The 57,671-nt window shown below is 70.1% G+C and carries 46 protein-coding genes; 30 read left to right on the plus strand and 16 right to left on the minus strand.

Annotated elements, in window-relative coordinates:
• Window positions 1–256: 256 nt before the first annotated feature.
• The 4 genes from ABD191_RS18330 to ABD191_RS18345 all read right to left on the minus strand — a co-directional run bounded on the left by ABD191_RS18330 (window position 257) and on the right by ABD191_RS18345 (window position 6,210).
• The gene (locus tag ABD191_RS18330) at window positions 257–658 is read right to left on the minus strand and encodes a hypothetical protein (RefSeq protein ID WP_344083220.1); all 402 of its coding nucleotides are present in this window, start codon (window positions 656–658) and stop codon (window positions 257–259) included.
• Window positions 655–948, minus strand: a complete 294-nt coding sequence (locus tag ABD191_RS18335) for a hypothetical protein (protein ID WP_344083222.1) — start codon at window positions 946–948, stop codon at window positions 655–657. Before ABD191_RS18335 ends, ABD191_RS18330 begins: the two co-directional genes overlap by 4 nt.
• Before the next feature lie 161 nt (window positions 949–1,109).
• Window positions 1,110–2,876 carry an SCO2524 family protein gene (locus tag ABD191_RS18340; protein WP_344083224.1) on the minus strand — a complete coding sequence of 589 codons (1,767 nt, stop codon included), beginning with the start codon at window positions 2,874–2,876 and terminating at the stop codon, window positions 1,110–1,112.
• A gap of 1 nt (window position 2,877) precedes the next feature.
• Complete coding sequence (locus ABD191_RS18345) at window positions 2,878–6,210, minus strand: nSTAND1 domain-containing NTPase (protein ID WP_344083226.1); 3,333 nt, start codon at window positions 6,208–6,210, stop codon at window positions 2,878–2,880.
• Window positions 6,211–6,389: 179 nt separating this feature from the next.
• On the opposite strand from ABD191_RS18345, the gene ABD191_RS18350 reads away from it, so the two are divergent.
• The 5 genes from ABD191_RS18350 to ABD191_RS18370 all read left to right on the plus strand — a co-directional run bounded on the left by ABD191_RS18350 (window position 6,390) and on the right by ABD191_RS18370 (window position 13,751).
• The gene (locus tag ABD191_RS18350; protein ID WP_344083228.1) at window positions 6,390–8,765 is read left to right on the plus strand and encodes an ATP-binding protein; all 2,376 of its coding nucleotides are present in this window, start codon (window positions 6,390–6,392) and stop codon (window positions 8,763–8,765) included.
• 86 nt (window positions 8,766–8,851) lie between these two features.
• Window positions 8,852–9,895, plus strand: coding sequence for an aminotransferase class V-fold PLP-dependent enzyme (locus ABD191_RS18355; protein ID WP_344083230.1), 1,044 nt, complete (start codon window positions 8,852–8,854; stop codon window positions 9,893–9,895).
• A complete protein-coding gene (locus ABD191_RS18360; RefSeq protein WP_344083232.1) occupies window positions 9,892–10,806 on the plus strand; it encodes an aminoglycoside phosphotransferase family protein in 915 nt (304 codons plus the stop codon). The genes ABD191_RS18355 and ABD191_RS18360 overlap by 4 nt, the downstream gene beginning before the upstream one ends.
• A 401-nt stretch (window positions 10,807–11,207) precedes the next feature.
• On the plus strand, window positions 11,208–11,588 hold the full coding sequence (locus tag ABD191_RS18365; RefSeq protein ID WP_344083234.1) for a hypothetical protein: 381 nt from the start codon (window positions 11,208–11,210) through the stop codon (window positions 11,586–11,588).
• Between the two features lie 12 nt (window positions 11,589–11,600).
• The gene (locus ABD191_RS18370) at window positions 11,601–13,751 is read left to right on the plus strand and encodes an ATP-binding protein (protein ID WP_344083236.1); all 2,151 of its coding nucleotides are present in this window, start codon (window positions 11,601–11,603) and stop codon (window positions 13,749–13,751) included.
• A gap of 285 nt (window positions 13,752–14,036) precedes the next feature.
• Here ABD191_RS18370 and ABD191_RS18375 read toward each other — a convergent pair whose 3' ends face one another.
• Window positions 14,037–15,350 carry a glycosyltransferase family 2 protein gene (locus tag ABD191_RS18375; RefSeq protein ID WP_344083238.1) on the minus strand — a complete coding sequence of 438 codons (1,314 nt, stop codon included), beginning with the start codon at window positions 15,348–15,350 and terminating at the stop codon, window positions 14,037–14,039.
• Complete coding sequence (locus ABD191_RS18380; protein WP_344083240.1) at window positions 15,350–16,513, minus strand: glycosyltransferase; 1,164 nt, start codon at window positions 16,511–16,513, stop codon at window positions 15,350–15,352. Before ABD191_RS18380 ends, ABD191_RS18375 begins: the two co-directional genes overlap by 1 nt.
• Before the next feature lie 56 nt (window positions 16,514–16,569).
• Between ABD191_RS18380 and ABD191_RS18385 the strand changes: the two genes are divergently transcribed.
• Window positions 16,570–16,851, plus strand: coding sequence for an acyl carrier protein (locus ABD191_RS18385; RefSeq protein ID WP_344083242.1), 282 nt, complete (start codon window positions 16,570–16,572; stop codon window positions 16,849–16,851).
• A gap of 8 nt (window positions 16,852–16,859) precedes the next feature.
• Here ABD191_RS18385 and ABD191_RS18390 read toward each other — a convergent pair whose 3' ends face one another.
• The 3 genes from ABD191_RS18390 to ABD191_RS18400 are packed head-to-tail and all read right to left on the minus strand — an operon-like array spanning window position 16,860 to window position 20,013.
• On the minus strand, window positions 16,860–17,720 hold the full coding sequence (locus ABD191_RS18390) for a 2-hydroxy-acid oxidase (protein WP_344083244.1): 861 nt from the start codon (window positions 17,718–17,720) through the stop codon (window positions 16,860–16,862).
• 17 nt (window positions 17,721–17,737) lie between these two features.
• Complete coding sequence (locus tag ABD191_RS18395; RefSeq protein ID WP_344083246.1) at window positions 17,738–18,667, minus strand: 3-oxoacyl-[acyl-carrier-protein] synthase III C-terminal domain-containing protein; 930 nt, start codon at window positions 18,665–18,667, stop codon at window positions 17,738–17,740.
• Window positions 18,664–20,013, minus strand: coding sequence for a condensation domain-containing protein (locus ABD191_RS18400; RefSeq protein WP_344083248.1), 1,350 nt, complete (start codon window positions 20,011–20,013; stop codon window positions 18,664–18,666). Before ABD191_RS18400 ends, ABD191_RS18395 begins: the two co-directional genes overlap by 4 nt.
• A 130-nt stretch (window positions 20,014–20,143) precedes the next feature.
• Between ABD191_RS18400 and ABD191_RS18405 the strand changes: the two genes are divergently transcribed.
• From ABD191_RS18405 to ABD191_RS18430, 6 genes are all read left to right on the plus strand, one after another.
• Window positions 20,144–20,908, plus strand: a complete 765-nt coding sequence (locus tag ABD191_RS18405; protein WP_344083250.1) for an ABC transporter permease — start codon at window positions 20,144–20,146, stop codon at window positions 20,906–20,908.
• Between the two features lie 41 nt (window positions 20,909–20,949).
• Entirely contained in the window at window positions 20,950–22,611 is a 1,662-nt protein-coding gene (locus ABD191_RS18410) for a class I adenylate-forming enzyme family protein (protein WP_344083252.1), read from the plus strand.
• Between the two features lie 120 nt (window positions 22,612–22,731).
• A complete protein-coding gene (locus tag ABD191_RS18415) occupies window positions 22,732–23,601 on the plus strand; it encodes an IclR family transcriptional regulator (RefSeq protein ID WP_344083254.1) in 870 nt (289 codons plus the stop codon).
• Between the two features lie 161 nt (window positions 23,602–23,762).
• The gene (locus ABD191_RS18420) at window positions 23,763–25,319 is read left to right on the plus strand and encodes an MFS transporter (RefSeq protein WP_344083256.1); all 1,557 of its coding nucleotides are present in this window, start codon (window positions 23,763–23,765) and stop codon (window positions 25,317–25,319) included.
• Window positions 25,320–25,839: 520 nt separating this feature from the next.
• Window positions 25,840–27,279, plus strand: coding sequence for a glycoside hydrolase family 10 protein (locus ABD191_RS18425; RefSeq protein WP_344083258.1), 1,440 nt, complete (start codon window positions 25,840–25,842; stop codon window positions 27,277–27,279).
• Between the two features lie 146 nt (window positions 27,280–27,425).
• Entirely contained in the window at window positions 27,426–30,248 is a 2,823-nt protein-coding gene (locus ABD191_RS18430; protein ID WP_344083260.1) for a glycosyl hydrolase family 95 catalytic domain-containing protein, read from the plus strand.
• 69 nt (window positions 30,249–30,317) lie between these two features.
• On the opposite strand, the gene ABD191_RS18435 is transcribed toward ABD191_RS18430, so the two are convergent.
• On the minus strand, window positions 30,318–30,671 hold the full coding sequence (locus ABD191_RS18435) for a DUF5335 family protein (protein WP_344083262.1): 354 nt from the start codon (window positions 30,669–30,671) through the stop codon (window positions 30,318–30,320).
• Between the two features lie 148 nt (window positions 30,672–30,819).
• Between ABD191_RS18435 and ABD191_RS18440 the strand changes: the two genes are divergently transcribed.
• Window positions 30,820–31,263 carry a universal stress protein gene (locus ABD191_RS18440; protein WP_344083264.1) on the plus strand — a complete coding sequence of 148 codons (444 nt, stop codon included), beginning with the start codon at window positions 30,820–30,822 and terminating at the stop codon, window positions 31,261–31,263.
• Window positions 31,264–31,323: 60 nt separating this feature from the next.
• On the opposite strand, the gene ABD191_RS18445 is transcribed toward ABD191_RS18440, so the two are convergent.
• Entirely contained in the window at window positions 31,324–32,187 is an 864-nt protein-coding gene (locus ABD191_RS18445) for a universal stress protein (protein WP_344083266.1), read from the minus strand.
• A gap of 344 nt (window positions 32,188–32,531) precedes the next feature.
• On the opposite strand from ABD191_RS18445, the gene ABD191_RS18450 reads away from it, so the two are divergent.
• The 14 genes from ABD191_RS18450 (at window position 32,532) to ABD191_RS18515 (ending at window position 48,179) form a co-directional block, all read left to right on the plus strand.
• A complete protein-coding gene (locus ABD191_RS18450; protein WP_344083268.1) occupies window positions 32,532–33,569 on the plus strand; it encodes an Acg family FMN-binding oxidoreductase in 1,038 nt (345 codons plus the stop codon).
• Window positions 33,566–34,696 (plus strand): 4Fe-4S dicluster domain-containing protein, encoded by a 1,131-nt coding sequence (locus ABD191_RS18455; protein WP_344083270.1) that lies wholly within the window; start codon window positions 33,566–33,568, stop codon window positions 34,694–34,696. Before ABD191_RS18450 ends, ABD191_RS18455 begins: the two co-directional genes overlap by 4 nt.
• Complete coding sequence (locus tag ABD191_RS18460; RefSeq protein ID WP_344083272.1) at window positions 34,693–35,178, plus strand: Crp/Fnr family transcriptional regulator; 486 nt, start codon at window positions 34,693–34,695, stop codon at window positions 35,176–35,178. Before ABD191_RS18455 ends, ABD191_RS18460 begins: the two co-directional genes overlap by 4 nt.
• Window positions 35,175–36,023, plus strand: a complete 849-nt coding sequence (locus ABD191_RS18465; protein ID WP_344083274.1) for an FAD/NAD(P)-binding protein — start codon at window positions 35,175–35,177, stop codon at window positions 36,021–36,023. The genes ABD191_RS18460 and ABD191_RS18465 overlap by 4 nt, the downstream gene beginning before the upstream one ends.
• A complete protein-coding gene (locus ABD191_RS18470; RefSeq protein ID WP_344083276.1) occupies window positions 36,023–36,835 on the plus strand; it encodes an NADH-quinone oxidoreductase subunit B family protein in 813 nt (270 codons plus the stop codon). Before ABD191_RS18465 ends, ABD191_RS18470 begins: the two co-directional genes overlap by 1 nt.
• Complete coding sequence (locus tag ABD191_RS18475) at window positions 36,832–38,130, plus strand: Ni/Fe hydrogenase subunit alpha (RefSeq protein ID WP_344083278.1); 1,299 nt, start codon at window positions 36,832–36,834, stop codon at window positions 38,128–38,130. The genes ABD191_RS18470 and ABD191_RS18475 overlap by 4 nt, the downstream gene beginning before the upstream one ends.
• Window positions 38,130–38,603 carry a hydrogenase maturation protease gene (locus tag ABD191_RS18480; RefSeq protein ID WP_344083280.1) on the plus strand — a complete coding sequence of 158 codons (474 nt, stop codon included), beginning with the start codon at window positions 38,130–38,132 and terminating at the stop codon, window positions 38,601–38,603. Before ABD191_RS18475 ends, ABD191_RS18480 begins: the two co-directional genes overlap by 1 nt.
• A complete protein-coding gene (gene hypF / locus ABD191_RS18485) occupies window positions 38,596–40,899 on the plus strand; it encodes a carbamoyltransferase HypF (RefSeq protein WP_344083282.1) in 2,304 nt (767 codons plus the stop codon). The genes ABD191_RS18480 and hypF overlap by 8 nt, the downstream gene beginning before the upstream one ends.
• A 3-nt stretch (window positions 40,900–40,902) precedes the next feature.
• On the plus strand, window positions 40,903–41,181 hold the full coding sequence (locus ABD191_RS18490) for a HypC/HybG/HupF family hydrogenase formation chaperone (protein ID WP_344083284.1): 279 nt from the start codon (window positions 40,903–40,905) through the stop codon (window positions 41,179–41,181).
• Window positions 41,178–42,284, plus strand: coding sequence for a hydrogenase formation protein HypD (hypD, locus tag ABD191_RS18495; protein WP_344083286.1), 1,107 nt, complete (start codon window positions 41,178–41,180; stop codon window positions 42,282–42,284). The genes ABD191_RS18490 and hypD overlap by 4 nt, the downstream gene beginning before the upstream one ends.
• Window positions 42,281–43,348 carry a hydrogenase expression/formation protein HypE gene (gene hypE, locus ABD191_RS18500; protein ID WP_344083288.1) on the plus strand — a complete coding sequence of 356 codons (1,068 nt, stop codon included), beginning with the start codon at window positions 42,281–42,283 and terminating at the stop codon, window positions 43,346–43,348. Before hypD ends, hypE begins: the two co-directional genes overlap by 4 nt.
• Before the next feature lie 61 nt (window positions 43,349–43,409).
• A complete protein-coding gene (locus ABD191_RS18505) occupies window positions 43,410–44,303 on the plus strand; it encodes a universal stress protein (protein ID WP_344083290.1) in 894 nt (297 codons plus the stop codon).
• A gap of 137 nt (window positions 44,304–44,440) precedes the next feature.
• Window positions 44,441–44,839 (plus strand): Hsp20/alpha crystallin family protein, encoded by a 399-nt coding sequence (locus ABD191_RS18510; RefSeq protein WP_344083292.1) that lies wholly within the window; start codon window positions 44,441–44,443, stop codon window positions 44,837–44,839.
• A 31-nt stretch (window positions 44,840–44,870) separates the two neighbouring features.
• Window positions 44,871–48,179, plus strand: a complete 3,309-nt coding sequence (locus ABD191_RS18515) for an HAD family hydrolase (RefSeq protein WP_344083294.1) — start codon at window positions 44,871–44,873, stop codon at window positions 48,177–48,179.
• Here the strand turns inward: ABD191_RS18515 and ABD191_RS18520 are convergent.
• The 3 genes from ABD191_RS18520 to ABD191_RS18530 form a co-directional block, all read right to left on the minus strand.
• A complete protein-coding gene (locus ABD191_RS18520; RefSeq protein WP_344083296.1) occupies window positions 48,156–48,611 on the minus strand; it encodes a (R)-mandelonitrile lyase in 456 nt (151 codons plus the stop codon). The genes ABD191_RS18515 and ABD191_RS18520 overlap by 24 nt on opposite strands.
• A 51-nt stretch (window positions 48,612–48,662) precedes the next feature.
• Complete coding sequence (locus ABD191_RS18525) at window positions 48,663–48,929, minus strand: DUF1876 domain-containing protein (protein WP_344083298.1); 267 nt, start codon at window positions 48,927–48,929, stop codon at window positions 48,663–48,665.
• A gap of 114 nt (window positions 48,930–49,043) precedes the next feature.
• On the minus strand, window positions 49,044–51,821 hold the full coding sequence (locus ABD191_RS18530) for a cation-translocating P-type ATPase (RefSeq protein WP_344083300.1): 2,778 nt from the start codon (window positions 51,819–51,821) through the stop codon (window positions 49,044–49,046).
• A 248-nt stretch (window positions 51,822–52,069) separates the two neighbouring features.
• On the opposite strand from ABD191_RS18530, the gene ABD191_RS18535 reads away from it, so the two are divergent.
• The 3 genes from ABD191_RS18535 to ABD191_RS18545 all read left to right on the plus strand — a co-directional run bounded on the left by ABD191_RS18535 (window position 52,070) and on the right by ABD191_RS18545 (window position 54,016).
• Window positions 52,070–52,261 (plus strand): DUF1918 domain-containing protein, encoded by a 192-nt coding sequence (locus ABD191_RS18535; protein WP_344083302.1) that lies wholly within the window; start codon window positions 52,070–52,072, stop codon window positions 52,259–52,261.
• Window positions 52,262–52,413: 152 nt separating this feature from the next.
• Window positions 52,414–52,791: a YciI family protein gene (locus tag ABD191_RS18540; protein WP_344083304.1), complete on the plus strand. Its 378-nt coding sequence runs from the start codon at window positions 52,414–52,416 to the stop codon at window positions 52,789–52,791.
• Window positions 52,772–54,016, plus strand: coding sequence for an RNA polymerase sigma factor (locus tag ABD191_RS18545; RefSeq protein WP_344083306.1), 1,245 nt, complete (start codon window positions 52,772–52,774; stop codon window positions 54,014–54,016). Before ABD191_RS18540 ends, ABD191_RS18545 begins: the two co-directional genes overlap by 20 nt.
• 29 nt (window positions 54,017–54,045) lie before the next feature.
• On the opposite strand, the gene ABD191_RS18550 is transcribed toward ABD191_RS18545, so the two are convergent.
• The gene (locus ABD191_RS18550) at window positions 54,046–55,014 is read right to left on the minus strand and encodes a PaaX family transcriptional regulator (RefSeq protein WP_344083308.1); all 969 of its coding nucleotides are present in this window, start codon (window positions 55,012–55,014) and stop codon (window positions 54,046–54,048) included.
• Between the two features lie 243 nt (window positions 55,015–55,257).
• Window positions 55,258–57,495, minus strand: a complete 2,238-nt coding sequence (locus tag ABD191_RS18555) for a serine hydrolase (RefSeq protein ID WP_344083310.1) — start codon at window positions 57,493–57,495, stop codon at window positions 55,258–55,260.
• Window positions 57,496–57,671 lie beyond the last annotated feature (176 nt).

Raw genomic sequence — 57,671 nt, forward strand, 5'->3', positions numbered from 1 at the left:
AGACGATCGACCCGTGCAACCTGCAACTGCTCTACCAGGGCAAGAACCCCAGCGCGGGCGGTGACTACAACAACCTGCCGTGGCGGCCGGGTCTGCTGACCCTACAGCGGTAGTCAGCTCAACCAGATGAGAAGCATCTGGTGAACGATGGCCGGCGCTCCAGTCGGAGCGCCGGCCATGTCGACAACAGATGGGTCGGTGCCGCACTGGCGCCGATGGCTTTGCTGTCCGCGCGGACGAGGCTACGAACAGCGGCTCAGGAGAGTGCGCAGACGTCGTCGGGGTGGATGACCACGCCGATGCCCAGGTCCTGCGGGCTGACGGTGGCGAGCATGACGCCGTGTTTGTTGGCCTCCACCACGGCCTGGGCGCAGCCGTCGTCGCCGGGGATGAGCGCGGCGACCCGGTCGACCTCCAGCAGGTCATCGGCGCTCAGCGGCAGTACCACGACGGTGTTGCTGTCGCCGGAGACCAGCCGTTCCAGCCGGGCGCGGTCATCGCCTTTGGTGTGTGGGAGCGCCTTCAGCACGGCGAGGGCGGGTACGCCGGTGATGTCGCCGTTGTCGGCCACCTCGCCGATGAGCTCGCCGGCGGACAGGCGTTCCAGGCGGACGTGGACCAGTAGCGCCGAGGTGTCCAGGATCAGGCCGATACTCATGCGGCGTCGGGCTTGCGCCGACGCGCCGCGCGGCTGGCGGCCTGCCGGTCCAGCAGCGCGCGGGCTGCCGCCCGACCTTCGTCGGTGATCTCCATGTCGCCGCTGTAGCCGAACTCGCGCAGCTCGGCCCGGGCCAGCTCCCGCTGCCGGTCGGCCTCGATCAGACCGGCGATGTACGCGGATGCCTCTCCGCGAGCGGCCTGGCGATCCACCCACTCTGCCAAGGAGGTCGGCAGGCTGAACGTCTTGCGCTTCCAGTCCCGGCCCTGCTTGTCTGTCTCGCCGTTCATAACGGCATCCTACATCGTTATGAACAGCCGCAACGCAAATGGCCCCGCTCGGCCCTTGGAACCGACGTTCGGGAAGTCGCGGTGAGCGAAAACAGGCGATAACGAGTCTTTTCCGCGCGTCCAGCAGAGTGGCGGTCGACCGTACAGGCGGCGGCTTGTTCTCACTCGGCGGCGGTGTCCAGCACCGGGTCAAGGGTCGCGATGATCTGATACAGGAGTGCGGCCGCGCGCGCTGGTTGATGTTGTGCCAGCTGCCGCGCGCGGTCGAGACGGACGTCGATTCCATCCAGCTCGGGATCGGTACGTCCGGCTACTGAGGCGACCATTGACTCGGTGTCGATCAAGAGGTTGTGGACGAAGTTGAGCGGTGCTGCGGCCTGGGCTGAGACGCCATCGGCCAGGGAGACGGCGAGAGTCAGCGCCCCGGTGACGACTGCGATATCGGACCAGTTCGGCCGGTCGTCGTGGCTGAACGCTGCCAGCGGGTTGGCGGCGACGTCGCTTGCGCCGTCCGGTCGCGAGGTCAGATGCTGCCAGGTCAAATCGACGAGGTCCTCAAAACTGTTCAGCAACTGTGGGCTTTCGGTGAACCCGGCAGCACGGACGAGGCCGAGCAGTAACGTCGGTTCTACGCCGGCGACCCGGTATGCGGCCGCTGGATATGGCCCGTCGGCGGCCGAGGCGATCGGCAGTTCGAGGCCGCCCGAGGACGCCTTCCGGGGCCGCTGTCCGGCGTATGGCGGGCGGATGATTCCGGCTCTGCGACCGGTGTCTGCGTAGACGCGTACGAGGTGACTGAAGCCGATGTCACTTCCGCGGCTTCGGCTGAGCTCCGCGGCGATGATGTCGGCGATGCAGATGCTGTACAGGTCGGAGGCGTCACCGTCGAGGGTCCGCCACGGGAGGCGCTCCAACGGCCAGCGGTGATCGCCGAACGTGGCCAACGTCGACCAGTACGACGTGGTCAGCTCGTACCGGAGCTGGAGCGCCCGGGCGAGTCGCTGGTGCTCGTCGCTGAGCAGGGTCAGTATCCGGGTCCGCTGCGACCATAGTTCCTCTGCCGCGTGCAGGACCGCCATCGTTGACGGCAGGTGTGGAACGGGATGCGCGGTGCCTTCCCGTTGCCGGGGTGCGTCGCCGTAGATCTCGACCATCGGAGCGCCCGCCAGAACGGCCCAGGCGAATCCCAGGTCGAACAGCTGTGAGGGCTGCTCGAACCGCGCGTCGGGGAGCGAGCCGATCGTGACTTCGAACAACGCGGCGCGCTCCAGCACCAGCTGGCTGAGAAACTCCGCCTCGACCGCGCTCGCGGCCCGTTCAGGTTGTCCAAGGATGCGGCGCAGTTCCGCACCGACGGGCTCGTCGTGCCCGACGATCCGGACGGCGAAGGACCTCAGCAGGCCGACCATCGCCGCGGTCAGGCGGATTGACGCCCGTTCAGCGAGTTCGTCGGCCACATCACGCGCCTCCTGCTGGGCGACCACGCTTCGTAGTACCTTGGCGAAGCCGGTGGCCGCGAGCGAGAGACGGAGTCCCGTCGCGTACGACTCGACCGACTCGGGTGGCTCTGCCGGTTGCGGACCGTCCGGGTTGAGCCGGAAGCGGGCGGGATCGACGGTGAACCGCGGCTGGCCGTCCGCATCGGCGTGGCGCACCATGTACTCGTTGAGCGCGTGCACCAGCCGCACCGGTATCGAAGTCGAGTCGCCGAGGGGCCGGAGTGCCTCCCGCGCGTCGTCAGCCGTTTCGTTCGGGACGTCGAGCTTGAGCGAAGGCAGGTTGGTCGCCGGGTGCAGGATGCACAGCAGCTGCTGCGCGTCGGTCAGCGCGTCGCCTGGGGTGGCCCAGACGAAGCTGCCGTCGTGGAACGAGTGCCGGACCACGGCACGCCACAGCCGCAGGATCTCCTCGCGCGGGTTCAGCTGCACGTCAACTCCTGACGTCGGAGGGGTTCGACGGCTCGGCGGGCAGCAGCGCGACCTGCCGCTGCTGGGGTGTCAGCGGTTGGCGGGGGAGTCGTTCGGCGACTCTGCGGAGCACGTCGGGCGGCGTGCGCCAGGGCCAGATCCGCAGGAGCCCGCCGCAGAGGACGAGTAACCTACCGTCGGCGGTGAAGGCCAGCGACGATACGCGCCCGGCACGGTCGGGGCGCGCGTACAGCAGGGTGCCGTCCCGGTCCCACAGGCGTACCTCGCCGTCGGCCGATCCGCTGGCGAGCCGACCGTCGGGCGCGAACGCGACCGCGGTGGCCGTGTCGCTGTGCCGGCCGAGCACGCGGTGCCCGCCGCGCGGGTCCACGTACCAGATTGAACCGTCGTCGCATGCGGCCCCGATGTGACCGTCGCCGGACTGCGCCGCGTCGTTGACCCGCCGCCCGTCGAGCAGCACCTGGTACCGCATCTGTAGTCGGTTCTGCACCAGCGTGACGCCGTCGGTCGGCCCGAAGACCGGCTCCGTGGCCCTCGTCGCGCGGTCCAGCTTGCCGGCTGCCCACACCCACCGGTCGCCGCGAGCGTCCGTGAGGTGCAGCGTCCCAGCGACGTCGAAGGCCAGCCGTGCGATCGCTACGTCATGCTCGATCAGGACCGGTTCACCACTGATCCACAGGAGGGCGCCGTCATCGCACGCGATGGCCATGCGTCCGTCCCGGCCGGTCGCGACCGCGTGCACGGTCCGGTGCCAGAGCGCCTCGACGGTCCCGCCTGCCAGTGCACTGAAAACGTCCGTTCCGGCGGGCACGTCGGTGATGAGCCGGCCCGTCACGTCCCACACCCACAACGTGCCGTCCGTGCAGGTCGCGGCGAGCCGTCCGTCGGCTGCGAAGGCAACGGAGCGCGTCATGTCGGTCGCGTCGCTCAACGTGTGAAGCAGCCTGCCGTCCGCCGACCGGATCTCGATCAGACCGTTGGCGCCGCCGCTGGCCAGACGGCCGTCCGGCGCAAAGGTAAGGCATGTGATGGCGCCTCGGTGCGTCTGGACGACCCTCGCTGCGCCGGTCGGAAACTGAAGTCGCAGTGTCCCGTCGCGGCTTGCCGACGCCAGCGTGTCGTCCGGGCCGAAGGTGACGACCAGGACGCTGTCGCGATGGACCGCGACGGTTGATGGATCCCGCGGTCCGGCCAACGTCCACATCAGGACTCGGCCATCGCCCAGGCCGGCGGCGACGCGGCCGCCGGTGGTCACCGCGACGCTGTACGGCACCGCCTCTCCGGTGCGCCAGGTACCCACCAGCGAAAGCGCGGTGTCGTAGACGTCAACCGCGCTGTCGGCCCGGCCGACAACCAGGATGCCGTCCGGCGCGTATGCCATCGCGGTGATCCGCCCTTTCCCGCGGGTCTCGCTCACGACCTGAGGGCCGGTCGGATCGCACAACCGGATCCAGTGGTCGTCGGTCACGACCGCGAGGCGCCCGTCGAGGCCCAACGCGATGAGGCTCCCGGCACTGCCTGGTACCGGCCGCCCCGCCCAGGACGCGGTGTCGACGACGCGTACGTCGTGATCGTCGGCGCTCACCGCCAGGTTGCCGTCGGGAGCGAAGGCCACCGTACGAACGCGCGCTACACCGCGCTCGACCTGGCGGAGTCCGCTGGCCAGCGTCGCCTCCAAAACCGTGGCGGTACGTGCAGTCGCCGCCAGTTCGGTGAGGGCGGCGTACGCCAGCGCCAGCGCGTACGCCGGGTTGGTGTTGAGGTTGGCCAACGCGTCGTTGGCCGCTCTGTCGGCCCGCCGTTCCATCTCGCCGGCCTGGTTGCGCTGAGACTCGTTGAGAAAGCGGATGATCTCCGGAGCCACGGCGCGTTCCCCGCGGGCCCAGGCCAACGCTTCGACAAGGCGCTGGCCACCGATGAGATAGTCGGGGCGGAATCTCGATCGCTCCCACGCACGGGCCAGCGGGGCGAGTTCCGTGAGACGGCGTAGTTCGTCCTCGTGCAGCGCGATGTCCTCGCGTAGGGGCTCCCACTGCCGCAACAGCGCCTCATGAGCGATGTCGTAGATGACGGTCCCATCCGCAATCCGGTCGCTGGTCAACAGACGCGCGTCAACGAAGGCCCGGACAACCCGCTCCTGCTGACGGTCCAGCGAGGAGGCTGTCACCCGCTGCCGGGTCGCCCCGGCCGAGCCCAAGGTGACGAACCGCCGCAGTGTCTCCAGGCACTGTGGCAGGGCATCCATGCCGAGCTCGCGCACGGCCGCCTCGGCTCTGCGGGTGATCGCTCCCGACACGCCGCCACTTGACCTGTACTCCTTCCACGAGATGTGCCGGTCGGCTGAGGCCCCGTTGTAGAGGTCGCTGAGCAGATAGCTCAGCAGGGGCAGTGCGTCGCCACCGCCCGTTTCGCGCACTATCTCGTCGACGAGTCCGGACTCGAACTCGGTAGCGGTCAGGCGTGCCGGCTCGTCAACGACCAACCTGATCTCACGCGGTCCCATGACGTTGACCATGACGGGGTGGTGGAAGAGATCCCGGCCCGGGCCCTGCTGGAACTCGCCAATGGTGTCCGACCTGACGGTCGCCACGACACGTAACCGAGGGTCCTGCTCCAACAACGCCTGCAGACACGCGACGAACGCGTGCCGGTCCTGCTCCGTGCCCTGGGTGACGGCCTCCTCCAGCTGGTCAACAACGATCAACACGTGACGCATCCCGCCCCGCAACCGCGCCAGCGCGGCCAATGCCGCCGGCATCGCGGGTGTGCGGGAACCGCTTCGTTCGGCCGCCCGGGCCGCCTCAGCCGCTGCCGTAAGGTCGACGCCCAGAAGCGTCGAGAGCTCGCCGATCGCGTTCGATCCGGGGGTGAACGCGGGAAGCACGCGAAACGACGAACCGTGGCCGAGGGCAGGAATGAGGCCTGCCAGGACCAGGGACGACTTGCCGGACCCGGACGGTCCGACCACCGGGACAAAACGCGCCGTCGGGGCGCGCGCGTCTCGCACGCGGACGACCAGTTCGTCGATTTCGCGGGCCCGTCCGAAAAAGACCGCGGCGCGATCCTCGGCGTACGCCATGAGGCCCGGGTAGGGGTTGCGACCGTCCCAGTCGGATCGCCGGTAACCGTTGCGCCAGGCGTCTATGCCAGCCTTGATCCCAACAGCGGCGACCAGACCGATTCCGATCACCGGGGAGTACCGGACGATAGGTTGCAGCGCCGGCGGCCACCGCTCGGGATCGTTGGTGAGCAGGTTGGTGATCAGCCCTGTGCCGGCGCTGAGTACGAAAACGCCGAAGCCCGTACTGTGCCACCGCCAGCGCAACCGGCGCATGCATCACTCCGCTCCGACCCGTCGTGGCGCCCAACGCCACAGTACTGAACCACGTACACCCCATGCCTGGTGATGCAAGACAAGGGCATCGACAGTCGCTTGTATGCGCCACAATGGACGAGTTGCGGACCTACTTACCCACGGGCGGGAGTGGCTTCAGCGTGCCGAGTGAGACAATCTTGGATGACTTGGTGGACCGGCTCGACGAGCGGACGCAGCTCCTGGACATGGTGTACTCGGCGGTTGGGTTGGGGCAACCACGGGTCGTTGTCGTTCGGGGGGAAGCCGGGGTCGGCAAGACCCGCCTGCTACAGGCCTTCCTGGACACAGCGGTAAGCCAGCATGGCGACGTTGGTCTGTTGGCTGGGTACGGGCAGGCGATGCTCAACTCGGCGGCTTCCGACTCGTTCCAGGCCATCCGTGAGTGCCTCCGGTCGCTGACGCGCAGGGCTGAGACGTCCGGGCGGAAGGCGCTCTTGGAACGGATCGTGGGCGCGTTCGTGCGGCACGCCCCTGACTGGGCCGAATCGGTTCCGATGGTTGGTGGCTTGATTGCTGCCGGGATGCGAACAGGCCAGGCCGTTGTGGAGTCCGGCCGCCAGCGGGTAGCGATGGACAGCCGTTTGGATCAGCTGGTCCGCTTCGTGGAGAGCCTTCTGGAGCAGGGCCCGTTGCTGCTGGTACTGGACGACCTTCACTGGGCCGACACCGCCACAGTCGACCTGCTTGTGGCCATTGGTCTGCGGGTGCAGGGGCCGCTGACGCTGGTGCTGGCGTACCGGGCAGACAACATCGTCGACCGTGCCACCCTGCATCCGATGCGGCGGGCGGTGTACCGGCTGGCGCGCTACCGGACGGATCTGGTTGAGATCGACCTACCTCCCCTTTCGCGTGAGGACACCGCGACGCTGGTCCGCCGTCGGATAGCTGGACCGGCCGCTTCAGGTCGGGTGGCGCAGATCGTGTCGATGAGCGCGGGCAACCCGCTGTTCGCCGAATCGCTTGCGGTCCTGAAAAACGAAGGCAGTACCACGACGCCGGTCCGCATCACCGCGGTCTTGGAGGAGCGACTGACCTTCCTCGACCCGACCGACCAGCGGCTGCTGGAGACCGCGGCGCTGATTGGGTACAGCTTCGAGGTGGACTACCTGGCGGCGTTGGCGCGCAGGGACGTCGACGAGGTGTTCGAGCGTCTTGGCGTTCTGTTCAGCGAGCACAGCCTGGTCCGGCCCGACGATGCGCGTGACGGCCGGGATCGTTACGTCATCGCCCATCCTCTGTTCGCGGAGATCCTGCGCCAGCGCGGCGCGCAGAACGGGCCACTCTGGCGGCGGCAGCACACGAAACTGCTGGATCTGCTCAAACAGGAGCAGCCGTGGGATGAGGAGATGCAGGTTCGTGCGGTAGATGTCGCGGTCGCCGCCGGCGCGAACCGCGACGCGTACCAGTTTGCGTTGGTCGCCGCGCGTGCCCAGTTTCGTCTGGGTGCGGTCACCAAGGCGCGAGAGCTGGCCTGGACCGCCGTCGACCACGCGCCCGATGACCACCTGGCGGGCCAGGCAAATGTCCAGTACGCCGAGTGCCTGGCGGCCGAGGGCAACCACGAGGCCGCCGCGCGGGCGTGTGAGAAGGCTGTCGCCTTGGTTGACGCGCAGGATGTGTACTCGGTCCAGCTCCTGTGGGCACGTAACCTACGCATGAAGAACGCGTGGACCCAGTGCGTCACGATCCTTAATCAGCTCGTCTCTTCGTCTGTCGGCCGGGACGAGACCCTCGCCGAGGCGCTCATGCTCCAGGCCGAGATTGCGCTGTGTGGCCCGGTCCAGGACACCCGCCGATGCATCGTCCTGTGTGATCAGGTAGCGGAGATCACCTCGAACCTTGAGTTGAAGTCGCGTGCTTACGGCCATCGGGGATTGGCCCATCTTGCCGCCTACGACGAGCCCTCGGCCGAGCACTGGCTGGTTAAGGCGATCGACATCGCGCGCCCGCTGGAGCACCCGTATGCCGAGTACGAGGCGATCCACTGGCTGAGCAAGAAGGCCATGGCCTGTCTTGAGCTGGACCGCGCCTGGCAGTTGATTGATCAACTCAGCAACAACTCCGACCTCAGTGGCGTCGCGTCCGAAAACCCCTGGCATCTGCGCGACCGCAGCCGGGTCCTCGGGCTGCAGGGGCAGATCACACAGGCGGCTCACTCCCTTTCGGGTTACCTCGGCAGCGTGAACGCCACCGCCCACGGGCGGGCCGTTACCACCCTTGCCTGCCAGGTCCACGAGCTAGACACAATCGTCGCCCGTCATGCCGGCGATGCGCTCATCGGGGCTTTGCGCGAGGCGACCGCGGCGACCCTCACTCGGGAAGACCATGCAGACTTCCTGCGATGTCTCGACGCGTTCGCCTCCCGCGACGACCAGAATCCGGTCGTCTTCGCTACCACCGTTCTCGGGATCGATCATGCTGAGGTGGTCGCAGCCGATGCGATCTTCCGGTTCGACGTGGAAGACCTGTCTCACCTGCGTGAGGTTGTTAGCCGGGGACGGAGGTTCTCCTGAAAGCGGACGCCACAGACGAGTTCTTCGTCGCGTCGGGCCTGACCTTCCTCAACCACGCTTCCTACGGTGCGTCGACTCGTACGGTCGTGGCTACGGCTCGCCAGCTGGCTGACCAGATCGAGGCGGACCCGCTCGGTAAACTCGGATCGACGGCACTCGCCCCCAGATTCCGGGCGATCTGCGAGCAACTATGCGCCGACCTGCGGCTGCACCCCGATCACACAGTGCTCACCCCCAACACCACGTCCGCCTCGGCGGCCCTGATCGCCTCGCTGCCGCTCGCGGAGCGGGACGTTGTTGTTGTGCTCGACACCGAGTACGCGTCGGTCATGCGCGGATGGCAGGTACGTTGCCACCAAGCCGGTGCCCGGTTCGTCACCGTACCCGTATCGCTGCCATTCACTGGGCCTGAACAACTCCTTGCCAACCTCGACGGCGCCGTCGCTGGAGGCGTCACGTACTTGGTAGCCAGCCACATCTCGTCATCGACAGCCATCCTGTTTCCCCTTGACGAGGTGGGCCAGTGGGTGGCGGCGCGCGGTGGGCGATTGCTCGTGGATACCGCCCACACGCCAGGGCATGTACCCGCACCCGTACCCGGTGGCCCGATCGCGGCTGTGTTCGGCAACGTTCACAAGTGGTACCCGGCGATGCGCTCGGTCGGGTTGCTGTCCCTCGCGCCGGATTTGGTCGATATCGTCCGTCCCGCAGAGGTCTCGCTGACTTGGGACTGTGACGACTTGACCGAGCGGTTTTCCTGGCCGGGCACGTTCGACCCCACGCCGAGGCTGTCCGTGCCGGCCGCCATTGCGCAGTACACCGAGTGGTGCGAGGCCGGCCGCCTCGCAGCGTGCCAGCGCCTGGCTGATCGTACCGTTACGATCATGGTCGCCCTGGGTGCCACGCCGACCACCAGCCCGGAGTTCATGCCTCCTCGAATGCGGGCGTTCTTCCTCGACGGCGTATCCGTGGTTGACGTCAAGACGGCGTTGTCGGCTGCGAACATTCGAGCGTGGGTCGGATCTGACGCAGGCGGTCGGACAATCCTGCGGGTAGCGACGCACGTCTACAACGATGCCGCAGACCTGAGCCTGCTCGGGTCCACGATCAAGGAGAGGCTTGCCCGATGACGGTTCCGTTCATCCCGGCGAAGCTCGCCAAGGCGATCCTGTTCCTCCGAGGTGAGCAGGACGGCACACGGTGGCTGTCGGAGCTGCCCGCCACCCTCGATCGCTACCAGCAGGCCTGGGGATTGCGACTGGAGGCCATCTCTGATGGCGGGGCCATGTCCGCCTGCGCACTCGGCACCGCCGCTGACGGCTCCCCCATCGTGCTCAAGGTCCCGGTCGACGCCGCTGCCGGGCAGCTCGAAGCCGAGCTGCTGCGCTACTGGGCCCCCACTGGTGCCGTACCGGCCGTACTCAACCAGGACCCCGACACGGGGGTCATGGTAATGGAACGCATCCTGCCCGGCGACACCGCCTGGCCTCGCAATGGTATCGACGACGCCCGACGCTACGGCGACCTGCTGACCCGGCTCAACGCGCCGAACCCGAACACGCCACCGTCACTTAAGCCCATGGACGAAGTGATCGAAATGCGGCTGGACTGGGCCCGGGAACGCTTCACCAACCCCGATCATCAGCACCCCAAGGCCCAACTCGACGCCGCCCGCGAGGTGTTTAGCCAGTTGCGCGACACTCTCGACCGCACGCAGGCGCGGGTCTTGCACGCCGACCTCCAAGCCAAGAACGTCCTCAACGACAGCAACGCCAGCTATGCTATCGATCCCATGGGTGCGGTGGGAGACCCGAACGCCGAAGCTGCCCTCTGGATCGCCATCCAGGACGGCCCAACATCAATCACCCAGCGGATTAACCAACTGGCCGATCATCCGCTGCTCGACGCCAGCCGACTCGCCGCATGGACTTTCGTCCTCGCGATAGCCGAGTACCGCCGGTACCTACCAGCATCCGCACGACGCATCGAAGAGTACCTTCACACCGACCATCCCCCGGCGCATCGAACGGACCCATACTGACGGCTGGTCAAGGATGGAGCAGCGGACCCTGCCGTAACCCTGACGATTCAACGGGGCCGCAATCTGATGCCGCCATAGATGATCAGGTTGGTGCGGCCAGTCGGCCAACGCTGGGTGGGGCGCCGGGCTGCGGACATCGCCGCCGATGGCGTAGGAGTCGCCGGAGTTCGTACGCGCATTGATGTTCTACAATCTGAATGAGCCGATGGGAGCGATCTTCACGCTGGCGTCACGGCGACATCGGCGTGGTCCTCGCGCAACCCCAACGCCTTGAGTACGAGATGGTTTGCTCCGTCGGCGCCGAATGTCACACGCCCGACAATGGTCGACTGGTCGATAGGCGGCGGCGTGCCGGGGTCCTAAGGTGGGCTCAGGTGCTGGTTTGCTGAAGGGTGAGGCCCATGGAACCTGTGACCCTGGTAGTAACGGCCCTGGTCGCTGGTGCCACCGCGGGCATTTCGGGAATGGCCGCCAGTGCTGTGGTGGATGCCTATGGGGCGTTGAAGAACCTGGTCTTGGCGTGCTTTCGTCGAGGTCATGTGCCAGAGGCTGCCGGACTGGATCTTATTGCTAAGGCGAGTGATGGACCTGGCCCACGGGCAGCATTGGAACAGCAGTTGACTGCAATCGAAATCGACGAGCCTACAATGGAGGCGGCGCAGACGTTGCTCGATCTACTCGAGAAGGCAGGCATCCGCAAGTTCCACGTCGAGGTGCATGATTCCACGGGTGTTCAGGTCGGGGACAAGAACTCGCAGACAATCAACATCCATCCGCGGTGATGGAGACCTGCGTTGACAGACGCGAATGGTAAAGATCAGGAGCCGAATGAAAGCCAGGACCAGTCGCGGCTGGAGATTTCCAACTCCGTAGGCGTGCAGGCCGGCTCCGGAAACGTACAGCACATCCATTTAGCGGAACCACCCTTGCCGGCACCGCCGTTGCCGAGGCAGCTGCCGCGTGCTCCAGCCCACTTCACGGGCCGCCGCGACGAACTGGAGATCTTAAACGAACTGCTTTCAGAGCCGCAGCACATATCGGGGAGTCCCGTGCTTATTGCCGCTGTTGCCGGCACGGCCGGCGTGGGCAAGACTGCCCTGGCGCTTCATTGGGCTCACTCCGCTGCCGATCAATTTCCTGACGGCCAATTGTATTTGAACATGCGGGGTTACGACTCCCGTGCCCCCATGACGGAGTCGGAGGCGCTAGGCCAATTGCTGCGGGCGCTCGGGGTCGCGCCAAAACAGATTCCTACACATGTCGAGGAACAAGAGGCGCTATATCGTTCGCTTGTAGCCGACCAACGGCTGCTGATCGTCTTCGATAACGTTGGTCGTAGCGATCAGGTCACCGGACTGCTGCCTGGAACATCCGCCAGTCTGGTGCTCATTACAAGCCGCAGCACTCTGCCGGGCCTGACGGCTCTTGAAAACGCGCGTCGCCTCATGCTCGATGTGCTGTCGTCCGGGGAGGCAGTGGAACTTCTGGGCCGCATCATCGGAACCAACCGAACCGAAGCGGAGATTGCCGCAGCACGCAGGCTAGTCGAGCAGTGCGCATTTCTTCCTCTTGCGATCAAGATCGCAGCAGAACGAGTGTCGGCGGGCTCCTATGTGTCACTCGCGGACGCAGCGACCGAACTTCTTGAGCACCGGCTCGACGACTTGAGCGATAGTGATGACGAACGAGCACGTATTCGTGCCGTCTTTTCGTGGTCCTACAACGCGCTCGATGGCGACATCAAAGAATCGTTTCGGCTTCTCGGACTCCACACTGGTTCTGCCATTGACGTCTGGGCGATGGCGGCGCTTCTCGGGCAGCCACTTCGGATTGCTCAACGTCGACTTAAAGCACTACAAAGTGCCAGCCTTCTGGAAGAACCGCGACACTCGCGGTTTCGCATGCATGACCTCCTTAGGCTTTACGCTCAGGAGCTACTTGGTGAATTCGTTGAGTCGCCGGTCCAGCAGGCGGCACGCCGCCGACTCGCGGAGTGGTATCTCTACATGTCTGAGCAGGGGGATATAGTGCTGAACCGGCATCGACGCCGGCCGCCGGTAAACCCAGACGAACAGCCTGCTGAGAAGCGTGACTTCAAGTCGCCAATCGATGCGCTTAACTGGTTCGAATTTGAGCGAATCAACCTTGTCGAAATTGTCCGGGATGCTAAGGAGCACGGGCTTTTCGACATCGCCTGGCGGCTGCCTTTGCTGACGTTTACCTATTTTCGGTTGCGTAGCCACTGGGTCGACTACATGACCTCATTCCGAGTTGGTCTACAGGCGGCCAAGGATTGTGCCGACGAGTTCGCAGAAGCCTGGCTAGCCAGCAACCTGGGTATCGGGGCAAAGGAAACTGGCCAATATGACTTGGCACTGGTGTACCTTGAGCAGGCAATTGCGATCCGTCGCCGGCTTGGCGACGCCTATGGAGAAGGCCAATCCTTGCATCATCTGGCAGGCGTACTGGAAAGATTGGACCGCCAGAATGAGGTCGAAGCCGTCTATCTGTCTTCGATGGAATTCCATCGCGTGACAGGTAATCGCTATTGCGAAGGCGCCACACTGTTAAGCTTGGGCGAATACTACCAGGGCAACGGCCTGTTTGAGAAAGCTTTGCTGCATTACCGGCTTGCGTTGGCAATCCATTCCGAAATCGGCTACCTCTTTGGACAGGGCCACGCTTACCATCTCGTCGCATCCATCCACGAGCGACTTGACGACCCAGGGCAAGCGATCGAGGCGTACCAGGAGGCGCTTGATCGGCGAATTCAGATCGGTCATGCCGTTGGCCAGGCGGAGACGTTAGAACGACTCGGCCACGTAATGGTCGCCGTTGGCCGAGGGGACGAGGCTGCCGGGATGTGGCGCGAGGCGCTCGTAATCTTCGATAGGCTTGGAGATATCCGCGCCGAGGGTGTTCGCGCATTGCTTGAGTCGATCTAACAATCTCTCCACTAGCCCTTCCGTCGGGAGGTCAGAACCGTGGAACGCCAGGCCGAGATCACCCAAGCACCAATCTATCAAATTGAGGCATTTTCATCGTGGCTCGGACTTGATCACGGGTCGATGACCTGGGTGTGTCTGTGCTCCATATAGGACAGCGCTCCTGGTAGAAGGCCTCGACTTTCGCAGTGTTGTTGATCTAGGCGGTGGCTTCGGCCCAGGCTGCGGCGATGGCGAGGGTTTCTGTGGGGGTGGGCTGGTCGGGCCTAGTCCCCCCAGGGTCACCTACCGGGCAGTCAGGACGCTCACCCCGTCGTACGTTGTGGTGTGGACCTTGAAGTGGGCGTCCAGCATCTGGGCGACGTAGTCGAGGCCGGCTACGAAGGGCAGCGGCAGGACCGTGGCCGGATCGGGCCCGCCGTGCGTCGCGACCAGGTCGATCTGGTCGGACTTGAGGAGCCCTTTGGTGACGAAGAGGTTCAGGTCCTCCGGCATGAGGAAGCGCCACAGGTCGACGTTGACGATCCGGTCGAACTGACCGGTCTTGAAGTGTTGCAGCATGAGCCCGAGCAGGTGCCAGTTGGTGTCGCTCTGCGGGGCGTCGTGGTCGAACGTGTGCGAGCCCTCGCCGAGCGCCAGGTCCGCCACGCCGAAGCCGATCGCCAGCGTGCGGTTGGCGGCCAGTTCCTCGCGGATGCCGGTCGGAAGGCTCGCCGGTCGCCCGAGGCCGTTGTGCCGGCAGGCGGCGATGGCGTCGCCGTACAGGCGGACGCGTCCGAGGAGTTCGCCCAGGGTGCCGGGGCTGTGCATCGCCTCGAAGTCGTAGCGGCGGTGCTTGCGGGTCACGTAGTTGATGTTGTCGAGGGTCGCCAGCAGCGCGTGGGTGGGGCGGTAGTGGGGCAGGTGGTACGCCGCCGCGTCGTCACTGAGCTCGAACAGGTCCCGCGCGCCACCGTGGTGGTGGAAGACCCGGTAGAACAGTTCGGTGTCCTCCAGTCCCCAGCGGACGATCGCCTCGTCGAAGCCGCCCACAGCGGTGAACGTGGCCCGGTCGAGGGAGACGTTGTGGCTGAAGCCGAGCAGCCACGGCGCGCGGCGGAAGTCGGCGAGGTGCTGCGGCAGGCAGCAGTTGATGTCGCGGGGATCACCCCGGTAGGCGTCGAGCATCGGTTCGGTCAGCGGCTCGCCGCGGCGTAGCGCGTCGACGCCCACCCAGTCGATGTCGAACCGCCGGCCCAGCAGCACACCCGGCCGGCCGGACCGGCTCGCGTGGAACGACAGGTGGTGGCCGAGCAGGTCCGGATGGGCGACCGTGTCGGAGTCCAGGAAGACGAGGACGTCCGCGCGTGCCTGTGCCGCGCCGGCGTTCCGGTTGGCCGACCGGCCCCGGTTCTGCTCGGCGCGCACGCACGTGATCGTCAACCGGTCGGCGTACTTGTCGACGGCTGGCGTCAGGGGAGTGGGCGAGCCGTCGTCGCAGACGATCACCTCGAACTCGTCAGCCGGCAGGTTCTGCCGGGTGAGCGAGGCGAGCGTGACGTCCAGGAGGGCGACGTTGTCATAGGCGGGGATGATCACGCTCAGGCGGGGTTGGACCATTACCGGCTCACCGTTCCCTTCAGGGCCAGCTGTTCGAGATGTGTCGCCGCGGCCGCCGCGCCGCCGGCCGCCGCGAAGGAGTCCCCGACGCGGCGCGCGCCGGCGCGGTACGCCGGGTCATCGAGTACGGCGGTGACGGCCGCGCGGAGCTGCTCGGCGGTCAGGCCGACGAACGGCACCCGTACGCCCGCCCCGGCGCGGCTGACCTGGTCGGCCACGGTGGGTTGGTCGTAGCGGATCGGCGCGATGACGAGGGGCACGCCGTTGGCCAGCGCCTCGCCGACCGTGCCCATGCCGCCGTGGCTCACGACGGCGTGCAGGTGCGGCATCATCCGCAGCATGGGGACCCGCGACGCGATGAGGATGTGGTCCGGCGGCTGCGGCACGGCGTCCGCCGGGGCGACCAGCACCGCTTGGAGGCGGTCGCCGAGGCCGTCCAGCGCGCGTACCGCCGTGGCGAAGAACTCGCGGGCGACGCTGTCCGCCAACGTACCGACCGTGATGAGGACGTGCTGGCGGTCCGGATCGAACCAGTCCCACGGAAAGTCCTGGTAGGCGGGGCCCCGGCCGAGCGCGGGACCGACCAGGACGCAGGTGTCCGGCAAGGCGGCCGATCCGGTGAGAGCCGCGGTCGTCAAGGCGATGACAAGGTACGGCGAGAAGAGCACGTCGACGTCGTCGCCCGTGGGCAGGCCGGCCTTCTCCCGCAGGCGTGCGAGGTGGGCCCGCACGAACGCCTCCACGTCCGGGGCATCCCCGGGGCTGCGGGTCAGCTCCAGCGCGCTCGGCACGAGGGTCGCCCAGCGCACCCCGTTCCGATGTGCCACGAGGGCGCCCGCGAAGGCGTGCTGGTCGGCGACGAGCACGTCGGGCTGGAAGCCGGTCACGGCCCGCTCGACCGCAGGGAGGGTGAACTGGGCCAGCGGCACCAGGTAGGAGTCCCACACGTGGCGCAACGCCTCGGGCCCGTACCGGTCCTGTTCGGGGTAGAACCGCGAGCCGGTCGGATAGACCGTGGCGTGCGGCCCGACGAGCGGCCGCAGATAGGACTCCGGGCCGCACCAGGCGACCTCGTGGCCGGCGTCCAGCAGCGCCTCGCCCACCGCGAGCGGTGCGTTGATGTGCCCGGCGAGCGGCAGCACCACGAACAGGAAGCGGCTCATCGGCCCACCCTCCGGTCGCTGTTGACATCCACGGTCGGCACTGCTCTCATGTCGTCATGGTGGAGCGAGAGATCACGGTCGATGCGTCGCTGCGGCAACAGGTGGTGTCGACGATGGCCAACCTGCTCGTGCGGATGCTCCGGCTGGAACAGCCGGTGACCGAGGGGTCGAAGCTGGAGGACGAGCTCGGCATGAGCTCGTCGCAGGGCGTGCAGCTGATCCTGGACCTGGAGCGCGACCTGTCCATCATGATCGACGTGGAGGATCTCGACCAGGACGAGATGGTCACCGTGGGCGACCTGGCCGACTACATCACCGCGCACGCCACGCCCCAGTAGCGGCGTCCTCATGGCTCGGCGCCGAATGTCGCCGTGCACAGGTACCGCAGGGTCGGGTCGTAGTCGGCGAGCACCATTGGCTGCCCGCCGGCCAGCTCCCACCACGCCCCGGTGAGCGGCTGCCCGGCCGGCGCCGGGCGAGCGTCGGCCGGCACGTCAGCCGGATCGAGCCCGGTGCCCGTGACGAGGGTCGCCGCCCCTGCGAGCCCGGCCAGCAACCCTGGCACCTGCTCGGGCCCGACCTGGGTGTGGACGCGTACCGCGCCCAACCGGCCGGCGCCACCCGGGGTCGGCTGTCCGGTGCAGAGCAGCGCCACCCCGGCGTGCCGCGCCGGAACCGCCGCCGGCCCCTTCGCCTCGTAGTGCAGCGTGGCCTGCTCGACGATCAGGAGCAGGGCCCGCCGGCAGCCCCCCGAACCGACGTACTCGCGCACGAGCCGCAGCCCGGTGTACGCCGCCGCGACGCCCTGGTCGCAGATGGCGAAGGACTGCGGGTTGCCGGGGCAGACGTGGCTCAGGTACGTGGCGGTCGCGCGGCCGGGCCGCACATCGGGCGCGGCGAACGCCATGACCAGCAGGTCGACCGGCTCGTCCGGCCCGACGATCGAGCCGATGAGCGCGGCGCCCATCTCGCCGTACGAGTGACCGGTTCCCGCCGCCAGCAGGTCCTCCTTCAGGTCCAGCCCGTGCGGTCGGAGAAGGTCCGACAGGTAGGTCCCGATGGCCGCCCGGTGATGCGGGGAGCGGAGAAACTCGCAGTCTCCCTCGAAGATCCGGCGCTCGGCCCGGTTGACGTAGAGAGCGCCCCGGTGACGCGGCGGGACGGCCGCGTGCGTGCGCGGCCGTGCCACGATCTCCGGATTCGTCACGTCGATTCCGCCCATGCCTAGTGTTCGAGGACCATTGCCGAGAACGTCGCGCCGAGCCCGGCCCCGGCGGCGGCGACGAGGTAGCGGTCGCCCGGGCGGAGCAGGCCACGCTCGTACGCCGTCTGGTAGTTGAGGAACGCGTCGGCGCAGAACGCGTGCCCGGCGCTCAGCACGTTGTCCAGCAGGACCCGGGTCAGCGGGAAGTCGAGCAGCCGGCAGACCCGCCGCCAGGACACCAGGTTCACGTTGTGCGGCAGGATCACGCTGATCTCGTCGAGCTTCACGCCGGCGTCGTCGAGCGCCGCCCGGATCACGTCGACCATGGCGGCCTTGTATCCGCGTTGGAAGCGGGCGGAGACGTCCTCCTGCTCGCCGTCGAAGTCGCCGCGCGGCAGGCTGGCGTATGCCAGCAGTCGGTCGCGCGGGCCGTCGAGGCTCACCAGGCACGCGGCGGAGCCCTCCGAGAAGATGGAGGTGTCGGGCAGCAGCCGCGAGTCGCGGGTGAAGGCCTTCTCGCCGGCGAGGATGAGGGCCAGGGCGTCCGGCTCGCCGCACCCGGCCAGCAACCGGCCGGCGATGTCGATCGCGAGGAGCCCCGTCGCGCACGACTGCTGGGTCACCGTGAACGCCTCCGCGTGGCCGAGCCCGCGGTGCCCGCAGAGTTCGTGCAGCGGATTGTGGGGGAACGGCGTGACCACGGGGAAGGCGCGGGCGTGCAGCACGAACCTCACGCGGTGTTCGTTGCCGCGCAGCGCCGTGAGCCGGTCGGTGGCGGCCAGGAGCAGGTCCAGCAGCGAGGCGTCGGTGTCGCGGCGCACCTCGGTCAGCTTGTGGAACCGTTCGAACATCGCCACCTGGATGGGGGACAGGCCCAGCTCGTCGGCCAGCGCGCTGACGGGGACCCGCCGCTGCGGCACGTAGGTGCTCACCGCCTCGATGGCCGTCACAGGTGCTCCGGCTGGGGGATGGGCGCCCGCGTCGGCTCCGCCGGGTCGAGCGCTGCCGCGATGGCGACAGCCTCCATCTCCCGCAACACTGCCTCGAGGTCTCCCGGCGCGAGGTATCGCGTGTCGGTCCAGGCACTGAGGTATATGTCGTCGGTGGCATCCTCGACGTGGACGAACAGGCGCTCGCTGGGCTGGTCGGTCCGGGTCCGCCAGGTGAAGGTGGTCGTCGCCGACGCCGCCGTCACATCGGCCGCGGTGGGGAGGTCGTCGGTCGCCGGGCTCATCCGGCGGTCGTTGAAGAAGCAGGTGAGGTCCAGTTCCTCACCACGCTCCCAGGAGAGCCGGGCGATCAGGTCGGCACGGTCACGCGGGTCGTAGTAAGCGTTCTTGTACGTGCTCATCGCCCGGCGCCTGGCGCGGCCCACTGCCTCGGTGACCGTCATGCCGGCCACGTCGAGGACCCACAGCCCGGTCTGGTTGACCGGTGCGAAGACGTTCGCCAGGTGCTCGTGGAACCGGTTGCTGACCACGACCTGCGCCACGACCGGGTTGCTGCCGGTGACCCGGGCCAGCGCGACCGCGAACACGGCCAGCAGCGGCGCGGTCGACCCGGCCGCGCGCGGGGCGATGATCTGCAGGGCCAGGTGCAGGGCCCGCGACCGGAAGACCGCCTCCCAGTAGCGCGGAGCGTGCGGATCGGTCGACGGCGCGAACCGGCGCGCCGGGATCTCCCGCAGCTGTCGTTCCCAGTACGCCATCGACGCCGCGCTCAGCTTGCGCGCGACGTCGCCGTGTTCCCAGCGGGCGAGCTGCGTGGGCCGCATCGCCTCGTTCGGGGTGGCATCGGAGTCGCCGAGACCGCGCAGCATCGCCGCCCTGGCGTGGGCGTCCATGACCAGGTGGCAATACACGCTCACCAGGTGGGTCGGCGTGCCACGGCACAGCACGACCGCCGTACGCGCCGGCCAGTCGCGGACGAAGTCGTAGTCGTCGCTGCGGTACCGCTGCTGGACCTCGGCGGCGACACCGGCCGGGTCGGCGTCGCCGGCCTCGAACACCTCGAGCGTGATCTCACCGGCCTGGGTTACGACCTGGCGAGGTTCGCCATCCGGCCCGAACGCGAGCCTCGTGCGCATCGAGTCGTAACGCTCCATCTGGCGGCGCAGCCGCGCGGTGACGTCCTCGACGGTGGTGCCGGGCGCCAGCTCCTCGATGAAGAAGATCGGCAGCCAGGACTGTTGGGTCACCATCGCGGTCCAGATCTCGCGCTGGCCCCATGTCAGCTCCTCGACGCCCGAGGTCGTCCCGCGAAAGGGCACGACAATCCGGCTTACCGCGCTCACCATGGGCCGGTCTCCTCGGATCTCTGGTCCTCCGGTCGCCGTCAGCAAGTATGGCCACACGATCAGTTATCTTCAAGCATTTACATGCTTCGAGATCCAGTGATATCAATGTGGCCGACCTTAAGGAGCGACGGTGAAGATCGCCCGTGACACGTGGCTGATATTCCAGCGCCATGTGACGCTGACCGTGCGCAGCCCTGTGCTGATCATGTTCGGCCTCGTCCAACCGATCACCTATCTCGTGATCTTCACCCCGTTCCTGCTGCCCGGGCTGGCCTCCCTCGGAGCCACCACCTACGCGGACGCCTACCGCGTCTACGTGCCCGGCCTGCTCGTGGCGATGTGCCTGTTCGGCGGCCTGTTCTCCGGCTTCGGCCTGCTGGCGGAGCTGCGCAGCGGTGTCATCGAACGGTGCCGCGTCACCGCGGTCAGCCGGGTGGCGCTGCTGCTCGGCCGGGCGGCGAGCGACGTCACGGTGATGCTGGCGCAGGCGGCCCTCATCACCGTCCTCGCGCTGCCGTTCGGACTGCGCGTCCCGCTGGCCGACCTGGTCCTGTCCTACATCCTGCTGGCCCTGATCGGGCTCATGACCACCGCTATCTCGTACGACATCACCCTGCTCATCAAGAACGAGCAGACGCTCGGGCAGGTCATCAACTCGCTGTCGCAGCCGCTGGCGCTGCTCGCCGGCGTGCTGATCCCGCTCGCCCTCGCACCGGCGTGGATCCGCGACGTCGCCCTGTGGAACCCGTTCTCGTGGGCCACGAACGGCATGCGTTCGCTCTACGGCGGCAACATCGGCGACCCCGCCGTGTGGCAGGGCCTGCTCGTCGTCTCCGTGCTGGCGGTGCTGACCATCCTGTGGTCGGCCCGCCTGTTCACCCGCGCCGTGCGCTAGCGCACCCCGCCCGACATCGTCGGCGAACCGAGGGAGAAACCGTGGGCACACCGAGCCTTCGTACCAAGCTGATCGCGGACACCGACCTTGGTGCCGGCAACGTACTGGCGAAGCTGCACGAACATGGCGTCTCGCCCGACGAGCCGGCCATCACGTTCGACGTCGACGTCGACGGCCATCCAGCGTGGACCGCCCTGACGCTCGGCGCCCTCTCGGACCGGGTCGCGGCGCGCGCGGCATGGCTGCGTGAGCGCGGCATCGGCCGGCGCGACCCGGTGGCCATCTATGTCACCTCCGCCGCCGACTGTTTCCTCAACTACCTCGCCCTCACCTGGCTCGGCGCGATCCCCGCCCTGATGAACGGCAACATGCCGGGTGATGTCGCGGTCGAGTTCGTCCGGCGGCTGCGGGTGGTCGGCGCGATCGTCGACGACGTGCACCGGCCGCACCTGGCCGGTCAGGACCTGGCCGGTCAGGGCAGCGAACCGCCACTCCTCTTCGACGCCGCCGACATGGGCGGCGGCGATCCCGCTCAGGCGCCCCCGCACTACCGTCACCACGCGGACGACCCGGTCGCCGTCACCCACTCCTCGGGCACCACACGGATGCCGACCCCGGTGGTGCACTCGCACAGCAGCCTCTTCGCCGCCATCCGTGCGATCCGCCTGACGGAGCCGCGCTCGCACGAGCCCGTACGCCACATGTCGGCGCTGCCGGCGGCCCACGCGGCCGGGATCATCACCCTGAACCAGGCGCTGTGCAACCGGTACGAGCTGCTGTGCCTGTCCGCGCAGGGCGGGCCGTTCGGCAACAACGGCTCGGCGGTGCTCGACGCGATCGAGCGGTGGCGGCCCACCGGCGTGTTCGGGTTCGCTGTGACCTGGGCAGAGCTGGCGGCGCTGGACCTCGCCGGGCGCGACCTCGACTCCGTGCGGGTGTGGTTCAACACCGGCGACTGCGCGCACGAGGCCCACGTGCGCCGGCTCATCGCCGTGGGCAGCCACCCCACGTGGACGTCGCAGGGCATGGTCACCGTGCCCGGCTCTCGGTTCACCGACGGCATCGGGTCGACCGAGATGGGCCACTCGGCGTTCCAGATCACCCACCGGCAGAGCACCGACCGGTACGACCGCTGCGTCGGCAAGCCGTACGCGTTCGCCGAGGTCGCGTTGCTGGACCTGGAGACCGGGGAGCAGGTGCCCGACGGTCAGGTCGGTCACGTCGGGCTGAAGTCGCCCACGCTGGCCCTCGGGTACTGGAACGACTCGGTCAACACCTTCCGGACGCGCCTGGGCGGCTACTACCTGACCGGCGACCTGATGTACCGGGACGAGCAGGGCTACTACTACCACGTCGACCGGGCGGTGGACGCGGTCGAGCTGGGTGGTGGCGAGTGGCTCTACACCGCCCTGGCGGAGGAGCGGGTCCTCGCCCGTTGCCCGGACGTGCGCGACTGCACGGTCGTCGCGCGTCGGGTCGGCGACGAGGTGGTCACCGAGGTCCTGTTGATGCTGGCCCGCGGCGCCGACCCCGACGTCGACCGTACGGGCGTGGTCCGGGAGGCGATCGGCGGTGCGGCGGGGCGGACCGTGCGCAGCGCGCCCGTGGTGAACGAGGACGATATCGTGCTGGGCCCGACGGGCAAGGTCCGCAAGTTCCTGATGCGCCAGCGGCACCTGGCCGCGGTGGGGCAGTCAGGCTGAGTCCCGCGTTCTGGTCGCCGCCGGGCGTGACCCGCATCGGTGTGCGACGTCCTCTCGGTCGAGCACATCGTGTGGAAGCCGCTACCATATGGTGCCAACGCGAGCCGTCCGGAGGTACCCATGCCACGACGTGCGGCCGCGGAGGGCGACACGAGCGCGGCCGGTGAGGAGCGCGGGGCCCAGGCCATCCATCGCGTGCTCACGCTGCTCGAGGTGTTCTCGACGGCGGGCCCTTCGATCTCGTTGACTGAGCTCAGCGAGCATGCCGGACTCGCCGTGCCGACGGCCCATCGCATGCTGCGGGCGCTGCAGTCGCGAGGCTACGTGACGCACGATCCGATCAGCGGCCATTACAGTCTCGGCCCGTCCGTGATGACCCTGGCCCAGGCGGTACTCGTGCGCGGCGAGCAGGACCGGTTGCTCACCCTCGCGATGCCCCACCTTGAGGCCCTTCGCGACCAGACGAACGAGACGACCGGCCTGCACGTCGTGCTCGGCAACAGCCGGGTCTGCATCGCGGAGTGCGTGAGTCCCGAGGTGGTCCGGATGGCGCTTGGCGTCGGTCGGGTGCTTCCCCTGTACGCGGGCGCCGCTGGCAAGGCCCTCCTGAGCGGTATGCGTGACGATGCGCTCGATGCTGTGCTGGCCGACGGGGCTCCACAGCGGCCGGGTCGGCCGACGACCGCCGAGGCGGCGCGGCTGAGGCGGGCGCTCGTGGTGGTACGCGAGGACGGCTACGCGACGAGCGATGAGGAGGCCGCTGCCGGTGCGGCCGCCATCGCCGCGCCCGTTTTCGGCGCGCGGGGCGTGGAGGCGGCCATCGCCATTGCGGGCCCGGCGGCCCGGTGGTCCCGGACGGCGCGGACCGCGGCCGTCCCCCGGCTGCTCGCCACCGTGGCGACGATCAGCGAGCAGCTCGGGCATCGCCCGGGTGGCGACAACCCGCGCGCGGCCCGGCCCCGGCGCGGGGCGACGAGCGGTACTCGCTGACCGCGGCAGGTCGGGGCACCCAGCAAGTACTGTCCACTAAGGACATATTTCGCCGGGCAGTGATGGGCGTCGCTTGACCATGGCTGTGAAAGCCATCTCCATAATGTGGCAGTGATCACGGTGCGCCGCTAGTCAGAGCAGCTAAATGGCAGGCTGAGCTCATGGGCATGCTCGAGACGGCGCGCCGGGCCGGTGGTTGTCAGGATCCCTCGCCGTCGCCTGGCCGCACCCGGGCCGGTCTTCTCGCGCGGCCGCGGCCCTTCCTGCTGATCGCGACGCTGTCGATCTGCGGCACGGTGGTGTCACTCCAGCAGACCCTGATGCTCCCGGTGCTACCCGGGTTGCCCGCCCTGCTGCACACGAGCGTCGACAACGCGTCGTGGATCGTCACCGCCACGCTGCTGTCCGGGGCGGTCTCGATTCCCATCCTGTCGCGGCTGGCCGACATGTTCGGCAAGAAGCGCATGATCATGGTGGCGCTGGCCCTCATGGTCGTGGGCGGCGTGTTGGGCGGGCTGAGTCATGACCTGGTGCCCGCGATCGTCGCCCGGGCGTTACAGGGCGCGAGCTTCGTCGTGGTGCCGATCGGCATCGCGATCATGCGGGACGAGTTGCCGGCCGACCGGGTACCTCTCGGTGTGACGCTGATGAGCGCGACCCTGGCGCTCGGCGCGGGCGCCGCGTTGCCGCTGTCCGGCGTCATCGTGGCGCACCTGGACTGGCGGTCGATCTTCTGGATCACGGCCGTCGCGGGCGTCGCGTCGCTCCTGGCGATCTGGTGGATCGTGCCGGAGTCCCCGGTACGCAGCGGCGGGACCTTCGACTATATGGGGGCGCTGCTGCTGTCGGCCGCGGTGACGGCGCTGCTGTACGCCTTGTCGAAGGGAACGCAATGGGGCTGGTTGTCGCCGCCCACCCTGGCGCTGACCCTCATCGGCCTGGCGCTGCTCGCGGTGCTGGTCATGGTGGAGCTTCGCGCGCGTACGCCCCTGGTGAACGTGGTGGTGGCCGTGCGTCCCGGCGTCATGCTCGTGAACATCGCCTCCGTGCTGTGCGGCTTCGCGATGTTCACCAACATGGTGGGAACCATGCAGCTGCTGCAGCAGAGCCGCGACTCCGGGTACGGGCTCGGTCTCGACGTCCTGCAGGCCGGGCTCTGGATGGCCCCGACAGGGCTGGTCTTCGGCGCCTGGGCCCCCGTCGCCGCGCGGATCATCCGGCGGTTCGGTGACCATGCCGCGCTGCTCGGCGGTGCGCTGATCATGGCGGTGACGTACGTGGGACGGGTGTTCCTCAGCACCGAGCTCTGGCAGGTGGTCTGCGGGTCGGTCCTGGTCGGTATCGGGGTGTCGATGACGTTCGCGGCGATGCCGAACCTCATCATGGCCGCGGTTCCGCACACCGAGACGGCGTCGGCCAACGGCCTGAACACGCTGTTGCGCTCGGTCGGCTCCTCGATGGCCAGCGCCGCGGTGGCCGCGCTGACCACCGTCCTGGTCGTGACCATTGACGGCACCCGGCACCCGGCCTTCGCCGCCTTCGAGATCCTCTTCGCGATCGCGGCGGCAGCCTCCGTCGTGGCCGCCGTGGTGACCCTTCCGCTGATGCGGTCCGGCCGACCCGGGGCGGGTGCCTCCGAGCGTGCGATTGGCGCAGAGGGTGATGTTCACTCCGTCCACGGCGTGGACAACCGCTCGGTCGAAGGTACCGCGACGTAAAGAATAATCGGCGCCGGTCACGTCATTCGAACCAGCGGCCGCTCGTAACAGAATCTGGTAAATTGCCGTCGATAAATTTGTAGAATGCTGTTCAAAATACCCGGGCAAAAAGTGTTATCGGGCAGCTGGCGTATCGACGCACTCAACCCGGTACCGAAACTTTCGCTGCCGGGAGCGGTCCGCGCCCAGCGAGGGCCGTCCCTGGCCTGAGCTGCTAAAACCGCAGATGACGCTCTGGATCGCGAGGACATCTGACCGTCTTTCGACGGACCGCCGGTGCTGCCTGCCTTGAGTGGTGGATGGACTTTCTGGCAGTCTCCAAGCATGTGCATATAGGCGGCCAGAACCCGTGTGAATTCGTTTCCGGACCCGCTTGTCACAGGCGTTGGAATTGGACCATTGCGCGTGGTCAGCGTTTGCGTCCAATACGTGATGCAAGCGGTGTGCCCACCGACCCGGATGCTCGCGCCGTGGCACTGATTGCCCCCCAAACCCATTGATGACAGTGAAAGGCACAGGGATGAGCGCAGAATCCTCGACGCCGAGGCGAAAGGGCCGGCTGGCCGCGCGTTCGGCGTTTGTCGTCGCGGCGGCGGCCGGTCTGGTCGCGACAGCGGTCGTGTTGACCGCGCCGGCGAACGCCGGCACGACGCTCGGTGCGTCGGCGGCTGAGAAGGGTCGCTACTTCGGTGCGGCGATCGCAGCGGGCAGGCTGTCGGACTCCACGTATGTCTCGATCCTCAACCGGGAGTTCAACTCGGTGACGGCCGAGAACGAGATGAAGTGGGACGCTACCGAGCCCTCGCAGGGCAACTTCACCTTCTCCAACGGTGACCGGATCGCCAACCACGCGATCAGCCGGGGTATGAAGATCCGCGGGCATGCGTTGTTGTGGCACCAGCAGCAGCCGTCGTGGGCGCAGAACATGTCCGGTAGCGCCTTGCGTAACGCGGCGATCAACCATGTGACCCGGGTGGCGTCGTACTACCGGGGCAAGATCCATTCTTGGGATGTGGTGAACGAGGCGTTCGCTGACGGCACCAGCGGTGCGCGGCGTGACTCGAACCTGCAGCGCACGGGTAATGACTGGATCGAGGCGGCGTTCCGTGCCGCGCGGGCCGCCGATCCGGGTGCCAAGCTCTGCTACAACGACTACAACACCGACGGCATCAACGCGAAGTCGACCGCGATTTACAACATGGTGCGTGACTTCAAGTCGCGGGGTGTGCCGATCGACTGTGTCGGGTTGCAGTCGCACCTGACCAACGGTCCGCCGTCGGATTACCGGGCCAACATCCAGCGTTTCGCTGATCTGGGTGTGGATGTGCAGATCACGGAGCTGGACATCTCCGGGTCGAGCCAGGCCAGCGGGTACGCCAGTGTGGTCAACGCCTGCCTGGCGGTGGCGCGGTGCACCGGGATCACGGTGTGGGGCATCCGCGACAGCGACTCGTGGCGTACGGGGCAGAACCCGCTGCTGTTCGACGCGAGCGGCAACAAGAAGGCCGCCTACACCTCGACGCTGAACGCCCTCAACGCCGGCGGTACGCAGGTGAGCAACCCGCCGACCACCGCCGCCCCGGTGACGACCCGGCCCGCGACGACCAGCCAGGCGCCGGTCACCTCGGCCAACCCGCAGGGCGGCGCCTGCCGCGTGGCGTACGGGGTCAACGCCTGGAACAGCGGCCTGACGACCGAGATCACCATCACCAACACCAGCGGTACGGCGATCAACGGGTGGTCCCTGGTGTTCACCCTACCGTCCGGCCAGGTGATCACATCCGGCTGGAACGCCAGCTACAGCCCGACGAGTGGGCAGGTCACGGCCCGCAACGTGGACTACAACGGGGCGTTGCCCGCCAACGGGTCGGTCAGCATCGGCTTCCAGGCCACCCACACCGGCAACACGGCGAAACCGTCCTCGTTCACCCTCAACGGAACCGCCTGCACCGCAGCCTGAGCACGACGACGTGCGGGGCGGGCCGCCGGCCCGCCCCGCACGCGACCACCGCCCCGGCCCGACCTTCGGAGAGTCGCTACCGGACCACACCGTTGCCGGCCCGCCGCCCGCGCCCGTCCCCGACCCGCGCCGTCAGGAGAGTTGCCATGTCCGAAGTGACCCGGAGAAACCTGCTCAAGGCGGGCGCGGCGGGGGCCGGCGCCGCACTGCTGCCGGCGGGATGGGTCGCCGTGGCCCATGCTGGTTCCATGGCGCCGTCGCAGGTCCTCGCCGCGAACGATCTGGCCCTCTGGTACGACGAGCCGGCCGGCACCGACTGGCTGCGGGCACTGCCCATCGGCAACGGGCGCCTCGGGGCCATGGTGTTCGGCAATGTCGACACGGAGCGACTGCAGCTCAACGAGGACACCATCTGGGCGGGCGGCCCGTACGATTCCGCCAACACCCGGGGCGCGGCCAACCTGGCCGAGATCCGGCGGCGGGTCTTCGCCGACCAGTGGGGTTCGGCACAGGATCTGATCAACCAGACGATGATGGGCACCCCCGGCGGGCAGCTGGCCTACCAGCCGGTCGGCAACCTCCGGCTCGCCATCGGTTCCGCCAGCGGCGCGTCGGAGTACAGCCGGATGTTGGACCTCACCAACGCCACCGCGACCACCACGTACGTGCTGAACGGCGTACGCCATCAGCGCGAGGTGTTCGCGAGCGCGCCGGACCAGGTCATCGTCATCCGCCTGACCGCCGACCGGGCCAGCTCGATCGCCTTCACCGCCACGTTCGACAGCCCTCAGCGGACCACGGTGTCGAGCCCGGACGCCGCGACCATCGCCCTCGACGGCATCTCCGGCAGCATGGAGGGCGTGGCCGGGTCGGTGCGGTTCCTGGCCCTGGCCACCGCCATCGCGACCGGCGGCACGGTCAGCAGCTCGGGTGGCGCGCTGCGGGTGTCCGGGGCCACCAGTGTGACCGTCCTGGTCTCGATCGGCTCCAGCTACGTCAACTACCGTACGGTCAACGGCGACTACCAGGGCATCGCGCGTACCCGCCTCAACGCCGCCCGGAACAACTCCTTCGACCAGCTGCGCAACCGCCACATCGCCGACTACCAGGCGCTGTTCAACCGGGTGACGATCGACCTGGGTCGCACCGCGGCGGCCGACCAGACGACCGACGTGCGGATCGCGCAGCACGCGAACACGAACGACCCGCAGTTCTCCGCGCTGCTGTTCCAGTTCGGGCGCTACCTGCTGATCTCCTCGTCGCGGCCGGGCACCCAGCCGGCGAACCTCCAGGGCATCTGGAACGACTCGATGAGCCCGTCCTGGGACTCGAAGTACACCATCAACGCCAACCTGCCGATGAACTACTGGCCCAGCGACACCACGAACCTCTCCGAGTGCTTCCTGCCGGTCTTCGACATGGTCAAGGACCTGACGGTCACGGGGGCTCGGGTGGCCCAGGCGCAGTACGGAGCCGGCGGGTGGGTCGCGCACCACAACACGGACGGGTGGCGGGGCGCGTCCGTCGTCGACGGCGCACTGTGGGGCATGTGGCAGACCGGCGGCGCCTGGCTGTCGACGCTCATCTGGGATCACTACCTGTTCACCGGCGACGTGGAGTTCCTGCGCTCCAACTACCCGGCGATGAAGGGCGCCGCCCAGTTCTTCCTGGCGACCCTGGTCGCCCATCCGACCCTCGGGTACCTGGTGACCAACCCCTCGAACTCCCCGGAACTCGCGCACCACGCGAACGTGAGCGTGTGCGCAGGTCCCACCATGGACAATCAGATCCTGCGGGACCTCTTCGACGGGGTCGCCCGGGCCAGCGAGGTGCTCGGCGTGGACGCGACGCTGCGTACCGAGGTCCGTAGCGCCAGGGACCGGCTGGCGCCGATGCGGGTCGGCTCCCGGGGCAACATCCAGGAGTGGCTCGCCGACTGGATCGAGACCGAGCGCACCCACCGTCACGTCTCGCACCTGTACGGGCTGCATCCCAGCAACCAGATCACCAAGCGGGGCACGCCGCAGCTGCATGAGGCCGCCCGCCGGACCCTCGAACTGCGCGGCGACGACGGCACCGGGTGGTCGCTCGCCTGGAAGATCAATTTCTGGGCGCGGCTGGAGGACGGCGCGCGCGCCCACAAGCTGCTCACCGATCTGGTGCGCACCGACCGGCTCGCGCCGAACATGTTCGACCTGCACCCGCCCTTCCAGATCGACGGCAACTTCGGTGCCACGTCCGGCATCGCCGAGATGCTGCTGCACAGCCACAACGGCGAACTGCACCTGCTGCCCGCCCTGCCGGCCGCCTGGCCCACCGGACACGTGGCCGGGCTGCGTGGTCGCGGCGGGTACACCGTGGCGATGGCGTGGACCAACGGGCAGGCCGACGAGCTGCGCGTCCGGGCGGACCGCGACGGTACGGTACGGCTGCGGGCCCGTCTCTTCACGGGCGGTTTCACCCTCGTCGACGTCGCCGACGGCAGTACGCCCGCCACCACCCGGCCGGAGACCGACGTCGTCGCGTTCGCCGTGCGGGCGGGCCACACGTACCGCGCGGCACGCCCCGGGGTCACCCAGTCGCCCATCGTGACCGCCACCGCCACCGCCACCGCCACGGCGGGAGCGCCCTCGTCGTCGGCCCCGATGACGTCGGGCCCTGCGCCGTCGGGGGCCCAGGCGACGTACGCCGTCACCAACTCCTGGGGCGGTGGCTTCCAGGCGACGGTCACGGTGACCGCCGGTCCGTCGCCGATCCAGGGTTGGCGGGTCTCCTGGACGTTCCCCAACGGGCAGGTCATCACGCAGTTGTGGAACGGCTCGCACACCCAGAGCGGGTCGAACGTGACCGTCTCCAACGCGCCCTACAACGGCGTGCTTCCGGCCGGCGGCTCGACCACCTTCGGCTTCATCGCCACCGTGACCGGTACGAACGGCCCGCCGACCAACATCACCTGCACCACCACCTGACCGGCGTGCGCCTGTGGGCGCCGGTTCGCGCCGGTGCCCACAGCGCGGTCAGCGGCCCTCCACGTGGCGTCAGAGGGCGTCGGCCGGGTGGAAGCTCACGATGGTGCTGTCGCTGTCGGCGGTGACCCGCATCGCGCCGGCGCCGCCCGCCTCGGTCTCGTCGATATCGATATCGGTGGGATGCGCAACGAAGTGCCGCAGCATCACCGGATACCGCGGGGAGTTGCCGCCGACGGCCACGATGACCACGTCGTCGCGCGGGTCGTAGGTGACGGACGACAGCGGTATCCGCTCAGCCTCACTGAGGTCGCCGTAGGTCTCGTCCAGCAGTTCGATGGTGACGAGGTCTCCCGCGTGACGGGCGGTCACCTGCTCCAGGGCCGCCGCCCAGTCCGCCCGGTCGACCGTGTCCGTTTCCGGCATCTGCCCCTCCAGGTTTCTCCGCCACCCCTCGCTGATCGCAGGCGGCAACCTCGATCCCAGCGGGAGGCGGTCACTCAACATCTAAGATAAACCGTATTTGAAATGGATTGCCCGTAATTGGTACCAGCCCACAGCAGGTGAGGTCGACATGTCGAGCGACGGTGACGTGCCACGGCGGATCGTGGTCGGCGTGGACGGTTCCGTGGCGTCCGTGCAAGCGCTGCGGTGGGCGCTGGGGTACGCGCGTGCGGCCGGCGCGGCGGTGGAGGCGGTCATCGCCTGGGACATTCCCTCCAGCATGGGGTACGGCCCGACGGTGATAGAGGGCGTGGACATCGCCACTGCCGCACGGGAAGCGTTGGCGGCGATTGTGGAGGGCAACTCCGCCGAGTACCCCGGTGTCGCGGTCACGCAGCGGGCGCTGCGGGGACATCCCGCCGACGTGCTCATCGACGAGGCCGAAGGCGCGGATCTGCTGGTGGTCGGCAGTCACGGGTACGGCGGCTTCGCCCGGGCGTTGTTGGGTTCGGTCAGCCAGCACTGCATCAGCCACGCGGACTGTCCGGTCGTGGTGGTCCGCGGGAATCGTTGACACGGCACCCGGGCCGGCCGCGTCAGAGCCGTTCTGACGCCGGCCGGCCCGGGTGACGGTCTACCGGGACTCGGGTCGCGGCACCACCATGACGGGGCGGAATGCCCGGTGCAGGGTGGCTATCGCCACACTGCCGAGCAGGATCTCCCGGACCGCCGAGCGACCACGCGAGCCGACCACGATCAGTGCGGCACCGCGCTCGTTGGCGCACATGGCCAACGCCTCGGCGACCGACCGGGCGCTCATGCCGTGGTCGCGGTCGGTCGCCACCGTGAGCACCTCATGTTGACCCTGGTCGGGTTCCTCCGCCCGGCCGCCGCCGACCGACACGACAAGCAGTTCGCGGGAGGGGAACAGCCGCTCTGCCGCCGCGAGCGCGTTGCGCGCGCCGGCCGAGCCGTCCCAGCCGATCACGACCGGACCCTTGGACAGCGCGGCGTGTTCCTCCATCAGCAACGGATACGGCGAGACCACCACGGGTTTGGGTGAGTAGTGGACCGCCATGTCGGACACGCTGCCGAGGACCGCGCGGGCACCGCTCAGTCCGCGGGAGCCGACCAGCAGCACGTCCGGCTCAAGTTTCGTCGCAAGTTGGGCCAGGTCGAGTCCTTCGCCGCCGTAGCTGCGTTCCACCAGCGGTTGCGCGTGCCACCCGGCGGCGCGGGCCAGCGCGGTGCCGACCGCCGCGACCCGATCGGCCTCCCACTGTCCCTCACGCTCGATAGCCTCGACGAACTCGTTGACGTGGGCGGTGCCCCGCCACAGTCGCCGGCGCATGCCTTCGCTGGCGAACGGTGGGGTCCACAGGTGTGCGATCCACGCCTGCGCTCCCGGGAACAGGGTGGCTCCGACATCGATCGCCGCCGTCGCCGCGAGGGACCCATCGAATCCCAGGATCACGCGACTGGAAGTTGGAGCTGCCATGTTTGTCACCCTCCCTGGGACAACCTCACGTGCCCGTCCGGAACTTTCTTGTCCCTCCAGCATGGCCGCCAGCGGAGCGTTGCGGATCTACCTGTCGGCAGCTTCTGGCGGGTCTTTGGTCCCGTAGTTCCTGGTGGTGGTAGGTGTCATCGCCGGGCGGCGGTGGTTCGGTATCCGTTGATCTTATCTGATTAATCTGGTCAAAAGGGCATAAAGTCTCGCGGCTGACCCGCCGGTGCCGCGGTCGGCGGCTCACCTGCGGGCGGGCGGTCCGGCATGGCCGGACGCTGCTGCGAGGCCAGCTTTCGCCAGCGGAGCGTCAGCCCCGGGAATACGCTCGGATCATGGCGGACCGCAGCCCGTACGCGGCCGAGGTAGCCGTGCTCTTGCGAGGCGCTGTGGCGGCCGCGCTGCGCGCGCCGTCAGTGCTCAACACCCAGCCCTGGCGGTGGCGGTTGAGCGGATCGACTCTGGAGCTGTACCGGGACCCGTCCCGCCAGCTGCATGTTCTGGACCCGGACGGCCGGCTTGCCGTCCTCAGCTGCGGGGCGGCCCTGCATCACGCCCGCGTGTCGCTCGCCGCGGCCCGCCGGCGGGCGCTCGCCGAGCGCTTTCCCGATCCGGCGGCCATGGACCTCCTGGCGCGGCTGACCGTCGCGCCCGGTACGTACACGGACCAACGAGAGATCGCGATGGCCCACGCGATCCAGCAACGCCGCACCGACCGGCGCCTGATCGCCCACGCCCGCTACCTCGGCGAGGAGCAGCTGGCCCCGCTGTCCGCGGCCGCCACCGGCGAAGGGGTGACACTGCATCGGGTCACTCCCGGCCAGCGGCATCTCGCGGCCGTCGCGGCCGACCGGGCCCAGCGCATCCAGGACGCGAACGGCGCGTACGCCCGGGAGATCGCCAACTGGACGCGGCACCGATCGGCGGGCAGCGGGGTCGACGCCGCGAGCATGGTCGCCCCCGTGCAACGACCGGTCCCGCTGCGCGACCTGTCCGGGGGCGGGGAGACCGGCCTGCACTCCGGATTCGGTGACGACGACTACGCCGAATACCTCATCCTGGCCACCCGCGATGACACCGCCCTCGACTGGCTACGCGCGGGCGAGGCCGCCAGCGCGGTGTGGCTGACCGCGACCGTGGGAGGGCTCGCCATGTCGGCCATCAGCGAGGTCATCGAGGTTCCTGAGGCCCGGGTCGTGCTCAGTGGTCTGCTCGACCAACCCCACTTCCCGCAACTGGTCCTGCGCACCGGACTGCAGGGCCACCCTTCGCCGGCACCGGCGAGCTCGCGACGGGCCCTTCGGGACGTCCTGGAGGAGCTACCGCCGTGCGCGGATGATCCAGGCGATCGGCGGAGGGGGTGCGGGCCGTGACGGTCGAGCCTGCGGCCACCGTGATCGACGTGTCTGTCCTCGACCGTCTCGTGGACGTCCTTCAGGCCGAGGGGTTCACGGTGGTCGGTCCGACCGTACGCGACGGCGCGATCGTGCTCGCCGAGCTCGACTCCGCGGCGGCGCTGCCATACGGCTGGGGCGTGGACACCGAGGCGGGCCACTACCGGCTGCGCGAGCGGGCCGATCGGGCGGTCTTCGCGCACTCGGCCGGTCCGCAGTCGTGGAAGAGTGTGCTTCACCCGGCCCGGGCGCGAATGTGGTCGGCGGACCGGGCGACCGGCCAGGTGACCGCGGGCGAGACGGGCGAGCGGCCGCGCTACGCGCTGCTCGGCGTGCGCCCGTGCGACCTGGCGGCGATCGGTACGCTGGACCGCGTCCTGGTCGGCGGAGCGCACCGCGATCCCGCCTACGACCGCCGCCGAGACGGCGCGTTCGTCATCGCGGTGGAATGCACCGAACCGGGCGCCACGTGCTTCTGTGCCTCCATGGGTTGTGGTCCCGGGGCCGGCGCCGGGTTCGATCTGGCGCTGACCGAGCTGGTCGACGCCGAGGAACACCGGTTCGTGGTCAGAGCGGGTACCCCGGCCGGCGCGGAGATCCTGGCGCAACTGCCGGGCGCCCCAGCCGACGACGCGACCCGGGGGCGGGCGGCGGACGCGGTGACCGACGCTGCGGGCCGGATGGGGCGTGCCATGCCGGACACGGACCTGCGCCAGCTGATGATCGACAGCAGGGAGTCGTCACACTGGGACGATGTCGCCGCTCGCTGTCTGACGTGCGGTAACTGCACGATGGTGTGCCCGACGTGCTTCTGCGTCACGACCGAGGACGTCACCGACCTTGCCGGTGATCACGCGGAGCGGTGGCGGGTATGGGACTCGTGCTTCGCGCTGGACTTCACGAATCTGCACGGTGGCGGGGTGCGGACCAGCGGCCAGAGCCGGTACCGGCAGTGGATCAGCCACAAACTGGGCACCTGGTACGACCAGTTCGGCTCCTCCGGCTGTGTGGGCTGCGGCCGGTGCATCGTGTGGTGCCCGGTCGGCATCGACATCACCCAGGAGGCGGCGGCGCTCGCCGCCCTGCATCCGGTGGACGCGGGATGACGATTGGCGTGGGGGCGCGGGTCGCCCGGCATCCGTTCCTCGCCGGGCTGGCGCCCGCGCACCGGGCGGAGCTTGCCGAGTACGCGGCGCCCGCGCATTTCGCCGCGCACGAACGGATCTTCACCGAGGGCGGCTCGGCGGACCGCTTCTGGCTGATCGAGAAGGGCGTCGTGGCGTTGGACATGCGCGAGCCGGGTCGGACCCCGCTGGTCGTGGAGACGCTGCCGGCCGGGACCGTACTGGGCTGGTCATGGCTGGTGGCCCCGTACCGGTGGGCCTTCGGCGCGCGGGCGTGGGAGCCCGTGGAGGCCCTCGCGTTCGACGCGGCGGCCGTACGGGTCCGCTGTGACGCCGATCCGGGCTTCGGCTACGCGGTGTTGCGCTGCTTCGTCCCCGTGATCCTGGAGCGGATGCAGACCACCAGACTCAGGCTGCTGGACCTGTACGCGTTGCCTGGCCCGGCCGCCGGAGCATGGCCATGACCACCGCCGTCGCCCTGGCGCCCGGCGGGCCGGCCGACGCGGCGCTGCCGCGACCGTACCGGGTGGTCTCCCGCCTGCCGCACACCGGCGACACCGCGACCATCGAGATCATCCCGGCCGGCGGGCCGGCACCGGCGTTCGTGCCCGGCCAGTTCACTATGGTGACCGCCTTCGGGGTCGGCGAGGTGCCGCTGTCGCTCAGCGGCGGCGGCCACGGTCGGTTGGCCCACACCGTACGGGCCGTCGGGGCGGTCACCCGGGCCCTGCACGGCGCGTCAGCCGGCGAACTGGTCGGCGTGCGAGGGCCGTTCGGCACCGGTTGGGACGTCGGTTCGGCGGCCGGCGGCGACGCCGTCGTGGTCGCTGGCGGCATCGGGCTGGCACCCATGCGTCCGCTTCTTCGGGACGCGGTCGCCGAGCGCGGCCGCTACGGCCGCATCGTCCTGCTCGTGGGCGCCCGAACGCCGGACGACGTCCTCTTCGCCGACGAGATGGCGCGGTGGCGGGCCAGCGGCGTCGAGGTCGACGTGACCGTGGACCGGCCGGCGCCGCACTGGCGTGGCCACGTGGGCCTGGTGACCACCCTGCTGCGGCCGGCCGACCTGCGGCCCGACAGGACCACGGCGTTCGTCTGCGGCCCGGAGATCATGATGCGGCACGTGGCCGACGCGCTGGTGGAACTCGGCGTGCCGGCCGGACGGGTGCGGCTGTCGTTGGAGCGCAACATGCGTTGCGGCGCCGGTTGGTGTGGGCACTGTCAGCTGGGACCCTTGTTGCTGTGCCGCGACGGGCCGGTGGTCGGCTACGACGTGGCCGGGCCGCTGCTGCGGGTGCGGGAGCTGTGATGGACGCGCCGACCCTGGCGGTGTGGAAGTTCGCCTCCTGCGACGGCTGTCAGCTGACCCTGCTCGACTGCGAGGACGAGCTGCTCGCGCTGGCCGGCCGGGTACGCATCGCGCACTTCCGCGAGGCCACGTCCGACAGCCTGCCCGGGCCGTACGACGTGTCGCTGGTGGAGGGGTCGGTCACCACGGCGGAGGACGCGCGGCGCATCCAGCACGTACGCCGGGTGTCGAAGGTCCTCGTCACGATCGGCGCGTGCGCGACCGCGGGTGGCGTGCAGGCGCTGCGCAACTTCGCCGACGTCGACGAGTTCCGGTCAGTGGTCTACGCCCGGCCCGACTTCATCGACACGCTGGCGACCTCGACGCCCATCGCGGCCCACGTGCCGGTCGACGTGGAGCTGCGCGGGTGCCCGATCGACCGGCGCCAGCTGCTGGAGGTGATCACCGCGCTGCTGGCCGGGCGGCGGCCGAACGTGCCGACGCACAGCGTGTGCTTCGAGTGCAAGCAGCGGGGCAACGTGTGCGTGGTGGTCGCGCACGGCACGCCATGCCTGGGCCCGGTGACCCAGGCGGGCTGCGGAGCGCTGTGTCCCAGTCACGACCGCGGCTGCTACGGCTGCTTCGGGCCGATGGAGACCCCCAACGGCCCCGCTCAGGCCGGCCTGCTAAACGCCACCGGGATGAACGGGGACGATATCGGCCGGGCGTACCGGACATTCAACGCGGGCGCGCCCGCGTTCATCGCGCTGTCGTCGGTGACGGTCGGGCCGCCGCCGGGTGCCGGCCCGGCGGACGTGGCGGTGCCGCGATGAGCCACCGGTCCGACCGAACGCTCGACGTGCGTTCCCTCGCCCGGGTGGAAGGGGAGGGCGCCATGCATGTGCGGGTGCGTGACGGCCGCGTCGAGAGCGTGCGGTTGGAGATCTACGAGCCGCCGCGGTTCTTCGAGGCGTTCCTGCGGGGGCGGGCCTACACCGAGCCGCCCGACATCACGGCCCGCATCTGCGGGATCTGCCCGGTGGCATACCAGATGAGCGCCTGCCACGCGGTCGAGGACGCCTGCGGCGTAACGGTGGACGGGCCGATCGCGGACCTGCGCCGGCTCCTGTACTGCGGCGAGTGGATCGAGAGCCACGCGCTGCACATCTACCTGCTGCACGCCCCGGACTTCCTCGGCTACCCCGGCGCGGTCGAGCTGGCGCAACGACACCCGGAGGTCGTGGCGCGCGGGCTGGCCTTGAAGAAGGCGGGCAACGACGTGATGGAGCTGATCGGCGGCCGGGCCATCCACCCCGTCAACGTCCGGGTCGGCGGCTTCTACCGGGCGCCGACCCGCGCCGAACTGTCCACGCTGGTCGACCCGCTGCGCGCGGCGCTGGACCGCGCGCTGGACACCGCCCGCTGGGTCGCCTCTTTCGAGTTTCCCGAGTTCCACCATGAGCATGAGATGCTCGCGCTGACCGATCCCGACCGGTACGCGATCGAGAACGGCACGGTCGTCACGACAGGCGGGCTCGCCTTCGAGGTGGGCGACTTCGAGAAGCACGTGGTCGAGGAGCAGGCGCCGTACTCGACGGCGTTGCACGCCCGGCTGGCGGGGCGGGGGCACTACCTCACCGGTCCGGCCGCCCGGTACACCCTCAACCGCCACCTGCTGTCGCCGTTGGCGCTGGAGGTCGCGGCCGCCATCGGGCTGGGCGAGCGCTGCGACAACCCGTACCGCAGCGTCCTGGTCCGCAGCGTGGAGGTCGTCTACGCCGTTGAGGAGGCGCTGCGGCTCATCGAGGCCTATGAGCCCCCGCCCCGCCCGTACGTCGAGGTGTCGCCCCGTGCGGGGATCGGCCGCGGCGCCACCGAGGCGCCCCGGGGGACGCTCTTTCACCGGTACGCCCTCGACGCCGACGGCCTGATCGTGTCCGCGCGCATCGTCCCGCCCACCGCCCAGAACCAGGCGAGCATCGAGGACGACCTGCGCCGGTTCGTCGCCGACCGGCTCGACCTCGACGACCATCGGCTCACCCACGCGTGTGAGCAGGCGATCCGCAACTACGACCCGTGCATCTCGTGCGCCACCCACTTCCTGGACCTGACCGTGGAGCGGCTGTGATGGGCGGACGGGTGATCATCGGGGTCGGCAACGACCTGCGTCGCGACGACGGCGTCGGCCCGGCCGTGGTCGACCTGCTGCGCTCGCTGACGCCCGTCCCGCCCGAGCTTGCCGGGGTGATGCTCGCGGTGACCGACGGCGAACCGACCCGGCTGATCGACCTGTGGGCCGGCGCCGATCTCGCGGTAGTCGTCAACGCGATGCGCTCGCCCACCGACCCGCCCGGGCGCCGCTACGAGCTGAACATTACGGAGGCCACGGGCACCGACGCGCCGGCGGTCAGCTCCCACCACGTCGGGTTCGGGGAGACTGTCGCGCTGGCCGGCACCCTGAACCGGCTGCCGCGTGAGCTGGTCGTGCTGGCCGTCACCGGCGCGGACTTCGGGTTCGGCGCCGGACTGGACCCCGCGGTCGCGGACTGCCTCGTGCCCACGGCTCGGCGGGTGCGTGAGGTGCTGAGCGGCCATGGTTGACGAGGACTGGTCGATCACCGTGCGGGGCACCGTGCAGGGCGTCGGGTACCGCCCGTTCGTGTACCGGGTCGCCAAGGAACTCGGCGTGCGCGGCTGGGTCCGCAACACCGGCGGCGACGTGCTGCTCCGCGCGGTCGGACCGGTCGGGGCGTTGCGGGCCCTGACCACCGCTCTGCGCGGGCAGGCGCCCGCGCTCGCCGACGTCCGGGAGCTGACCGTGGCGGCCACACCGGCCGGGCAGCAGCCGCCCTCGGCGTTCGTGGTCCTCGACAGCGGCCCACCCCCCGCGCCCGGGCCGGGCGGCAGCGGCGGGCTCGGCTGCCTGCCGCCGGACATCGCCACCTGCGAGGACTGCCTGCGTGAGCTGTTCGACCCGGGCGACCGGCGCTACCGGTACCCGTTCATCACCTGCACCAACTGCGGGCCGCGCGCCACCATCGTCGACGCCCTGCCGTACGACCGCGCCCGCACGGCGATGGCCGGCTTTGCGCTGTGCGGTGCCTGCGCGGCCGAGTACGCGGACCCAGCCGACCGTCGGTTCCACGCCGAGACGGTCGCCTGCGCGGACTGCGGCCCCCGGCTGTCGTGGTCCACCGACGGGCGCGGGGGCGAGGCCGCGTTGGCCGCCGCCGTGGCCACCATCGCCGGAGGCGGCATCGTCGCCGTCAAGGGCCTCGGCGGATACCAGCTGGTCTGCGACGCCTTGGCGACCGAGGTGGTGGACCGGTTGCGGGAGCGCAAGCACCGGGCCCGCAAGCCGTTCGCCGTCATGGTGGCCGACCTCGCCGCCGCCCGAGTGCTCGCTCGGCTGACACCGGCCGACGAGGACCTGCTCACCGGCACCGCCCGGCCGGTGGTGCTCGTGCCCGCCCGGCCCGGCAACGGCCTGGCCGGCGGCGTGCACCCCGGCACTGCGCAGCTGGGCCTGTTCCTACCCACCACGGCCCTGCACCACCTGCTGCTACGGGCCGTCGGCGGGCCCGTCGTGGCGACCAGCGGCAACCGTGCCGACGAGCCGATCGTGACCGACGACGCCGACGCGGCCGCCCGCCTCACCGGGGTGGCGGACGGGCTCCTTGGGCACGACCGGCCCATCCGCGCCCGCTACGACGACTCCGTCGCCCGTACCGTCGCCGGGGCGCCCACGCTGGTCCGCCGGGCCCGCGGGTACGCCCCGCAGCCGCTGGACCTGCCCGTACCTGCCCGCTCGACCATCGTCGCGGTCGGCGCTCAGCTCAAGCACACCTTCACCCTCGCGTCGGGTCGCGGAGCGCTCGTCGGTCCGCACGGCGGCAGCCTCGACGACGCCGACGCCCTGGCCGCGTTCACCGACAGCCTCACCGCGCTGTGCCGGCTGCACGACCTTGTCCCGCGGGTTGTCGCGCACGACCTTCATCCGGGCTACCTGTCCACCCGGTACGCCGCCCGCTGGACCGTGAGCGAGCGGATGCCGGTGCAGCATCACCACGCCCACGTCGTCTCCTGCGCCGCCGAACATGGCCTCGACGGGCCCTTCCTGGGCGTGGCCTATGACGGGTTGGGCCTCGGCGATGACGGCACCTTGTGGGGCGGGGAGCTGTTGCTGGCCACGTACACCGGGTATCGGCGGCTGGCGCGTTTCGGGCGGGCACCGCTGCCTGGCGGCGCGGCGGCCGTGCGCCGGCCCGCCCGGATGGCCCTCGGCTATCTTGCCGGCGGGGAGTTCCCCGTCGACGCGTTGACGGCGCCGTTCGTCGACCGGCTGGACCCCGCCGAGGTCGCCGTCGTGCGGCGCATGGTGGCGCGCGGCGTGAACTGCCCGGTCGCGTCCAGTGCCGGGCGCCTGTTCGACGCGGTGTCCAGCCTGCTCGGCATCTGTGATCACGCCGGGTACGAGGGCGAGGCCGCCGTCATGCTCGAGTCGGCCGCCGCGACGTGCGGCACGGCCGCGTCGGCGCTGCCGTGGCGGATCGCCACTGCGGACGGACTGTGGATCTATGACTGGTCGCCCACCGTGTCCGCGGTGTTGGGCGCCACCGGGCGGGTGCCGGTCGCCGACCTGGCCGCCGCGTTCCACCGCACGATCGTCGAGGTCACCGTCGAGCTGTGCGTCCGTGCGGCCGAGCGCACCAAAGTGGCCCGGGTGTGCCTGTCCGGCGGGTGCCTGGCGAACCAGATCCTCGCCGCCGGACTCACCGGGGCGCTGGCCGACGCCGGACTGGTGGCGTACCTCAACCACGCCGTGCCCGCGGGCGACGGCGGCATCAGCTACGGGCAGGCCGCCGTCGCGGCGGCCCGCCAGGCGGGAGAGGAGTGAACGGTGTGTCTGGGCATTCCCGGTGAGGTCCTCGACGTCCGCGAGATCGATGGGGTCGCCATGGGCACGGTCGACTTCGGCGGCGTACGCAAAGACGTCTGCCTGGCCTACGCACCCGGGGTTACGGTCGGCGAGTACGTGATCGTGCACGTCGGGTTCGCGATCAGCGTGGTCGACCGGGCGGAGGCCGAGCGGACCCTGGCCGTGCTGCGCGCGATGGGAGACGCGGTCGCCGCCGAGCTCGGCGAGCCGTTGCCCACTCCGGAGGGAGAACCGGCATGAGGTACCTCGACGAGTACCGCGACCCGGCGCTGGCCCGGGCGCTGCTGGAGGAACTGCGCGCGACCGCGACCCGGCCGTGGTCGCTCATGGAGGTGTGCGGTGGGCAGACCCACACGATCGTGCGGCAGGGCATCGACGAACTGCTGCCCGCCGGGATCCGCATGATCCACGGACCGGGCTGCCCGGTGTGCGTGACACCGCTGGAGACCCTCGACCGGGCCATGGCGATCGCGGCGCGGCCGGACACGGTCCTGGCCAGCTTCGGCGATATGCTGCGCGTGCCCGGCTCGCACACCGACCTGCTCGCCTTGAAAGCCCGCGGCGCCGACGTGCGGGTTGTCTACTCCCCGATGGACGCCGTCAAACTGGCCCAGACCTGTCCGGACCGGCACGTCGTCTTCCTCGCGGTCGGCTTCGAGACCACGGCTCCGGCCAACGCGATGGCGGTGCTGCGTGCCGCCGCGCTGGACCTGTCCAATTTCAGCCTGCTGGTCAGCCACGTCCTCGTGCCGCCGGCCATGACCGCGATCCTCGACGCTCCGGACTGCCAGGTGCAGGGGTTCCTCGCCGCCGGCCACGTCTGCGCGGTGATGGGCTTCTCCGCGTACGAGCCGATCGCCGCCCGGTACCGGGTGCCCATCGTGGTCACCGGGTTCGAACCGTTGGACCTGCTGGAGGGCATCCTCCTGGCGGTACGCCAGCTCGAGTCCGGACGTCATGGGGTGGAAAACCAGTACGCCCGCGCGGTGCGCCGCACCGGCAACACCGCCGCGCAGGACGCCGTACGCGCGGTGTTCCGGGTCACCGACCGGACCTGGCGGGGCATCGGGCCGATCCGCGCGAGCGGCCTCACCCTCGCCGACGAGTACGCCGCCTTCGACGCGGTGCGCCGCTTCGATATCGCGGCGGTGCGTGCGGAGGAGCACCCGGACTGTGTCGCCGGCGAGATTCTGACCGGCGCCAGGATCCCGACGGACTGTGCCGCGTACGGCACGCGTTGCACCCCGCGCACGCCCCTGGGCGCGCCGATGGTGTCCAGCGAAGGCACCTGTGCGGCGTACTACAACGCCGGCCGTACCACGGTCGCGGGGCGTGCCGCATGATCACCGTGGATCCGGCTCTGGCCGCGTGTCCCGTTCCGTTTCAGGAGACCGATCGGGTCCTACTGGGCCACGGCTCGGGCGGGCAGCTCTCCGCCGCCCTGGTGACCGGCGTGCTCCTGCCCGCTCTGGGCACGGCTGCCCCGTCCGGGCCGCTGGAGGACGCGGCCGTCGTACCGGTGGCCGGCGTGGACATCGTGGTCAGCACGGACGCGTTCGTGGTCAGCCCGCTGTTCTTCCCCGGCGGCGACATCGGGCGTCTCGCGGTGCATGGCACCGTCAACGACCTGGCCATGCGCGCCGCCACACCGGTCGCGCTCGCGCTGGCGTACGTCGTGGAGGAGGGTTTCCCGCTGGCTGATCTGCGGCGCGTCGCCGCCTCGGCAGGCGACGCGGCCCGCGCCGCCGGTGTCGCGGTCGTGTCTGGCGACACCAAGGTCGTCGGGCGCGGCGCCGCCGACGGGCTCTACCTGGTATCCACGGGGATCGGGCAGAGGCTGCCCGGAGCGGCTCCGTCAGCCGCGGCCGTCGAGCCCGGCGACGCGGTGCTGCTGTCCGGTCCGATCGGCCGCCACGGCACCGCCATACTCAGCGTGCGTGAGGGCCTGGGCTTCGACTCCGACATCACCTCTGACACCCGCCCGCTGCACCGGCTCGTCGCCGCGATGATCGCCGCTGGCGGGGCCGGGGTACACGCGCTACGCGATCCCACGCGGGGTGGGCTCGCCTCCGCACTCAACGAGATCGCCGCCGCCTCGGGCGTACCTGTGGAAATCGACGAATCCAAGCTGCCGGTGCCCCCGCCCGTGGCGGCGGCGTGCGAGATCCTCGGCCTGGACCCCGCCCACGTCGCCAACGAAGGTTGCCTGGTCGCCTTCGTCGCCCCACAACAGGCCGAGGCGGTGCTCGCCGCCATGCGGGGCCTGCCCGAGGGCGCCGACGCGGTGCGGATCGGCACGGTCGCCGGCGGCGGCGGCGAACCGGGCCGGGTCACCGTCCGCACGGCGGTCGGCTCCCGTCGCGTCCTGGACATGCTGGTGGGCGAGCAGCTGCCCCGCATCTGCTGACCCGCTGACCGGTTGGGGCCACGGTGAACAGCACCTCCGAAGTCAGGGAAGGAGCACCGCGATGTCCAAGGCGCTCTCGGGAGTCGTGGTTGGGGTGGACGTCGGAACAGCGAGCGACGCCGCCGTCGAGCTTGCCGCGGACCTGGCCGCCCGGCACGGGCGGCCGCTGTTGCTCCTGCACGTGCTGGAGCTGACCGTGCTGACCGGCCCCCTGCCGTTCGCGGTCGATATCGAACGGCTGCAGGCCGCGCGCGAGGTGATGCTCGCCGACCAGGCCGTCGAGCTGTGCCGGCGCCATCCGTCGGTGGAGATCAGCTCAGCCGTCGCTGTCGGCAACGCGGCCGCCACGCTGGCCGAGGCCAGTCGTACCGCCTGGACGGTGGTGGTCGGCTGCCGAGGCCGCGGTGGCTTCACCGAGCTGTTGCTCGGCTCGGTCAGCGCCCAACTGTGCGAGCACGCCCACGGGCCGGTGATCGTGGCCCGACCCGCTGAGCCGGGTCAGGGGCCGTCGCCCGGCCTGCCCGTCGTCGTCGGCGTGGACGGCTCGCCGGGCAGCGAGGCGGCGGTCGGGTACGCGTACGCCGAGGCGGACTCGCGCGATGTCGCGCTGGTCGTCCGGCACGTCTGGTGGCTGCCCGGCGGCGAGGGGATCGCCCCGGCCGGCGGCCGGCCGGTGGACCTGGCCAGCCTTGAGGAGGAGGCCGGTCGCGTCGTGGCCGAGGTGGTCGCCGGCTGGTCGGCGACGTTTCCCGATGTTGACGTTCAGGTCCGGCTCAGCCACGGGTCGGACCCGGAGGCCGCGTTGGTCGAGGCGAGCGCGCACGCGTGCCTTGTCGTGGTCGGCTCCCGCGGCCGGGGCGGGTTCGCCGGGCTGTTGTTGGGCTCGGTCAGCCAGGCGCTGGTCCACCACGCCGGCTGCCCCGTGGCGATCGTCCGCAGCCACCGCGCGCCGTAGGTCCCACGGTCCGGGTGCTTTGGCGGCCGGCCCCGGGGAGTGACCTGCGGGTATGGCCTCTGCGGAAGTCCTTGGAAGCATACGATGAATCAAGATCCAGCATGGCCTCCACGGCTCACGTGAGGGGAGGATCGGCCATGACAACCACGCTGATTCCGCGAGTGTTCGGCGACTTCTTCGACTGGTTCGACGTGGACCGGCCGCAGAGCAGCGGCCACATGATCCGCGTTGAGGACTCGCTGACCGACCAGGAGTACCACGTCCGCGCGGAGCTGCCGGGGCTGGACCCCGCCAGCGACATCGACATCTCCGTCGATCAGGGGACGTTGACCATCCACGCCGAGCGCGAGGAGCGCGACGAGACAAAGGGCCGTACCGAGTTCCGGTACGGCGCGCTGGAACGCTCCGTGCGACTGCCGGCCAACGCGGAGACGGACAACATCAAGGCGACGTACGACAAGGGAATCCTCGACGTCGCCGTGCCGCTGCGGAGCAAGGAGACCGCCAGCCGGAAGATCGAGATCGAGGCGGGGTAGCCGGTCATGAGTCAGGACGCGCGGTGGGGCGGTGCTGCGCCGCCGGCTCGCGGCCACCTACCTGTCGGCACGGGAGCGACGCGGCCGCTTCGGCGCGCCTGACATGGCCACCCCCGCGGTGCTGCGCGCCGATGAGGTCGACGCGGTCGTGTTCGACCTGGACGGCGTGCTCACCGACGCCGCCGGGCTGCATGCCCGGGCGTGGCAACGGGCTTTGGACGCCATGCTCGCGGCCAACGCGGGACCGGGTTGGCGGCCGTTCGACGCCCGGGGAGAGTACGTCGACCATCTCGATGGAAGGTCGCGACTGGCCGGGATCCTGGCCTTCCTGCAGTCGCGTGACCTGAGCCTGCCGGAAGGCCGTCCGGATGACCCACCGGGAACGCGGACCATCTGGGCCGTGGCCAACCGCCAGCGCCAGCTCTTCGGCGAGTTGCTGGACAGCGAAGGGGTGCGCGCGGTCGGCTCGTGCGCCGACCTGGCCCGGCGGTTGCGGGCGGCCGGGATACGCACCGCCGTGGTCAGCGCCAGCCGTGACGCCCGGCGGGTGTTGACCGACACCGGCCTCGCGGAGGTGTTCGACGCGCGGGTCGACGGTGATGACGCGGCCGCGCTGCGGCTGCCCGCCAGCCCGGATCCGGCCACACGCGTGGAGGCGGCGCGCCGCCTCCACGCGTCGCCGTCCCGCACGGTGATCATCGACGGCGGGTTGCCGGGAATCGAGGCGGGCCGTCGGGGCGGGTTCCACCTCGTGGTCGGCGTGGACCGGTACGGGCAGTCCGACGTGCTCGTCGCGGCGGGCGCGGATGTGGTCGTGTCGGACGCGGCCGACCTGCGCCTCGACCCGACGCGACACCGCCCGGCGCCCGGAATGGTGACCAGCCAGGACTTCTGCGGTGGTGGACAGGCGCGCGGCGGCTGGATGCTGTGCTACGACGGGTACGACCCGTCCCGGGAAGGGTTACGCGAGGCGTTGTGCACGACCGGCAACGGTTACCTGGGTACGCGCGGCGCCGCGCCGGAGAGTCGGGCCGACGGAGTGCACTACCCGGGCAGTTACCTGGCCGGCGTGTACAACCGCCTGCTCACCACGGTCAACGACCGTACGGTGGAGCATGAACACCTGGTGAACGTCCCGAACTGGCTGCACCTGCGTTGGCGCTCGCCGGACGGTGTGTGGTTCGACCCGGACACGGCGGCGTTGACCTTCTACCGCACCGAACTCGACCTGGGTTCCGGCGTGCTCACCCGCGAGGTCGGTTACCGGGATGGTCAGGGCCGGCACACGACCGTTGTCCAGCGGCGACTGGTCCACATGGGCATGTCACACCTGGCCGCGCTGGAGACGACTCTCATCGCCGACGACTGGTCGGGCGAGATCGAGATCGAGTCGGGAATCGACGGCGATGTGGCCAACGCGAACCTTCCGGAGGACGCGCCCTTGGCAAAGATCCACCTCGTGGCCGAGCCGGGCGTGGTGGACGGTGACCTGGCGGCCCTGACCGTCCAGACGACGCAGTCGCGGATCCGGATCGCCACGGCGGCCCGCACCGTCGTGCGCGACGGGGCGGCAGGCCCGGTGAGCGTGCCGCGCGAGACCGCGCGGCACAAGCGGTTCGCCGGACAGCGGTTGCGTTGCCCACTCACTGAGGGCCGGCCGCTGGCGGTGGAGAAGGTCGTCGCGGTCGCCACGTCCCGTGACCCAGCCGTGAGTGAGCCGGCGCTGACCGCCCAGGGACTCGTGACGGCCGCTGGAACGTTTGACGAGCTGCTGGCGGACCACGCGCGGGCCTGGCGCACGCTGTGGGAGAGGTTCGACCTCGCCGTTGACGCCGCTGACGAGGTGGTCCTGGCCCTGCGCCTGCACACCTTCCACCTGCTGCAGACGCTGTCGCCGCACACCGCCCAGCTCGACGCCGGTGTGCCGGCACGCGGGTTGCACGGAGAGGGTTACCACGGGCACGTGTTCTGGGACGAGATGTTCGTCTTCCCGGTGCTCAACCTGCGACTGCCCGCGCTGTCCCGGGCGCTGCTGCTCTATCGGTGGCGGCGGCTGGACGCCGCCCGACGGGCCGCTCGCGCCGCTGGTCGAGCGGGTGCGATGTACCCGTGGCAGAGCGGCAGCGACGGGCGCGAGGAGACGCCGACCGAGCTGTACGACGCGCGGGAGGCCCGCTGGGTGCCCAACCACTCGAGCCTGCAGCGCCACATCGGCATCAGCGTCGTCTATGACACCTGGCAGTACTACCAGGTCAGTGGGGATGTCGACTTCCTGGTGGAGTACGGCGCCGAGATGATCATCGAGGTCGCGCGGTACCTGGCCGGGCTCGTGGCCTATGACCCCGACGACGACCGGTACGGCATCGCGGGGACTGTCGGACCGGACGAGTACCACGACGCGTATCCGGGCGCGAGCGAGCCCGGACTGCGCGACAACGCGTACACCAATGTCATGACCGCCTGGGTGCTCTGCCGCGCCCTGGACACCTTTGGGCTGCTTTCGGGGCACCGCTGCGCGGCACTGTGGGACCGGCTCGGGCTTCGCGAGAGTGAGATCCGGTGGTGGGAGCGCATCAGCCGGCGCCTGCGGGTGCCGTTTCACGACGGTGTGATCAGCCAGTTCGACGGTTACGCCGACCTGGCCGAGTTCGACTGGGCCGGGTACCGGCGCCGCTACGGCGACCTCATCGGCGTCGACTCGCTGCTGCGGGCAGAGGGCGACAGCCCCAACCGGTACCGGCTGTCCAAGCAGGCCGACGTCCTCATGCTGCTGTACCTGCTGTCCGCCGAGGAGCTGCGGGGACTGTTCGAGCGGCTCGGATACCAGCTCGACGCGGCGACGATCGAGCGCACGGTCTCCTATTACCTCGCGCGGGTCGCGCACGGCTCGAGCCTGAGCCGCGTCGCGCACAGCTGGGTCCGGGCCCGCGCCGACCGGGAGCAGTCATGGCGCCTTTTCACCGAGGCCCTTGCCGCTGACCTCGGCGACACCCGCGGCGGCAGTACGCGCGCGGGCGTGCACCTGGGCGCCATGGCCGGCACGGTGGACGTGGCCATGCGCTGCTATGCCGGTCTGGAGACCCGGGGAGACGTGCTCTACCTGCATCCACTGCTGCCGCGCGAGCTTCGGGCGCTGCACGTCGAGGTGCTCTACCGCGAGCACTGGGTCGTCATCGATGTCGACCACCACCGGCTTCGGGTGGGACTGCGGCCGTGCCAGGCGCCGCCCATCCACATCCAGGTCGGCGGGGCCGTACGGTCGCTGGCCGCCGGGGAGCACCTCGACTTCGCCATGCCGCCCACCGGGTCCCGGCTCTCAGAAGCGTCCCATCCGCGTTGACGGCGGCCGCCGCGACCGGCCCGCGCCGTTCCGGTTCGCCCGCGCGTACTCCTCCTCGGACAGCGGCTCAAGCCACGTGGTGGGATCGCCGCCGTCGGGCAGGGACTCGAGCATGGCCACATGGGCCATGAACGTGTCCGTGGCCGCCCCGTGCCAGTGTTGTTCGTCGGGCGCGCAGACGACGGTCTCGCCGGCGTGGACGCGGATGGTGGTCCCGTCACGGGTGCCGACCAGGCCGACGCCCTCGGTCACCTGCAGCGTCTGGCCGACCGCGTGCGAGTGCCAGTGGGTGCGGGCACCCGGGGTGAACCGCACGAGAGCTACGGTCATGCGCGACGGCCCGGTCCCGCTGTGGATGGGCGTCAGGTAGACGTCACCGGTGAAGGTCCCGGCAGGCATCTTCGCGGTGGGGCGTACAGGAAGCAGTTTCATGGTCCTTGTCCTCGCGTACGGGGTCCGGCCGTCGGGCCGGGCGGCGAGGGGTCACCCGGAAAGGCGCACGGGTTCGTTGGTGGCCTGCTCGATATCGCCGGCGGCGGTGACCAGCAGGCGGTGGCCGAGGTCCGTCAGCGCCCGGGCGACGGCGACCTCATCGCCGATCTCCGGGATGTCGTAGTCGTCCGGGCTCAACCACGCCCGCCCGGTGCCGAGCAGCCGGTCGCCCAGTTCGGTGCGCAGCCGCGCCTCGGCGTAGGTCTGTCCGTTGTTCTCCCCGATAAAGATCTCTACGGACCAGCGCTTCATGGTCATGGCGACCTCCCTCGACGGGGTGTTCCACCTCCCAGTCTCGTCGTCCCGGAGGCGGCTGGCAGGGCCATTGGTCCCGACCCGGCGCGGGAGACCGGGCGCGGTGGGCCGCGCCGGTCAGGCCGGCCCCACGCCCTCGTGGATCCGCCTGCGCCGCCGCAGGCCGGCCCGCCACAGTTCGTCGACGCCCCAGACCAGCACCGGGAAGGGCAGCAGCAGGGCGAGTTGGCCGGCCGTGGGCAGGGCGGTGTCGAACACGCGTTGCAGCGGTGGCAGGGTGACCACGGCGGCGGCGAAGGCGATCTCGAAGGCGATGCCCCACAGCAGCAGCCGGTTGGTGGTCACGCCGATCGACCGCAGCGACGCGAGCTGGGTACGCGCGGCGAAGGCGGTGCCGATCTGGCAGGCGACGATGCCGAGGAACGTCATGGTGGTCGCCTGCTGCCACACGTGGTGCAGCGGGGTGCCCTCGTCGACGGAGGCGCCGGGCCGCCAGCCGCCCTGCCACAGGGTCAGGAAGAACCCGGCGAGGACGAGCACGGCGGAGACCCCGCCGAGCAGCAACCAGGCGCGGGCCAGCATGCCGGCCCGGATGACCCCCTCGCCGCGCGGTCGCGGCGGACGGTCCATGAGGCCGGGTTCGGCGCGCTCACGCCCGAGCGCCAGCGCGGGCAGCGTCTCGGTGCCCAGGTCGATCGCGAGGATCTGCAGCACCGTCAGCGGCAGCGGAACCGCCCCGCCGGACAGCGCGTACACCAGGAACGGCACGACCTCCGGGGTCGCGTGGGCGAAGATGTACAGGATGAACTTGCGGACGTTGTCGTAGACGCGCCGGCCCTCGCGGACGGCGGTGACGATCGTGGCGAAGTTGTCGTCGGTGAGCACCATCGTGGCCGCCTCGCGGGCGACGTCCGTGCCGGTCGCGCCCATCGCGACGCCGATATCGGCGCGCCGCAGCGCGGGGGCGTCATTGACGCCGTCGCCCGTCATCGCCACGACGTTGCCCTCGGCGCGCAGCGCGTCGGCGATGCGCAGCTTGGCCTCGGGGGAGCTGCGCGCGAAGATCAGCTCCTGGTGCCGGCGGAGCAGCTCGTCGAGCTGATGCTCGGTCATGGTGTCGAGCTCCGCGCCGGTTATGGCGGGGATCGGGCCGCCCCGGCCGATGCCAACCGTCCGGGCGACTTCCGTGGCCGTCGCGGCGTTGTCCCCGGTCACGACGATCAACCGCAGCCCGGCCGTGTGGCACTGGGCGACCGCGGCGGCGACCTCCGGGCGGGGCGGGTCGAACATGGCGACCAGGCCCAGCAGCGTCAGGTCCCGCTCGACCTCGTCGCGGTCGGCCGGCACGGGCGCGGCCGGGGGCAGTGCCCGGCGGGCCACCGCGAGCACCCGTAACCCGCGACCGGCGTACCCCTCGAACGCGGTCGCGGCCATCGCCCGTGCGTCGGCGGTCAGCGGCCGCACCGAGCCGTCCGCGGCCATGATCTCCACGCACCGGGTGAGTACCTCCTCGGGGGCGCCCTTGGTGTGCACCCACCGCTGGTCGTCGACGTCATCGACCGTGGACATGAGGCGCAGCGCCGGGTCGAAGTGGAACTGCGCGCGGCGCGCGGCCAGTCGCGCGTCGTGATCCACGTCGTCGCCGAGAACCGCCGCCGCGCCCAGCAGTGCGATCTCCGTCGGGTCGCCGGTCGAGCGTTGCGGCGCCTCGCGGTCCAGTTCGGCGTTGTTGCAGGCGGCCGCCGCCCTTACGAGTTGGTGTGCCGCCGCCGGCGCGGACCGCGGCGTGGTGGTGGCGTCCAGATCGACCGGGCCGGCCGAGGTCCACAGGTCGGTGACCCGCATCCGGTTCTGCGTCAGCGTGCCCGTCTTGTCGGTGCAGATCACGGTCGTCGAACCCAGGGTCTCCACCGCGCTGAGCCGCTTGACGACCGCGCCGCGACGCGCCAGTACGCGTACGCCCACCGCCAGCGCGAGGGTGATGGTCGGCAACAGGCCTTCCGGCACGTTGGCGACGAGCAGACCGATCGCGAAGTTGGCCGCGTCGGCCAGGGGCAGGCCGGCGCCCAGCATGGCCAGCGGCAGAAAGGCGAGCCCGACGCCGACCGCCACGGCCGCGATCAGCCAGGCGACCCGGGTGACCTGACGTTCCAGCGGCGACGGCTCCCGGCCCACCCGCTGCGACAGCGCCGCGATGCGGCCCAGTTCGGTGCGCATGCCGGTGGCGAACACCAGGGCGGTCGCCTCGCCGCCCGTACACGACGTGCCGCTGAAGATGAGATCGCGCGCGTCGAGCAGCGGCCCGGACGCGTCCTCCAGACGGGCCGACCGCAGGGCCGGCAGCGACTCGCCGTTGAGGGCGGACAGGTCGACCTCGACAACCCCGTCCAGCAGCCGGGCGTCGGCGCAGACCCGATCGCCCTCCGCGACGACGAGGACGTCGCCCGGAACCAGCTCGCGGGCCTCGATGACCTGCTGGCGACCGTCGCGAACCACTGTCGCGTGGGGCGGCAGGTATGCCGCGAGCGCTTCGACCGCCCGCTCGGCCTGCCGCTCCTGGGCGAACGCCACCACCGCGTTCAGCGCGATCACCGCGATGATCGCCACCGCGAGCGGCACCGTTCCGGACACGGCTGACAACAGCGCGGCCAGCCACAACAGCAACGCCAGCGGGTGCGTCACCTGAGCCAACAGCTCGCGCGGCCAGGTCCGGCCCCGTTGGCGGGTCAGCTCGTTGGCGCCGTACACCGTCAGGCGCCGCCGCGCCTCCCGCTCCGACAGGCCCTGTCGCCCCGTCCGCAGATCGCGCAGGAGCAGGTCGGCCGGCTCGAGGGGGTTGCCAACCGGCTCGACCTCGACCCCGGCCGCCACACCCGCCCTCGCGCCGTCCGACACGCTCCCCACCTGTTCATTAACGCCGGCCCGGGCCGGTTCGGGACGCGGATCCGCCGCGCGCACCGACACGGATCTCCCGGTGTCCAGCTTCCTGCGCGGAAGGTGAGACCCACGGGGCTGTTGGTCCTTTTGTGCTGGGCCGTTTCGCCCCCACCAGGTGCTGCCGAAAAAGTCGAATAACCCCGATCTTCACCGATATGGCGCAGGCTGAGGATGCGACAACGGCGCGACACTGCGAGGAGATCGACGTGAAGGCCAAGGTCGGTGACCGTTTGATCCTTGAACCGACGCATCCGGGCCCGCCCCGGCGGGTCGGTGTCATCACGGAGCTCCACCACGAGGACGGCAGCCCGCCCTACACCGTGCGCTGGCTCGACGACGGGCACGAAACCCTCGTCTATCCCGGACCGGAGGCGCGGGTCGAGCCCGGACACACGTGACCGGTGGCGGGAACCCCGGCACGGGGAAGAAGTTTCTGGGATGGTGTCGTATCCGGGCGCGGCCGTTCGTGGAACTGGTGTGCGGTAGCCGGCCGGTTCGCCGCGCGCGAAGGGGCGATGCCCCCTCGTCCGTGGACGCAGAGGAGACGACAGTGGCGGAGTATCTGATCACCTTCAACGACGAATGGGTGCCTGAGCACACGGCGGAGGAGCTGCGCGAGAAGGGCGCGGCTGCCCGGGCCGTCGTCGCGGAGATGATGGCCGAGGGTGTCCTGATCTTCACCAACGGCGGGTTGGACCGGTCCACCGCGGTGTTCAGTGTCGAGTCGGTCGACGGCAGGCCGGTCTTCACCGATGGTCCGTACGTCGAGACCAAGGAGCACCTCGGCGGCTTCGCCGTCGTGGACGTGCCCGACGACGAGGCGGCGCGGTACTGGGCCGGGCGGCTCGCGACCGTGCTCGACTGGCCCCAGGAGGTTCACCGGTTCCGTGGTCCCGGGTTCGCGTGGCGTGACCGCTCCAACGGTTGATCAGGCGATCACCCGTGCCCACCGGGAGGAGTGGGCGCGGGTGGTCGCCGACCTCGCGCGCCGTTTCGGCGATCTCGACATCGCCGAGGAGGCGGCCGCCGAGGCGTTCGCCGCGGCCGCGCAGCGGTGGCCGCGCGAGGGCGTACCGCCCAATCCCGGGGGTTGGCTCACCACCACCGCGACCCGCAAGGCGATCGACTGGATACGTCGCGAGGCGAAGCGGGACGCCAAGCACCGGGCGGCCGGCATCGTGCATGACGACACCCCTCCCGAGCCGACCGGCCCGGTCGAGGACGACCGGCTCAGGCTGTTCTTCACCTGCTGCCACCCGGCGCTCGCCCTGGAGGCGCGGGTGGCCCTCACCCTGCGCCTGCTGGGTGGACTCACCGTCCCCGAGATCGCCCGCGCCTTCCTGGTGCAGGAGACCACGATGGCGCGACGGATCACCCGCGCCAAAGCGAAGATCAAGGCGGCCCGCATTCCCTTCCGGGTGCCCTCGGCCGAGGACGTCCGCGAGCGCCTCGCCGGCGTGCTCGCGGTTGTGTACCTCATCTTCAACGAGGGCTATCTCACCGGCGAGGGGGACGACCCGGTACGCGTCGACCTCACCGACCAGGCGATCCACCTCGGCCGTGTCCTGCGTAGCCTCCTCCCGGACGACGGCGAGGTGGCGGGACTGCTCGCCCTGATGCTCTTTACGGACGCCCGGCGCCCGGCGCGCGTGTCACGTACCGGCGAGCTGGTGACCCTCGACGAGCAGGACCGTGGCGCCTGGGACCGCGCGCTCATCGCTGAGGGGAACGCCCTGATGAGGGAACGGATCGCGGCGGTGGCGGCCGGTCGCGGCTCACCCGGGCGCTACCAGTTGCAGGCCGCGGTCAACGCGGTCCACATGGAGGCCGGGTCCGTCCGGGACACCAACTGGTCCGCGATCGTCGCGCTCTACGACCACATGGCGCTGATCGACGCCTCGCCGATCGTGCGGCTGAACCGCGCGGTCGCGCTCGCCGAGGTCGACGGGCCCGCGGCCGGGCTCGCCGAGCTGGATCGGCTCGCCGGGATCCTTGACGACTACCACGCCTTCCACGCCGCGCGCGCCGACCTGCTGCGCCGGCTCGGCCGGGGTGGCGAGTCGTGCGCGGCGTACGAGCGGGCCATCTGTCTCACCGGCAACCCCGCTGAGCGGGCCTATCTCACCCGCCGACGCGATCAGCTCGCCGGCTGAGCAGCCATCGCGTAGATGGCGGGGCCCGGCTACCCGGCGTCGGGGGTGTGGCTGAAACCCGCGGCCAGCTCCGCAGTGGTGTGGGCGCGGATGCCGGGATGGGGATCGCCGAACCGTGCCGCGGCGGCGCGCACGTGTGCCTCGGCGGCCTCGGCGAGTCCGTCGTAGACGGCCATGAAGGTTTCACCCGCGCGGGAGCGGGGCCAGTTGTCGGGCATCAGCTGGACGGGGAGCTGGGGGTCGAGGAGCGGGAAGCGCCGGTAGGTGTCCATGATCTCGGTGCGCGCCCGCACGGCGGCGGCACCGGTGATCTTTCCGCTGCGGACGCGGGCCAGCTGCGGCCGCCAGTGCTGGATGAACTCCTCGTAATGGCGGGCGATGACGGCCACGTCCCACGCGTCGATGGGGTTGCGGTTGGTCGCGATGGGAAGTTCGACATGGCTCGCCCGGAACACGCTGATGGCGCCGCCGCCGATGGTGACGAGCCCGTCCTTGACGGTGGGGTTGAGCGCGTCCGGCGAGACCCACAGACCGTCATAGAGCGGCGCGAACCCGAGCCAGCGCAGCTGCCCGCGGAGCAGGCGCCGTTGCGTGCTCTCGTTCTGGGGCAGGGAGAACGCGACCAGCGTCCAGCATTCGTCCCAGGTGTCGGCCCGCGTGGCGAAGCCGGCGATCCACGCGCCGCCCGAGGAGAGGTCGCTCGCGGCCATCGACGTCAGGCGGTAGAAGGTGTGCCGTCCATCCCGGGAGCTTTCCAGGACCCCTCGGCGGGCCAACCGGCTGATCGCCGCGCGGGCTCCGGCGGTGGTCACCCCGGACTCGTGGAGCAGCGTGACGAGCGCCGCGGACGGCAACCAGGCCCGCGTGCTGACGGTGTAGTCGGCGACCAGGGTCATGGCCAGGCCCTGCGGCGAACTGCCCGCCTGCTGGCGCGGCAGCCGCACCGATCCGGCGGCGGTGTCGGGGAAGAGTTCCTCTATCTCGTACGGGCTTACCACGGCAACTCTCCGACACTGGTCCAGGTTCAACGGGCGTCGCCCACGATTATGCGTACCGCCGGCCAACGCCGTAGTGGCCAGCAGTATTTAACATCGAGAATCACAGATTGACAGTTATACGTGCGACGGACAGCCTATATGTCGCGCGTTGGCCCGGATCAGGCCCATCTACCGATCAGGGTTTTGGATCACAGGCCTGCGCCGGAGGGCGGGGCCCACGGACCCCGCCCTCCGGCGCGGAACCTAGCTGACCGAACCGTTCAGCACCTGGTCCCCGCGCAGCCGGGCGGGCCGCTGGTCGCCGGGCGCGGACCCGGTGGCAGACCGGCTGGTGACCGAGGTCGGGAACGCCGAGATGCCCACTGACGGGAACAGGTCGTGCGTGGGCCACGCCGACGGCGCCAGGTTCGCCAGGTCCGGATAGATGTCCGGCACCCCGGCGCCGCTGGCGAAGACGGCGAAGCCCCACCCGTCGGTGCGGTACAGGATCCGGGTCGCGACGCCGGGCATGCCGCCGCCGTGCTGGAAGACCCGCACGCCGCTCGGCTCGGTCAAGGAGTCCCAGCCGCTCGTGTAGTTGGCCATCTCGACGCTGGTCGCCGTGGCGTACAGGGACGGCACCGTCCACATCATGTCCACGGTCGCCTGGTTGAGCAGCGGGTTGGCGGTGCCGACGGCGAAGGCCGCGAGGACCTTGGCGTAGTCCACCGGCGCCATCGTCCAGCCGCCGAACGCGTCGAAGAGGACGAGGTCCTCCCCGCCGTACGCCAACGGCATGCGTGCCGACGACCCGGCGGCCGGCCCGTCGATCGCGCTGGCGCCGATGCGCAGGTCGTCCCAGCCCGGCGCGGTGTCGTGCTGGCGTACCGTGCCGGCCCGCTGCTGCGACTGCCGGGCGATGCTGCGGTGCGGCCGGCTCAGGCCGAGCGGCGTGAACATCGTCTGCTGCACGGAGGTGGGGTAGGCCGTACCGCGGAGCTTCTCGATGATCAGGCCGAGCATCAGGTACCCGAGGTTGCTGTACTCCTGCTCGGCCCCCGGCGCGAACTGCAGCGGCCGGCCGGCCATGTACCGCGCCACCTGCAGCTTGGTCACCGGCAGGTTCGCCTGGCCGAACGCGGCGGCGACCGTGTTGACCGACGGCAGGTCGCTGACCTCGCTGCGGTCCCACCCGGCGGTGTGGGTGAGCAGGTGCTGCACGGTGATGTTCTTGAACCGCGAGTCCATCGTGCCGCCGGGTGCCGGCGTCAGCGCCAGTACGGACTGCAGCGTGGTGTTGAGGCTCAGCCGACCCTGCTGGATCAACTGGTGGATCGCGATCGACGTCAACGGCTTCGAGCAGCTCGCGAGGCGGAACATCGTGGTGGGCTGGGTGAGCGGGTAGTCCGACTCGGCCCAGGTGTAGCCGCGCGCGTGCACCAGGCGTCCACCGCGCGTGATCGCGACCCCGACGGCCCGGGTGCCGGTCGTGCTCATGAACTGGCGGACCCGGTTGTCGACCGCCGCGAACGCGGCCACGTACGTGCCGGTCTGGGTGTAGGTCCGCGCGGCCGGGACGTCGCGGGTGGCGAACAGCGCGGCGAACCGGGTGCTCCCGGCCGGTCCGCCGGCCTGCACATGGATCGGGTAGTAGCCCTGACCGACCAACGTGTTGGCCTCCGCCTGGTAGCCGGCGCTGGTCATGTTGTGCCGGGCCACCAGCGGGCCGAGGCTGTCGGCGCGGAACACGGAGGTGATCGTGGCGTCCGGGTTGACCGACACCAACGCGGGCCGGGCCCACTGCTGCGCCTGGGCGTTGTAGCGCTGCTGGTAGTCGCTGGCGCTCTCGCCTCCCCAGCCGGCGACCGACCACAGCTCCCGGTTCGGGTTGGGGTCGAGCACGAGGGCGAAGCGCCGGTCGGCACCGGTGCCGTACGGCGCGATGCAGCGGGGGATCCAGTTGTTGGTCCGGGCCTGGGTCAGCCAGTAGTCGATCGTGCCGGAGTCGGTGTTCGAGCCGGTCCGCAGCAGGTGCCGGGTGAGCGACACACCGCTGCTCGACTTCTCCATGACGGCGGCGAACACCGGGTTGTTGGCCGGTCCCGTGGCCGTCAGCAGCACGGGGGTGTACCCCTGCCCCGCCCACGTGTCGAAGAAGGTCTGGAACTGCGCCGCGGTGGCGCCGTGGATGCCGGCGAACGGCTGCCCGCCCCGCTGGATCCACACGGCCGCGTACAGCGGCGCCGCCCGGTCGCCGTACACGCAGAGCGAGATCGGCCGATAGCCCTGGGGCACCAGCGTGTTCCACTGGTTCTGGAAGTCGGCGTGGCTGCGGTCGTGCGTGGCGACCATCGCCTCGCCGGCCGCCAGCCGCGTCGGGGCGAGCCGTGGCGCGGCGGCGGCGGCCGAACCCATCCCCGGTACGGCGAGCGCGACCGTGGCCGCGCCGGCGCCGAGCAGCAGCTGGCGGCGCGAGACGGCCGGACTGGATCCCTCACTCATGCGGATACCTCCATTGATGTCCTGGCCCGGTCCGCCCCGACGAATCCGTCAGCACATGCACCGAGCTCAATGCGTAACGCCGGATTCTGGCAGCCGGCCCATGGCGGCGCCGCCGAAGCTGGACACGGTTGGACGATCGACCGTGATGCCTGTCGGCCCGAAAGTTTCAGGCGCGG

Source organism: Luedemannella helvata, from assembly GCF_039528415.1.
GTDB classification, from domain to species: Bacteria; Actinomycetota; Actinomycetes; order Mycobacteriales; family Micromonosporaceae; genus Luedemannella; species Luedemannella helvata.

Bases quoted from the DNA above. Each gene is read 5' to 3' on its own strand.
- ABD191_RS18330 (WP_344083220.1), bottom strand. From the start codon at position 658: ATGAGTATCGGCCTGATCCTGGACACCTCGGCGCTACTGGTCCACGTC.
- ABD191_RS18345 (WP_344083226.1), bottom strand. From the start codon at position 6,210: ATGCGCCGGTTGCGCTGGCGGTGGCACAGTACGGGCTTCGGCGTTTTC.
- ABD191_RS18480 (WP_344083280.1), top strand. From the start codon at position 38,130: ATGGGCGGACGGGTGATCATCGGGGTCGGCAACGACCTGCGTCGCGAC.
- ABD191_RS18385 (WP_344083242.1), top strand. From the start codon at position 16,570: ATGGTGGAGCGAGAGATCACGGTCGATGCGTCGCTGCGGCAACAGGTG.
- ABD191_RS18420 (WP_344083256.1), top strand. From the start codon at position 23,763: ATGGGCATGCTCGAGACGGCGCGCCGGGCCGGTGGTTGTCAGGATCCC.
- ABD191_RS18380 (WP_344083240.1), bottom strand. From the start codon at position 16,513: ATGAGCCGCTTCCTGTTCGTGGTGCTGCCGCTCGCCGGGCACATCAAC.
- ABD191_RS18360 (WP_344083232.1), top strand. From the start codon at position 9,892: ATGACGGTTCCGTTCATCCCGGCGAAGCTCGCCAAGGCGATCCTGTTC.
- ABD191_RS18425 (WP_344083258.1), top strand. From the start codon at position 25,840: ATGAGCGCAGAATCCTCGACGCCGAGGCGAAAGGGCCGGCTGGCCGCG.
- ABD191_RS18520 (WP_344083296.1), bottom strand. From the start codon at position 48,611: ATGAAACTGCTTCCTGTACGCCCCACCGCGAAGATGCCTGCCGGGACC.
- ABD191_RS18505 (WP_344083290.1), top strand. From the start codon at position 43,410: ATGTCCAAGGCGCTCTCGGGAGTCGTGGTTGGGGTGGACGTCGGAACA.
- ABD191_RS18465 (WP_344083274.1), top strand. From the start codon at position 35,175: ATGACCACCGCCGTCGCCCTGGCGCCCGGCGGGCCGGCCGACGCGGCG.
- ABD191_RS18430 (WP_344083260.1), top strand. From the start codon at position 27,426: ATGTCCGAAGTGACCCGGAGAAACCTGCTCAAGGCGGGCGCGGCGGGG.
- ABD191_RS18440 (WP_344083264.1), top strand. From the start codon at position 30,820: ATGTCGAGCGACGGTGACGTGCCACGGCGGATCGTGGTCGGCGTGGAC.
- ABD191_RS18555 (WP_344083310.1), bottom strand. From the start codon at position 57,495: ATGAGTGAGGGATCCAGTCCGGCCGTCTCGCGCCGCCAGCTGCTGCTC.
- ABD191_RS18335 (WP_344083222.1), bottom strand. From the start codon at position 948: ATGAACGGCGAGACAGACAAGCAGGGCCGGGACTGGAAGCGCAAGACG.
- ABD191_RS18525 (WP_344083298.1), bottom strand. From the start codon at position 48,929: ATGACCATGAAGCGCTGGTCCGTAGAGATCTTTATCGGGGAGAACAAC.
- ABD191_RS18460 (WP_344083272.1), top strand. From the start codon at position 34,693: ATGACGATTGGCGTGGGGGCGCGGGTCGCCCGGCATCCGTTCCTCGCC.
- ABD191_RS18365 (WP_344083234.1), top strand. From the start codon at position 11,208: ATGGAACCTGTGACCCTGGTAGTAACGGCCCTGGTCGCTGGTGCCACC.
- ABD191_RS18400 (WP_344083248.1), bottom strand. From the start codon at position 20,013: ATGGTGAGCGCGGTAAGCCGGATTGTCGTGCCCTTTCGCGGGACGACC.
- ABD191_RS18510 (WP_344083292.1), top strand. From the start codon at position 44,441: ATGACAACCACGCTGATTCCGCGAGTGTTCGGCGACTTCTTCGACTGG.
- ABD191_RS18435 (WP_344083262.1), bottom strand. From the start codon at position 30,671: ATGCCGGAAACGGACACGGTCGACCGGGCGGACTGGGCGGCGGCCCTG.
- hypE (WP_344083288.1), top strand. From the start codon at position 42,281: ATGATCACCGTGGATCCGGCTCTGGCCGCGTGTCCCGTTCCGTTTCAG.
- ABD191_RS18445 (WP_344083266.1), bottom strand. From the start codon at position 32,187: ATGGCAGCTCCAACTTCCAGTCGCGTGATCCTGGGATTCGATGGGTCC.
- ABD191_RS18375 (WP_344083238.1), bottom strand. From the start codon at position 15,350: ATGGTCCAACCCCGCCTGAGCGTGATCATCCCCGCCTATGACAACGTC.
- ABD191_RS18415 (WP_344083254.1), top strand. From the start codon at position 22,732: ATGCCACGACGTGCGGCCGCGGAGGGCGACACGAGCGCGGCCGGTGAG.
- hypD (WP_344083286.1), top strand. From the start codon at position 41,178: ATGAGGTACCTCGACGAGTACCGCGACCCGGCGCTGGCCCGGGCGCTG.
- ABD191_RS18450 (WP_344083268.1), top strand. From the start codon at position 32,532: ATGGCGGACCGCAGCCCGTACGCGGCCGAGGTAGCCGTGCTCTTGCGA.
- ABD191_RS18475 (WP_344083278.1), top strand. From the start codon at position 36,832: ATGAGCCACCGGTCCGACCGAACGCTCGACGTGCGTTCCCTCGCCCGG.
- hypF (WP_344083282.1), top strand. From the start codon at position 38,596: ATGGTTGACGAGGACTGGTCGATCACCGTGCGGGGCACCGTGCAGGGC.
- ABD191_RS18470 (WP_344083276.1), top strand. From the start codon at position 36,023: ATGGACGCGCCGACCCTGGCGGTGTGGAAGTTCGCCTCCTGCGACGGC.